49 protein-coding genes and 1 pseudogene (1 of these 50 running past the window's edge) are annotated in these 57,227 nt (G+C 61.9%); 41 read left to right on the forward strand and 9 right to left on the reverse strand.

Translation table 11 applies throughout. The features are described 5' to 3' along the window. From BGC09_RS15405 to BGC09_RS15420, 5 genes and pseudogenes are all read left to right on the forward strand, one after another. Window positions 1-714, forward strand: a 714-nt coding sequence (locus BGC09_RS15405; RefSeq protein ID WP_141727808.1) for a branched-chain amino acid ABC transporter permease, incomplete at its 5' end; no start/stop codon positions are given. An 87-nt stretch (window positions 715-801) separates the two neighbouring features. Then, window positions 802-1,383 (forward strand): annotated as a pseudogene (locus tag BGC09_RS15410) (ABC transporter ATP-binding protein); the annotation flags it as partial. A gap of 108 nt (window positions 1,384-1,491) precedes the next feature. Beyond that, window positions 1,492-1,683, forward strand: a complete 192-nt coding sequence (locus BGC09_RS23620) for an ABC transporter ATP-binding protein C-terminal domain-containing protein (protein WP_439959667.1) — start codon at window positions 1,492-1,494, stop codon at window positions 1,681-1,683. A gap of 72 nt (window positions 1,684-1,755) precedes the next feature. Continuing rightward, window positions 1,756-2,475, forward strand: coding sequence for an ABC transporter ATP-binding protein (locus BGC09_RS15415; protein ID WP_069804947.1), 720 nt, complete (start codon window positions 1,756-1,758; stop codon window positions 2,473-2,475). A gap of 266 nt (window positions 2,476-2,741) precedes the next feature. Beyond that, the gene (locus BGC09_RS15420) at window positions 2,742-3,287 is read left to right on the forward strand and encodes a phosphoribosyltransferase (protein ID WP_245688595.1); all 546 of its coding nucleotides are present in this window, start codon (window positions 2,742-2,744) and stop codon (window positions 3,285-3,287) included. 175 nt (window positions 3,288-3,462) lie between these two features. On the opposite strand, the gene BGC09_RS15425 is transcribed toward BGC09_RS15420, so the two are convergent. Together BGC09_RS15425 and BGC09_RS15430 are read right to left on the reverse strand one after the other, a co-directional pair. After that, on the reverse strand, window positions 3,463-4,335 hold the full coding sequence (locus tag BGC09_RS15425; protein ID WP_069804951.1) for a class I SAM-dependent methyltransferase: 873 nt from the start codon (window positions 4,333-4,335) through the stop codon (window positions 3,463-3,465). A 235-nt stretch (window positions 4,336-4,570) separates the two neighbouring features. Further along, on the reverse strand, window positions 4,571-4,972 hold the full coding sequence (locus BGC09_RS15430) for an Hsp20/alpha crystallin family protein (protein ID WP_069804953.1): 402 nt from the start codon (window positions 4,970-4,972) through the stop codon (window positions 4,571-4,573). A gap of 255 nt (window positions 4,973-5,227) precedes the next feature. Here BGC09_RS15430 and BGC09_RS15435 point away from each other — a divergent pair, with 255 nt between their 5' ends. The 5 genes from BGC09_RS15435 to BGC09_RS15455 are packed head-to-tail and all read left to right on the forward strand — an operon-like array spanning window position 5,228 to window position 12,912. Further along, the gene (locus BGC09_RS15435; protein WP_069804955.1) at window positions 5,228-6,586 is read left to right on the forward strand and encodes an SWIM zinc finger family protein; all 1,359 of its coding nucleotides are present in this window, start codon (window positions 5,228-5,230) and stop codon (window positions 6,584-6,586) included. Window positions 6,587-6,621: 35 nt separating this feature from the next. Continuing rightward, window positions 6,622-8,277: a DUF5691 domain-containing protein gene (locus BGC09_RS15440; protein WP_141727809.1), complete on the forward strand. Its 1,656-nt coding sequence runs from the start codon at window positions 6,622-6,624 to the stop codon at window positions 8,275-8,277. Next, window positions 8,274-9,467, forward strand: a complete 1,194-nt coding sequence (locus BGC09_RS15445) for an ATP-binding protein (RefSeq protein ID WP_084658969.1) — start codon at window positions 8,274-8,276, stop codon at window positions 9,465-9,467. The genes BGC09_RS15440 and BGC09_RS15445 overlap by 4 nt, the downstream gene beginning before the upstream one ends. 3 nt (window positions 9,468-9,470) lie before the next feature. Further along, a complete protein-coding gene (locus BGC09_RS15450; RefSeq protein ID WP_069804959.1) occupies window positions 9,471-11,735 on the forward strand; it encodes a DUF5682 family protein in 2,265 nt (754 codons plus the stop codon). Next, on the forward strand, window positions 11,725-12,912 hold the full coding sequence (locus BGC09_RS15455) for a VWA domain-containing protein (protein WP_069804961.1): 1,188 nt from the start codon (window positions 11,725-11,727) through the stop codon (window positions 12,910-12,912). The genes BGC09_RS15450 and BGC09_RS15455 overlap by 11 nt, the downstream gene beginning before the upstream one ends. A gap of 103 nt (window positions 12,913-13,015) precedes the next feature. On the opposite strand, the gene BGC09_RS15460 is transcribed toward BGC09_RS15455, so the two are convergent. Both BGC09_RS15460 and BGC09_RS15465 read right to left on the reverse strand, forming a co-directional pair. Continuing rightward, window positions 13,016-14,434 (reverse strand): mercuric reductase, encoded by a 1,419-nt coding sequence (locus BGC09_RS15460; RefSeq protein ID WP_069804963.1) that lies wholly within the window; start codon window positions 14,432-14,434, stop codon window positions 13,016-13,018. Between the two features lie 234 nt (window positions 14,435-14,668). Continuing rightward, complete coding sequence (locus BGC09_RS15465) at window positions 14,669-15,484, reverse strand: class I SAM-dependent methyltransferase (protein ID WP_069804965.1); 816 nt, start codon at window positions 15,482-15,484, stop codon at window positions 14,669-14,671. 464 nt (window positions 15,485-15,948) lie between these two features. Here BGC09_RS15465 and BGC09_RS15470 point away from each other — a divergent pair, with 464 nt between their 5' ends. From BGC09_RS15470 to BGC09_RS22940, 8 genes are all read left to right on the forward strand, one after another. Beyond that, window positions 15,949-17,580, forward strand: a complete 1,632-nt coding sequence (locus tag BGC09_RS15470; RefSeq protein ID WP_176728943.1) for an isochorismate synthase — start codon at window positions 15,949-15,951, stop codon at window positions 17,578-17,580. Further along, entirely contained in the window at window positions 17,558-19,399 is a 1,842-nt protein-coding gene (gene menD / locus BGC09_RS15475) for a 2-succinyl-5-enolpyruvyl-6-hydroxy-3-cyclohexene-1-carboxylic-acid synthase (protein WP_069804967.1), read from the forward strand. The genes BGC09_RS15470 and menD overlap by 23 nt, the downstream gene beginning before the upstream one ends. After that, window positions 19,399-20,274 (forward strand): 2-succinyl-6-hydroxy-2,4-cyclohexadiene-1-carboxylate synthase, encoded by an 876-nt coding sequence (gene menH, locus BGC09_RS15480; protein ID WP_069804969.1) that lies wholly within the window; start codon window positions 19,399-19,401, stop codon window positions 20,272-20,274. Before menD ends, menH begins: the two co-directional genes overlap by 1 nt. Before the next feature lie 55 nt (window positions 20,275-20,329). Further along, complete coding sequence (menB, locus tag BGC09_RS15485; RefSeq protein ID WP_069804971.1) at window positions 20,330-21,148, forward strand: 1,4-dihydroxy-2-naphthoyl-CoA synthase; 819 nt, start codon at window positions 20,330-20,332, stop codon at window positions 21,146-21,148. Window positions 21,149-21,181: 33 nt separating this feature from the next. After that, a complete protein-coding gene (menC, locus tag BGC09_RS15490) occupies window positions 21,182-22,282 on the forward strand; it encodes an o-succinylbenzoate synthase (RefSeq protein WP_069804973.1) in 1,101 nt (366 codons plus the stop codon). Window positions 22,283-22,320: 38 nt separating this feature from the next. Beyond that, window positions 22,321-23,883 carry an o-succinylbenzoate--CoA ligase gene (locus tag BGC09_RS15495; RefSeq protein ID WP_069804975.1) on the forward strand — a complete coding sequence of 521 codons (1,563 nt, stop codon included), beginning with the start codon at window positions 22,321-22,323 and terminating at the stop codon, window positions 23,881-23,883. Window positions 23,884-23,989: 106 nt separating this feature from the next. Further along, window positions 23,990-24,304 carry an L-rhamnose mutarotase gene (locus tag BGC09_RS15500; protein ID WP_069804977.1) on the forward strand — a complete coding sequence of 105 codons (315 nt, stop codon included), beginning with the start codon at window positions 23,990-23,992 and terminating at the stop codon, window positions 24,302-24,304. A gap of 252 nt (window positions 24,305-24,556) precedes the next feature. Beyond that, a complete protein-coding gene (locus tag BGC09_RS22940; protein WP_176728944.1) occupies window positions 24,557-24,727 on the forward strand; it encodes a hypothetical protein in 171 nt (56 codons plus the stop codon). 239 nt (window positions 24,728-24,966) lie between these two features. Here the strand turns inward: BGC09_RS22940 and BGC09_RS22945 are convergent, their stop codons facing one another. After that, on the reverse strand, window positions 24,967-25,107 hold the full coding sequence (locus BGC09_RS22945) for a hypothetical protein (protein ID WP_176728945.1): 141 nt from the start codon (window positions 25,105-25,107) through the stop codon (window positions 24,967-24,969). Between the two features lie 718 nt (window positions 25,108-25,825). Between BGC09_RS22945 and BGC09_RS15510 the strand changes: the two genes are divergently transcribed. The 5 genes from BGC09_RS15510 (at window position 25,826) to BGC09_RS15530 (ending at window position 32,189) form a co-directional block, all read left to right on the forward strand. After that, window positions 25,826-27,508: an ABC transporter substrate-binding protein gene (locus tag BGC09_RS15510; RefSeq protein WP_069804981.1), complete on the forward strand. Its 1,683-nt coding sequence runs from the start codon at window positions 25,826-25,828 to the stop codon at window positions 27,506-27,508. 280 nt (window positions 27,509-27,788) lie between these two features. After that, complete coding sequence (locus BGC09_RS15515) at window positions 27,789-28,790, forward strand: ABC transporter permease (RefSeq protein WP_069804983.1); 1,002 nt, start codon at window positions 27,789-27,791, stop codon at window positions 28,788-28,790. A gap of 5 nt (window positions 28,791-28,795) precedes the next feature. Further along, window positions 28,796-29,794 carry an ABC transporter permease gene (locus BGC09_RS15520; RefSeq protein WP_084658973.1) on the forward strand — a complete coding sequence of 333 codons (999 nt, stop codon included), beginning with the start codon at window positions 28,796-28,798 and terminating at the stop codon, window positions 29,792-29,794. A 5-nt stretch (window positions 29,795-29,799) separates the two neighbouring features. Continuing rightward, the gene (locus BGC09_RS23425) at window positions 29,800-31,020 is read left to right on the forward strand and encodes an ABC transporter ATP-binding protein (RefSeq protein WP_439959668.1); all 1,221 of its coding nucleotides are present in this window, start codon (window positions 29,800-29,802) and stop codon (window positions 31,018-31,020) included. Continuing rightward, on the forward strand, window positions 31,017-32,189 hold the full coding sequence (locus tag BGC09_RS15530; protein WP_069804985.1) for an oligopeptide/dipeptide ABC transporter ATP-binding protein: 1,173 nt from the start codon (window positions 31,017-31,019) through the stop codon (window positions 32,187-32,189). The genes BGC09_RS23425 and BGC09_RS15530 overlap by 4 nt, the downstream gene beginning before the upstream one ends. On the opposite strand, the gene BGC09_RS15535 is transcribed toward BGC09_RS15530, so the two are convergent. From BGC09_RS15535 to BGC09_RS15545, 3 genes are all read right to left on the reverse strand, one after another. Beyond that, on the reverse strand, window positions 32,180-33,613 hold the full coding sequence (locus BGC09_RS15535) for an amidohydrolase family protein (RefSeq protein ID WP_069804987.1): 1,434 nt from the start codon (window positions 33,611-33,613) through the stop codon (window positions 32,180-32,182). The genes BGC09_RS15530 and BGC09_RS15535 overlap by 10 nt on opposite strands. Before the next feature lie 107 nt (window positions 33,614-33,720). Beyond that, window positions 33,721-35,076, reverse strand: coding sequence for a dihydroorotase (locus BGC09_RS15540; protein ID WP_069804989.1), 1,356 nt, complete (start codon window positions 35,074-35,076; stop codon window positions 33,721-33,723). A gap of 92 nt (window positions 35,077-35,168) precedes the next feature. Further along, window positions 35,169-35,813, reverse strand: a complete 645-nt coding sequence (locus tag BGC09_RS15545) for a cysteine hydrolase family protein (protein WP_069804991.1) — start codon at window positions 35,811-35,813, stop codon at window positions 35,169-35,171. 260 nt (window positions 35,814-36,073) lie between these two features. Between BGC09_RS15545 and BGC09_RS15550 the strand changes: the two genes are divergently transcribed. The 16 genes from BGC09_RS15550 (at window position 36,074) to BGC09_RS15625 (ending at window position 53,339) form a co-directional block, all read left to right on the forward strand. Next, window positions 36,074-36,937 carry a TIM barrel protein gene (locus tag BGC09_RS15550; protein WP_069804992.1) on the forward strand — a complete coding sequence of 288 codons (864 nt, stop codon included), beginning with the start codon at window positions 36,074-36,076 and terminating at the stop codon, window positions 36,935-36,937. 116 nt (window positions 36,938-37,053) lie between these two features. After that, entirely contained in the window at window positions 37,054-38,085 is a 1,032-nt protein-coding gene (locus BGC09_RS15555) for a BMP family protein (protein ID WP_084658975.1), read from the forward strand. A 148-nt stretch (window positions 38,086-38,233) separates the two neighbouring features. Continuing rightward, on the forward strand, window positions 38,234-39,424 hold the full coding sequence (locus tag BGC09_RS15560) for an ABC transporter permease (protein ID WP_069804996.1): 1,191 nt from the start codon (window positions 38,234-38,236) through the stop codon (window positions 39,422-39,424). A 10-nt stretch (window positions 39,425-39,434) separates the two neighbouring features. Continuing rightward, a complete protein-coding gene (locus BGC09_RS22270; protein ID WP_176728946.1) occupies window positions 39,435-42,131 on the forward strand; it encodes an ATP-binding cassette domain-containing protein in 2,697 nt (898 codons plus the stop codon). Between the two features lie 128 nt (window positions 42,132-42,259). Next, window positions 42,260-43,042 carry an SDR family NAD(P)-dependent oxidoreductase gene (locus tag BGC09_RS15570; protein ID WP_069804998.1) on the forward strand — a complete coding sequence of 261 codons (783 nt, stop codon included), beginning with the start codon at window positions 42,260-42,262 and terminating at the stop codon, window positions 43,040-43,042. A gap of 107 nt (window positions 43,043-43,149) precedes the next feature. After that, window positions 43,150-44,136: a thiamine pyrophosphate-dependent dehydrogenase E1 component subunit alpha gene (locus tag BGC09_RS15575; protein WP_069805039.1), complete on the forward strand. Its 987-nt coding sequence runs from the start codon at window positions 43,150-43,152 to the stop codon at window positions 44,134-44,136. After that, the gene (locus tag BGC09_RS15580) at window positions 44,133-45,164 is read left to right on the forward strand and encodes an alpha-ketoacid dehydrogenase subunit beta (protein ID WP_069805000.1); all 1,032 of its coding nucleotides are present in this window, start codon (window positions 44,133-44,135) and stop codon (window positions 45,162-45,164) included. The genes BGC09_RS15575 and BGC09_RS15580 overlap by 4 nt, the downstream gene beginning before the upstream one ends. 90 nt (window positions 45,165-45,254) lie before the next feature. Beyond that, window positions 45,255-45,518 carry a DUF2118 domain-containing protein gene (locus BGC09_RS15585; protein ID WP_069805002.1) on the forward strand — a complete coding sequence of 88 codons (264 nt, stop codon included), beginning with the start codon at window positions 45,255-45,257 and terminating at the stop codon, window positions 45,516-45,518. Window positions 45,519-45,701: 183 nt separating this feature from the next. Beyond that, complete coding sequence (locus BGC09_RS15590) at window positions 45,702-46,535, forward strand: FadR/GntR family transcriptional regulator (protein ID WP_069805003.1); 834 nt, start codon at window positions 45,702-45,704, stop codon at window positions 46,533-46,535. Then, window positions 46,523-46,774, forward strand: coding sequence for a 2-hydroxymuconate tautomerase (thmT, locus tag BGC09_RS15595; protein WP_069805005.1), 252 nt, complete (start codon window positions 46,523-46,525; stop codon window positions 46,772-46,774). The genes BGC09_RS15590 and thmT overlap by 13 nt, the downstream gene beginning before the upstream one ends. Then, window positions 46,774-47,142 carry a VOC family protein gene (locus BGC09_RS15600; RefSeq protein ID WP_069805007.1) on the forward strand — a complete coding sequence of 123 codons (369 nt, stop codon included), beginning with the start codon at window positions 46,774-46,776 and terminating at the stop codon, window positions 47,140-47,142. The genes thmT and BGC09_RS15600 overlap by 1 nt, the downstream gene beginning before the upstream one ends. 337 nt (window positions 47,143-47,479) lie before the next feature. Beyond that, window positions 47,480-48,595, forward strand: coding sequence for a M24 family metallopeptidase (locus tag BGC09_RS15605; RefSeq protein WP_069805009.1), 1,116 nt, complete (start codon window positions 47,480-47,482; stop codon window positions 48,593-48,595). Window positions 48,596-48,611: 16 nt separating this feature from the next. Next, entirely contained in the window at window positions 48,612-49,772 is a 1,161-nt protein-coding gene (locus tag BGC09_RS15610) for a mandelate racemase/muconate lactonizing enzyme family protein (protein WP_069805011.1), read from the forward strand. A 145-nt stretch (window positions 49,773-49,917) separates the two neighbouring features. Continuing rightward, window positions 49,918-51,012 carry an NAD/NADP octopine/nopaline dehydrogenase family protein gene (locus BGC09_RS15615; RefSeq protein WP_069805013.1) on the forward strand — a complete coding sequence of 365 codons (1,095 nt, stop codon included), beginning with the start codon at window positions 49,918-49,920 and terminating at the stop codon, window positions 51,010-51,012. A gap of 121 nt (window positions 51,013-51,133) precedes the next feature. Next, the gene (gene dpsA, locus BGC09_RS15620) at window positions 51,134-52,087 is read left to right on the forward strand and encodes a dipicolinate synthase subunit DpsA (protein WP_170293438.1); all 954 of its coding nucleotides are present in this window, start codon (window positions 51,134-51,136) and stop codon (window positions 52,085-52,087) included. Then, a complete protein-coding gene (locus BGC09_RS15625) occupies window positions 52,080-53,339 on the forward strand; it encodes an amidohydrolase family protein (RefSeq protein WP_069805015.1) in 1,260 nt (419 codons plus the stop codon). Before dpsA ends, BGC09_RS15625 begins: the two co-directional genes overlap by 8 nt. Here the strand turns inward: BGC09_RS15625 and BGC09_RS15630 are convergent. Further along, entirely contained in the window at window positions 53,292-55,421 is a 2,130-nt protein-coding gene (locus tag BGC09_RS15630) for a heavy metal translocating P-type ATPase (RefSeq protein WP_069805018.1), read from the reverse strand. The two genes, BGC09_RS15625 and BGC09_RS15630, sit on opposite strands and share 48 nt — an antisense overlap. A 184-nt stretch (window positions 55,422-55,605) precedes the next feature. On the opposite strand from BGC09_RS15630, the gene BGC09_RS15635 reads away from it, so the two are divergent. After that, the gene (locus BGC09_RS15635; protein WP_069805020.1) at window positions 55,606-55,947 is read left to right on the forward strand and encodes a CU044_2847 family protein; all 342 of its coding nucleotides are present in this window, start codon (window positions 55,606-55,608) and stop codon (window positions 55,945-55,947) included. 131 nt (window positions 55,948-56,078) lie between these two features. Continuing rightward, window positions 56,079-57,227, forward strand: partial view of a trypsin-like peptidase domain-containing protein gene (locus tag BGC09_RS15640; protein WP_069805022.1) — the 5' portion only. It continues 411 nt past the right edge of the window; the window shows 1,149 of its 1,560 coding nt (coding positions 1-1,149); its start codon is at window positions 56,079-56,081; its stop codon lies beyond the right edge, outside the window.

The following is a 57,227-nucleotide window of genomic DNA, read 5'->3' on the forward strand; positions in this document are numbered from 1 at the left end:
TATACGAATGGCACCAATGGTCTGACCGGGATCTATTCGCCGGCCTTCTTCGGGATACGCTGGAACGTCTCAACTTCGGAGCCGTACTACTACTTGATCCTGGCGCTGATCTCCATCGTGCTGCTGGCCAATCTGCGCCTGCGCGATTCGCGCATTGGACGAGCCTGGATCGCAATGCGTGAGGATGAGATCGCCGCCGCCTCCTCGGGAATCAATTTGACGCGGACAAAGCTCCTCGCCTTCGCGGCGGGTGCCTTCTTCTCTGGAATCGCTGGCGCTTACTACGCCGCCAAGCTCAGTACGGTGACGTCCGGCAATTTCAGCTTCAGCGACTCAGTGATCTATCTGGCAATGGTGGTTCTCGGCGGCCTGGGAAGCATTCCCGGCGTGGTCGTGGGCGCCCTGGCTGTCTACGCCGTCAACGTCCTGGTACTGCCTCAGCTCGACGCACTGGGGAATGATCCAGGCAGTATTATTCACCCGCTCTATACACAGATCCTGCAGATGATCCCCAATTTCTCGTTTAGCAATATTCGCAACCTGATCTTCGGGATCATCCTGGTAGTGCTCATGATCTTCCGACCAGAGGGCCTGATCCCCAGCACACGCCGACGTCGTGAGTTGCACCGCGCCGAGGCCGAAGGGGTGGAGGTCACTTCGCTGGATACTCCCCCCGGGACCCCAGGCTTTGAGTCAGAGATGCGTGTCGAGTAAAGAGTGCGAGCATGTGTGACGCAGTGCGACGGAGCAGAGATATATGCTACCAACTATTGAGGTTGTTCCTAGCTGGAGGCTGCAATCATGACCGCTGAGCACGAGCAGGCCCCTCAGTCCACGCGCCAACCTTTGCTAGAGCTGCAAAAGGTGACCAAGCACTTCGGCGGCCTCGCCGCGGTTCAGGACCTGGACCTGACTCTCTATCCACAGGAGATTGTCAGTATCATCGGGCCGAATGGCGCGGGGAAAACCACGGTTTTCAATCTGATTACCGGGATCTATCTGCCCACTTCGGGAGAGATCCTTTTCGAGGGCCAGCCCTTGAAGAAGCCAACACCCCATCAGGTCGTGCAGCGCGGCATTGCGCGCACCTTCCAGAACATCCGTCTGTTCAATAATATGACGGTGCTGGAAAACGTGCTGGTGGGCGAGCATCTGCGTCTGAAGGCTTCGATTCTGGATGCGGTCTTCCGTCCCCCGTGGGTCAAACAGGAGGAGGAGGAGGCCCGCCAACGCGCAATTGAGCTGCTCAGTTTCTTCGGTCAGCATCTGGTCGATCGCCAGGACGAGTATGTGATTAATCTCTCCTACGCCGATCGCCGCCGCGTGGAGATCGCCCGCGCTCTGGCTTCGGGCCCTAAATTGCTGTTGCTCGATGAGCCAACCGCCGGTATGAATGAGGCGGAGACGATGGAGGCTGTGCATTATATCCGCCGTCTGCGCGATGAGCTGCATCTGACGATCTTGCTGATCGAGCATAAGCTGATGGTGACAATGGGCATTTCCGACCGCATCGCCGTACTCGACTACGGACGCAAAATCGCTGAGGGGCTACCCGATGAGGTCCGCCGCGATGAGCGGGTAATTACGGCCTATCTCGGAAAGGCAGCTACTGCCGAGCGCCAGACCTGGCAGGCGGCGCTCCGGCTCCAGCCGGAGGGGGAGGCAAATAACCATCATGAGTGAAATGCTGACTGTGCCAAGCGCTATGCTGCTGTTCGTTGATTGCCAAACCGCTGCATGTGTGGGAGGGGATCGATGAGTGATGTAATGCTGCAGTTGGAGCACGTGGATACGTTCTACGGCCCCATCCAGGTGCTCTATGATATCAACCTGGAGGTGCACCGTGGAGAAATCGTCTGCCTGCTTGGCGCCAACGCCGCTGGTAAGACGACTACGATGAAGACAATCTTCGGTCTGGTCCGCCCACGCCGGGGAAGGATTACCTTCGACGGACAGCGCATTGATAACCGGCCCGCCAGCGATATTGTCCGCCTGGGCCTGGCCCTGGTTCCAGAAGCGCGACGCATTTTCCCGCGCATGACGGTCTTGGAAAATTTACAGATGGGCGCCTACACGCGCGCGAATAGGGCTGAGATCCAGCAGGACCTCGACCACGTCTGTCAGATTTTCCCACGTATTAAGGAGCGTCTGAAGCAGATTGCCGGGACCCTCTCGGGTGGCGAACAGCAGATGCTGGCTATGGCCCGCGCTATGATGTCGCGCCCACGGATGATGTGCATGGATGAGCCATCGATGGGCCTCTCCCCTCTTCTGGTAGAGACGGTCTTTGAGACGATCGTGCGCATCCGCTCGGAGGGCGTGACCATCTTTCTGGTGGAGCAGAATGCCTCGATGGCCCTCAGTCTGGCCGACCGTGGCTATGTGCTGCAGACCGGGAAAATCGTGCTGAGCGATACCGCCTCTAATCTGCTTCAGAACGATATGGTACGGCAGGCTTACCTCGGGGGCGCTTGAGCCACAGACGTTCTTTTATCTAGTCTGGTCTGGCCGCCCTGCGCTGCTCCCTAGCCGCCTCCGCCTCGCTTCGGCCAGCAGGCCAGACATCGAGGGCGATGGCCCGCAGGAGAACGTACTGCGGGCCTCTGCTGGCCTCTTTTCTCCCGGTAAGTCCATCCATGATGGGATGGGACGCTAGCATCTCTTTCTTTTTCTTTGATCAGAGTGCAACAGCCAACAGCGCTCTCTAGCGAGCAGAGAGGCAAAGGAGGTCCAACGATTTGGTGGTTCGCAGTTACGACTATGTCCATCGACGGGGAGTGCGTTTTCTCTCGTGGGAGGAATTCGCTTCCTTGGGGCACAAGCTGTGTGAGGCCCTGGCCAGTGAACGAATCGAGGCCATTGTTGGTATTGCTCGCGCTGGTCTCTTCCCAGCGACGTTAGCTGCCTGCGCGCTGCGGCTCGACCTTTATCCAGTGCGCGTGAGTCGACGCCTTCAGGATGAGGTGCGTTTTCATTCACCGGTCTGGCATGTACCGCTAGTCGCGGCTATCGCGGGCAAGCGTGTCGCTGTTGTCGATGAGATCGCCGATAGTGGGGAAACACTGGCGCTGGTGGCGCAGCAGGCGCGTGCGCTCGGAGCTAGGCAGGTGATTACAGCCGCTCTGGTCAGCCATAGCTGGGCGAAGCCCCAGCCCACACGTGTGGCCTTGCTGACGGATGAGCTGGTGATCTTTCCCTGGGACCAGCAGGTACTGATAGATGGGAGCTGGCAACTCCATCCAGAGATGGTTACCGCCATCACAGCTCAACAGGGAGATCCCAAATAGGAGTCGGGCCGTCTTCGCCTGAGCCAGCCAGGTTCCCTGACCGGGGGAGCCAGGAGTGTCGCTTACCTTGCGCTTCCGCGTCCGTCTCTAGATCCCCAGGACAGGCTGGTAATGACGGCTCCTGCCTCTATGGCAGGAGCCGAGCCGTGGACGGCTGCCAAGCTCGATGGCCGGCTCATTCGCTCGTTGGATTGACGGCCCAGGCCGTGAGTCCAAAGCCAACAATGGTGTAGTCTTCGGCAGCCATTTCCTGTAGCATCTGCTGATAGACGTGCACAAATTCCGCTTCGTCAATGACCCCGCTGGCCAGCAAGAAAGGTTTCGTCAGGCAAAAAAGCGCCTGCATGTCTCTGTACCCGCTGTCATGCATGGGCATGCCATAGGAGCCGTCGTAATAGAAGGCACGGCGCTGGATGTTGACAAAGCCGGCTTCACGCAAGAGACGCGCCAGCATATAGACAATACCCGTTGAGTTGCCATCGACGGAAAAGGTTCGCTTCTGTTGGGCCAGCGCGCGGTTGAGACAGGTGTAGAGGCGTTGATAAGCCAGGCTATTGCTCACCGGGGTCTCAATCTCAGTGAGACGAATGATGCCACCGGGCCGAAGGATGCGCCGGCATTCTCGTAGCAGGGCTGGCCAGGTCTGCTGATCCATAAAGGCCATAATCAGCCGCGCATTGACCAGGTCAAAGGTGGCATCCTGGAAGGGAAGGCGCTGACGGGCATCCGCCACTTCGAAGGTAACGTTGGCAAGCTCGCGCACACGAGCGGTGGCGAGAGCATAATCGATCATGGTCGAGTTGATATCAATGCCCACAACCTCTAGATGAGGATAGCGGGCCGCTAGCTCCAAGGCCCACCCCCCAGGACCACAGGCAATATCAAGCACACGCCGAAGCTGGCCGAGATCCTCCAGCTCTGGCAGTAAGCCCCCCATCGCTTCGCTAAAGAGGCGCTCCTGCTCAAGCAGTCGAGCAGTCTCTGCCCCCTGCTCAATATCGATAAAATAGCGGTTCTCTCCCGCGGAAGAGGTGGAATCAGCAGCCACGTGCTTCTGCCTCCTTTCCCTGCGCTGCTCTCGCTGCCAGGAAACCCTCCAGGAGACAGGCCGGCGCCCGACCAGCGGAGCGATCGCTTATCGGCCAGCACCAGAAGGGTGACTCCAGACAGCCAATAATGATCTTTCTCTATATTACCGCAGCGGAGATATGCACTGCCACAAGGGTTCAGGGTGAAAGAAGGGTCCAGGAAGACAGAAGCCGCCTATGCTGAGGCCGGGCGCGTCAGGTCCAGGCGGAGGGACGGCCTGCCCCGCCTTGATGAAGGCCATGCGCCTGGCCATGAGCCGCGAGAGTCAAGTGGGCTGGGCGCATGGCGGTACTCAATGGTAAGGCCACGACCAGAACCCCATTCCCATAGGTGACATTCGCTCGCTCTCCATCGACTGGCTGTGTGAGCTGCAGCTCGCGATGGTAGGCCCCGATACTCCATTCGTCGATGAGCAGCTCTTTGACCTCTTTGAGAAGGGCGCGTACATCTCCATGCAGGATCAGGCGCCCGTCTTCTTGTAACTCGATGTGAATGTCCTCCGGCTCCATGCCCGGCATGGGAGCCGCCACAACCAGACGTTCATCGCTCCGGTAGACTTTGACGGGAACGTGATGGATCTTCAGTCGCTCTTGCATTGCCAATCCTCCTCCTGCCTGCCAAGTTTAGGGACAGGCCCAGCTGAGTTCGATCACTTCACTGGCTGGCTCTCTTCTTCTTCTAAGAAGAGGCACGACGCGCAGCCGGTCAGAGTGTCAGGCTGAGCTTGCAACATAGCTCGGCCATCAAGCTGTTTCCAATTTGGCACAGAACGAAAAGAACCCTTCTACAGAGCACGACTCCCATCGCATCCTCCGCAGGAGGACAAAGGAGAGAGAAGCAAGACAGTGGAGATGGTATTAACACAGGAAACTCTCGCAGCCCTTGCTCCCGACGAGCAGGTCATGAAGGCTGGACAGAAACTTGCCAACCAGAGGCACTGGCAGTCTCTGGGTCAGGACGAGCAAGCCCTGTGGGGAGAATGCCAGGGCAGCGCCCTCTACCGCGTCTGTGTGGATAGGCGTTCGCTGAAGACGTTCTGTAGCTGCCCCAGCCGCAAGATTCCCTGTAAGCACAGCATTGGGCTGCTCTACCTGGCAGCATCCAGGGACAACAGCCTGCCAGTCTCCAGCCCTCCAGAGTGGGTAGAAGCCTGGCTCAAACGCCGTCTGGCAGGTAGACAGCCAGGGGATCAGCCACAATCGGCCTCGGAGGATCAAGGGGCCACGCCGGCTATGGCCACCGCAAAGCAATCAGGCCGTCAACGGCGGGTCCAGCAGCGTCAGCAACGGATGCTCCAGGGCCTGGAGCGCTTTGACCTCTGGCTTGCTGACCTGCTGCGTACTGGTCTGGCCGATGTCCAGGGTGAGATGCTCCGTCAGTGGGAACAGGAGGCCGCCGCCTTGGATGACGCTCAGATCCCGGGCCTGGCCTCCCGCCTGCGGACATTGACGACCGTGCCGTACAGTCGCCCCGACTGGCCAGCAGCCTTGCTGTGCCAGCTCGGACGGCTTGCCCTCTTGAGCGAGGCATTCCGTCATCTGGAGCGCCTGGATTCCGGGCTGCAGGAGGATGTGCGTCAGGCCCTGGGCCTTTCCCTGTCCACAGAGGAGTTGCTCACCCGCGGCGAGCGAGTACGAGATCGCTGGCTCTTTCTCGGTCAGCGTTTGGAACAGCGAGATCAGCTCTGGCAGCAGCGTACCTGGGTGTTTGGGCAAGAGACAGGACGCCAGGCTTTGCTTCTGCAATTTGCCTCTGGCAAACAGCCGGTCTTCCCTGAGCACTACCCTCTTGGCTGCGAACAGGAGGCGGAACTGCTCTTTTGGCCCGGCGCCTACCCACAACGGGCCCGGCTGTTAGAGCACCTTAATCCCGCTACACCTTTGCTCAGCAGTTTACAAGGGGCTGCCGATTTTGCTGGGTTTCTGGAGATGGTGGCAAGGGCGCTGGCACGTCAACCCTGGCTTGAACACTTCTTGTGCATCCTTCAGGAGGCCCTCCCCGTTTGCCTTGATCATGGCCAGCACTGGTATCTCCGCGATCGCCACGGGCAGGCCCTGCCGCTGAGCCACGGCCCACACTGGCAATTACTGGCGCTCTCGGGCGGCCACCCGGTGACTTTCATCGGCGAGTGGAACGGAGAAGAGCTAGTTCCTCTGGCGGTGCTCAGTGCTACCGAAGGCTTTTGCTTGCTACCGCCCCCGCAGAAGTAGCCAGAGCAGCCTGTCTGACAGAGGTGAATCACATAATGAGTCGTATGAATCGCATCGAATCCCTGGTTCATTGCGCCTTGATCGGCACACGTCAGGAGCCGCCACCGCCCGCTCTTGCTTCAGCACCTTTCGAGCGGCTGCTTGACGAGCTCCCGGCGGCCATGCCCCTGGAGCGTAAGTTACTCTTGCTGGCCGGCGCGGAAGCGGTCTATGCCCTGGCCGGAACCTCTCCGTTCCCGTTGGGAGTGACAGTCATCCCTGCGCCAGCAGAGAAGCTGCCCCCTTGCTCACCCCAGGCTGCCGCGCTGATCAAGGGCGTCCTCCAGCAATCTCACAGCGAGCTGCTGCTTCTGGCCCTGGAGCTCCTGGCCCGTCACGGGCGTCGCCTGCCCTTCGCCCTGCTGCCGACCGTATTTGCAGCCCTATCCAGCCTGTCCGCGGCTGCCTCGTGGCCAGTCTTAGCACAGGTGATAGGGGAGCGCGGGCGCTGGCTGATCCGCCTGAACCCTTCCTGGCGCTGCCTGCTCAGCAGCTTGCCTGTGACCGAGTTGAGTGAGCAGGAGCTAAACAGCCTCTGGTATGAGGGCAGCGCCTCAGAGCGCCTGGCTCTTTTGCGCCAACTACGAGTCTACAATCGCCCTCTGGCCCGTCAATTGCTGGAAGAAGTCTGGCCACAGGAGCAGCGAGAGCGGCGACTAGCTCTGCTGGAGACATTTGAGATTGGCCTTGAGCAAGACGATGAGGTTTTCCTGGAGAAGGTCCGTAATCAGCGCAGTTACTATGAGCGCCGCCTGGCCGTCAGCCTGCTCTTGCGCTTGCCTTCCTCAGCCTGCCGTCGCGAGCTGCCCTTGCTGGCTCATGGCTTGCTTCAGAGAGTACAGCAACCAGAGGAAGGCTACGTACGGGCCGTTTTGCCAGAAACCTATCCGCCCAGATGGCAGCGCTTTGGCATCGAACAGAAGCGTTTATCTGTGGTACAGGAACAGCGCACCGCCTGGCTGCGAGAATTGATCAGCCTGGTCCCCCCTGGCTATTGGGAAGAGCTGCTGCAGCTCTCCCCAGCGAGCATCGTGCGCTCGCTTGAGAGCACCTGGCGCACTGAGGTGCTGGCTGGCCTGGTAGAGGCAACCCGGTTTCATCGCACCCCCTCCTGGGCACGCGCCTTGCTCTCATGGGTCGATGCCGATACGCAGGAGCCTCTCTCGGGAGCCGAAGATCTGATCTCCTGCTTAGAACAAGAGGAGGCAGAGCAGTTTCTGCTCCAGGCCCTGGCCTCTTCTCAACACCCCTGGCATGAACGCTGGCCAGCACTACTGGCCAGGCTACCTAGACCGTGGAGCACCTCTTTTGGATCGAGCTTTCTTGAGCATACGCAAAAACGGCTGCAAGAGCTGGTGAGCCATCCATGCCTGGACACAGGTTCTACCGCATCAGAAATCCAGCAGGCAGCCCGCGTAGCTATGAAATGGCAACAACAATGGGAGCCAGCTCTCAAGATCGCTGCACGTGCCTTACCTGCAAGCTGCCTTAAACTTGCTCTGCAACTGGTTCAGCCTCTTCAGCTAGCTGAAGGAAAAGCAGAAAAGAACAATGTACACTTCATTAAGAATGAGATCAACCGTTTGATCATTACCTTCATAGAAACAATAGATTTCCATTACAAATTACTCAGGGAGTTGGAGAACCAATGAAAAAAGATCCCAAGCCGCAAAGCCTGCAGAAAGCAGCAGAGCCTGCCGTCTCAACCGATTGGCGGCAAGAGCGGCAAGAGCAGCCTTCGACCCATGCCGAAGGGCAGGGCGGTAACAACGTTCTGCGCCAGCATGCCGAGCAGCAGTTTGCCGAGGAGCTGGAGGAGCTGGCCAGGGTTGATCGGCAGCAGCGACCGCCCAATTGGCGCCTCTCACCCTGGGCTGTGCGCACCTACCTGCTTGGCGGACGTCTGCCGAACGGCTTCCAGGTTTCGCCCAAATATATCGGTAACGCCCGTCTGATCGAGATTGCCATCAGCACCCTGGCGACCGACCGTGCCTTGCTGCTCTATGGCCTGCCTGGTACGGCCAAGTCTTGGGTCAGCGAGCATCTGGCAGCAGCGATCTCCGGTGACTCAACCCTTCTCATTCAGGGGACAGCGGGCACGGACGAGAGCGCGCTACGCTATGGTTGGAACTATGCACGCCTGCTTGTCGAGGGACCATCACCGGCGGCCCTGGTGGCCAGCCCGCTGATGACAGCCATGCAGACAGGAAAACTGGCGCGCATCGAGGAGCTGACACGCATTGCCAGCGAGGTGCAGGATACGCTGATCACACTGCTTTCGGAGAAGACGCTGCCTATCCCTGAGCTGAATATGGAGGTACAGGCGCGCAAGGGCTTCAATGTTATCGCAACGGCCAATAACCGCGACAAGGGCGTCAACGACCTGTCTAGCGCTCTGATGCGCCGCTTCAATACGGTAGTGCTTCCGTTGCCCCAGGACATGGAAGAGGAGGTACGTATCGTTGAGCGGCGCGTGGCAGATTTGGGTCGGGTCCTGGAGCTGCCTGCCGAGAAGCCCGCCCTGGAGGAGATCCGGCGCGTGGTGACGATCTTCCGCGAGCTGCGCGAGGGCAAAACCCTCGATGGCAGCCTCAAGCTGAAGGTTCCCAGTGGGACGCTCTCAACGGCGGAGGCGATCTCGGTAATTAACAGTGGCCTGGCCCTGGCCGCCTATTACGGCGATGGAACGCTCAGAGCTGGCGATCTGGCTGCTGGTCTGACGGGAGCCATCGTGAAGGACCCCGTACAGGACCGCATCGTTTGGCTGGAGTATCTGCAGACGGTGATGAGGGAGCGCAGCAATTGGCAGGACCTCTACCGCGCTTGCCGGGAGGTGGTGTGAGCTGTGTGCTTCCATTTCTTCGGCATCCGCCATCATGGTCCTGGCTGTGCGCGCAGTTTATGCCTGGCTCTGAAGGAGCTGGCTCCCGATCTGCTGCTCGTCGAAGGCCCAGCTGATGCTCAAGAGATTCTGCCACTGCTCAATAATCCGCAGATGTCTCCACCAGTGGCCTTGCTCGTCTATCGTCCCGACCAGCCACGTCAGGCCAGCTACTACCCGCTAGCGGTCTTCTCGCCCGAGTGGCAGGCGCTGCGCTATGCTCTCCAGCAGCGTATTCCGACGCGCTTCATCGATCTGCCACTGGCGCTACGCCTCGGCGGCACAGAGCCAGAAGAGGAAGCAGAGCACGAGGCAGCTTGCTCGTGCTCTGCTTCCGAGGAGGAGGGGCCAGCGGCGCTTGAGGAGATTGCTGATGACCCGCTAAGCCTGCTCTCGCTGGCAGCCGGCTATCAGGATCATGAACTGTGGTGGGAGCAGCAAATTGAGCAGCGGCGGAATGTCCAGGGGATTTTCGAAGGGATTCGCGAGGCGATGCGCGTGGTCCGCGGAGGAGGGACGCCACGCCATCGCGAGGAGGCCCAGCGCGAGGCTCACATGCGTCAAATGCTGCGCCAGGCCCGCTCAGAGGGCTTTCAACGCATCGCTGTCGTCTGCGGCGCCTGGCATCTGCCCGCCCTTGAAGATCTCGATGCTTTCTCCGAAGCCGACGATCGCGCCTTGCTGCAGAGCTTGAAACCCGTGAGTGTCGTGGCGACCTGGATTCCCTGGAGCAATGATCGTCTGACCTATGCCAGTGGCTATGGCGCAGGCATCGCCGCCCCCGGCTGGTATGAGCTTCTCTGGTCGGCACCGACTCAGGCCGGTATACGCTGGATGATACGCGCCGCCGAGCTGCTGCGTCAGGAGGGCTTCGATGTCTCTTCTGCCAGTGTGATCGAGGCCGTACGCCTGGCCGAGGCTCTGGCAGCGTTGCGCGATGTGAGTGCTCCGGGCCTGGCAGAGTTGCAAGAGGCCATTCAGAGCGTGCTCTGCCGGGGAGAGACGGCCCCTATGCGGCTGATCGAAGAGCGGCTGGTCACTGGCTCGCGCATGGGGAAAGTCCCGCTGGAAACGCCCGCAGTTCCTCTGCAGCGCGATTTAGAGCAACAGCAGCGACATCTGCGTCTGAAGCCTTCTCCTGAAGTCAAGGAGCTTGAGCTGGATCTGCGCAACGAGAACGACCGCGCCCGCAGCCGCCTGCTTCATCGGCTACGCCTGCTCGGCATCCCCTGGGGTGAACCTCTGGCTGTCGCAGCCAGCAAGCGCGGCACCTTTCATGAGCGCTGGAAGCTGCAATGGCAGCATGAGTTTGTCCTCCTCCTGATTGAGGCCAACGTCTGGGGCAATACGCTGGAGAGCGCCGCTACAAGCTTTGCTATCAAGGAAGCAGAGCACTGCCAGCAGCTGGCAAGGCTCACGGAACTGCTGGATCGAGCGTTGCTGGCCGAGTTGCCATCAGCCGTTGCCCGCCTGCTGGATCAGATTCACGCCCGCGCCGCTCTGGCCAGCGATGTACGCCACCTGATGGATGCGCTACCCGCACTGGCCCGTGTTGCTCGCTACGGCGATGTACGTGGGAGCGATACTCAGCAGCTGCAGACTGTCGCCGAGGCTTTTTTCGCTCGTATTCTGATCGGCCTGCCAGGGGCCTGCCTGGCTCTCGACGAGGAGGCCGCACGCGAACTGCTCGCCAGCGTCCAGCGCCTGGACAGCAGTATCCAGACCCTCGCCGACGAGGAAATGTACACAGCCTGGTACTCATTGCTAGGACGCCTGAGCGAGACAGAGGGTGTTCATCCCCTCTTGCGTGGCTCCTTCTGCCGACTCCTCTTGGACCGCCAGGCCCTGGAGACCGCCAGGCTCTCCAGGCTGGCCCATCAGCAACTGTCTCCCGCTGTTCCTTCGGAAGAGGCAGCACTCTGGCTGGAGGGCTTGCTCGCTGGCCGAGGCCAGCGCCTGCTGGCCATCGATGAGCTGTGGCAGACTCTCGATGGATGGCTCCAAGAGCTAAGCGCTGAGCAGTTTCTGCTGCTGCTCCCCCTGCTGAGACGCGCCTTTCGCGACTTTAGCAGTGCCGAGCGGCGCGCGATGGGGGAAAAGGTTCGCTATCTCTACCGTCCTCGTCCGCCGCAGACCAGCAGCAGCGCCGCTGCGCTTGATGAAAGGCGAGCCAGCTTTGTTCTACCTCTCCTGAGCCAATTGCTAGAGGTGACTCTGTATGCCGATTGAAGAATATGAGCGGCTGCGCCGCTGGCGCCTTATCCTCGGTTCCCAGGCCGCCGCAGCGCTGGGGATCGGTGGGTCAACAGAAGATCAGTCCCGCTTTGGCGACGACGATAGGAAGATTGATCAGGCCCTGGAGCTGCTCTATGACGCTGAGCGTTCTGGCAGTCTGGATGGATCAAAGCCCTATATCCCGCGCTGGTTGGGGGACATTCGCACCTACTTCCCCACGCCAGCGGTGCGCATCCTTCAACAGGACGCCATCAAATTCCTCAATCTACGACAATTGCTGCTAGAGCCGGAGGTATTGACAACGATCGAGGTCGACTTGCAGCTCGTCACGACTCTGCTTTCGCTCAAGAGCGCACTACCCGAGCGCACGCGCGAGACAGCGCGCAGCGTTGTGCGCAAGCTAGTCGAGGAGCTGGAGCGCCGCTTAGCCCACCGTATGGAGCAGGCGGTACGCGGCAGCCTTCGTCATATGAACCGGAGCATGCGCCCGCGCCCCACTGAGATCGACTGGGACCGCACGATTCGGGCCAATCTCAAGCACTACCAGCGTGAGCAGCGCACCCTTATTCCCGAACGTTTGATTGGACATCAACGGCGGCAGCGCAGTTCTGCCCTGCGCGATATCGTGCTCTGCGTCGACCAGAGTGGTTCGATGGCGGCCTCGGTCGTCTACGCCTCAATCTTTGGGGCTGTGCTGGCCTCGCTGCGAGCCGTTTCGACGCGCATGATTGTCTTCGATACGGCAGTGGTTGACCTGAGCAAGCATCTGCAAGACCCAGTCGAGCTGCTCTTCGGCGCTCAGCTCGGCGGGGGCACCGATATTAACCAGGCGCTGCACTACTGTCAGCAGATCATTACGCGCCCTCGGGAGACGGTCCTGCTGCTGATTACGGACCTCTACGAGGGAGGCAACGCCCAGGAGCTGCTCAAGTGCGCTGCTGCACTGGTGGGCGGCGGTGTGCAGCTCATCTGCCTGTTGGCTCTCAGCGATCAAGGCACGCCTGCCTTTAACAGTGAGCTGGCTGGGCAGATAGCGGCCCTAGACATCCCGGCCTTCTCCTGCACACCAGAGCTTTTTCCAGAGCTGATGGCTGCGGCCTTGCAGCGCCGCGACCTGAATCTCTGGGCAGCTCAGCAGGGCATTACTACCGTGCGCGCCGCCCAGTCGTAAAGCTCAGGCCGCGCTGGGGGCGAGCGCTGCCGAACTCACGTCCGTCCCGAGCGAGACAAGGGCTGATTATGCTCCCAGGCTCTCCGCGCCCTAAAAGCTACCCCTACTCGTCGTCAGCAAAAGAGCTGAAGAGATTGTTGAGGGCTTCGGAGAGCGTGGGATGAGCAAAGATGGCGTCGCGCAGAACGGTATAGGGAAGCTTGCCGAGCATGGCCAGTTCCAGCATGGCCATGATCTCGCCGCCTTCGATCCCGAGAATGGCCGCCCCCAGGATCTGCCCACTTTCGGCATCGACGATAGCCTTCATGAAGCCACGCGCTTCATCTACTTCGAGTGCGCGAGCGACGGCGCTCATGGGCATTTTGGCCACGCGAATGCGCCGTCCACCGGCTCGCGCCTCGGCTTCGGTCAGGCCAATGCGTCCGAGCTGGGGATCAATGAAGATGGTGTAGGGGACAAGACGGTCGCGGGTGCTTGCCTGACCGCCCTCCAGGAGATTAGTGCGCAGGATGCGGAAGTCATCGTAGGAGATATGTGTGAAGGCAGGGCCGACACGGGCATCGCCGATGGCGTAGATGCCAGCTACAGTGGTTTCGAGGCGCTCGTTCACCAGGATACGCCCACGCTCGTCGGTGCGCACACCACAAGCTTCCAGATTCAGAGTATCAGTATTGGGCTGTCGACCAGTGGCCAACAGTAGATGCGAGGCACTCACCTGGCGCTCGCCCTGGGGCGTGGTTACGGTCAGGCGCAGCTGGCCATCGGGGGCCTGCTCCACCTGCTGAGGGATGCTCTCCAGTAGCAGTTCGATGCCATCTTCGCGCAGAATCTGGGCCACCGCCTCGGCCACATCCTCATCTTCACGCGCCAGCAGCTGCTTGCCCCGATGAACGAGTGTGACGCGGCTGCCAAAGCGACGAAACATCTGGCCAAATTCGAGGCCCACATAGCCCCCACCGATGATGAGCAGATGGGATGGTAAGCTATCCAGCTCCATAATAGAGGTCGAATCCAAGGCCGGCACGCTCTCCAGTCCCGCCAGCCTGGGCCGGGCCGATCTGGCTCCGACATCGATCACAATGAGTTCGGCACGCAGACGGCGCAGTGATCCATCGGCCAGCCTCACCTCCAACTCCTTGGAGGCGACGAAACGGGCTTCCCCTTTGAGCAGGTCGAGGCCCGCCGCCTCTCTGATCCGACGCTCGCTTCCCTGACGGAAGCTCTCAACGATGGCACGCTTGCGCTGGCGCACTGCGCCCATCTCTACCTGTACTTCTCCTTCAGGAAGACGCACCCCATAGCTGGCGGCACGACGGACAAGATAAGCGACGCGCGCGCTGGCAATCATAGTTTTGGTGGGAGTGCAGCCCGTATTGATACAGGTGCCACCAACGTGCTCGCGCTCGATCAGGGCCGTCTTGTGACCAGCCTGGGCCAGTGCCGTAGCCAGGGGACCACCTCCCTGGCCAGCCCCGATGATGATGGCGTCATAGACTGCCAGAGATGCGTCAGTACTCGTCATGATTGCTGTCCTCTTTCTTTGTTCGGGCAAGCCTGCCTGTCGGTCGGACAGCTCGCCCGGTTTCTTCGCTCATGCCTTGCCCTGGTACTACAGCCAACACGCATGGCAATGGGGCAGAGTGTCAGCTGCTGTATACCGCTGAGAGAGGGCCCTGGCTCACCTCAGTTTTTTACTGGGGAACGAGGCTTTCCCCCCTGGCCGGAGCAATAGAGAGGCTGTGATCATGTGGCAGACTTAGTGCACCTGAGTCCAGACCGCAATGCAAAGCCAGCTCGTCTTGTAGCGCTCCCACTCAGCTGGCAGCTCGCTGAGGACCTGAGCCATTTCCTGGGATGTCAGCCCGAGCTGGGCCACCAGCACTGGCTGCAGGTGGAGCAGAGCCTGGAGCACATCACAGCAGAAGAGTCGGCCAATCGCTGAACCCCAGAGCGGGGCGACGATCCTGCGTACATGGGGTACCAAACCGAGAGCGGTGAGGAGCTCGGGCAGCTCCAGAGCCAGGGAGAGCTGAATGTCTCGACAGAGGAAGAGTCGGCGCAGCCAATGCTGGACCAGTAAGGTCCGGGGGCCTGGATTCAGGCAGTGATCGCTCAGTTCGACCAACTCGATCCAGCCGGTGCTAGCCGTCACGCGCTTCAATTCATTGAGTACCTGGTCCCAGGCCGCCAGAGGAATGGCCTCCGCCAGGAAGCGCTGATGGGTATAGTCGCTGATGCCATCGTCTACTGGCAGTCCTTCAAGCAGGCTGGCCCGTATCACCTGACAGTTACGTGGTAGCCTGCGCAAGAGGGTCAGGTCGCTGTCAACGGTGAGCACGGCGGCCTCCCTCCAGCACCGTGCCGCCTCTCTGGCCCAAATACCTGTTCCCGTGCCGACATCGAGAACGACGCGCGGACGCTCGACCGGCGCCAGGAAATGGGTGCCTAGAAGACGGTAGAGGGTATAGTGCTGAAATTCCAGGCGATCCTGCTCGCTGGCTGTGCGGGGCAATAGATAGAGATCATGTATCTCAGGTCGGGCCTGCTGGCCCCGTTCAGGATCGTTGAGCATGGCCGAACCTGCCTCTCCACAGTTATGACTGCTGCGATCAGATAAGAATCTCCAAGTAATACAGGTCTTCCATATTTCCGCATTTCATTCGAGCGCCTCCCACAGTCAGGCGTCTTGATAGCCACTTAGATTGAGCAGGCAGCTCGCACATCTTCGTGCTCAAGGGTAGTCCAATAAAGGGAGGGGCGTCAAGAGCATTGATGTTGCCCAGTGCTCCTGCTAGCTCGGCCTCACCTCAGCGCTTGAAACTTCTGGGCCCGCAGTGAGCCCCCTGCTGGTCAGGATAGTCAGGTCGCTCTATAATACTACAAGGCAGTGCTTTCGGACGGAGGCCGCTCGCTTCAGCAGGGCGGCCTTTAGCTTGCCGCCGCGGCCTTTGCGCCGTCATCAGTCCCCCGTGCTTCCAAGTCATGAACTGGGCGGCTACGCCATTACTTTCGCTGGATAGGAATGATTCTGAACTGATGAGGAACGCCTTTAGCAGCACTCTGGGCACAAGTACAGAGTCAGAGCCTGCGTTTTTCCCCTGGCAGCGACAGCGTCTGCTTCCTCTGCTGATGGAAGCCCGCGAGCGCGCTTTGCGCACAAGACACCCCGTGCTTGTGAGCGTCAGCGGCCCGCTGGCACTGGCCAGGCAGCTTTTGCCTTTCTCCACAGCCCACCTCCAGCCGCCGGCAGACGAGAGCACCGACGCCCATCCGCATTCTGCCAACGAGAGAGAGCGAGTAACGGCAATAGCTTCAACCGGGCTTGATCCCTTGATCTGTTTCGCAATCGGGCCAGCGCTTGGCTTCACAGAACGCTTCTATTGGCAAGAGCCAGGGGAGCAACGGATTCTGGTCGGCCTCGGTAGCACGGCCACGCTGGAGGCCCAGGGGCGGGAGCGCTTCCGCCAGTTGGCCGGAGCCTGGCAGCGCCTGACGGCGGAGGCCCTGGTTGCAGCGGAGCCAGCGCCCGCTGGTCATGGCCAGCCCCTCCTGTTCGGCGGCTTCTCATTCGATCCAGAGCAGCCACACTCAACCCTCTGGAAGGAATTTCCTGATGGGCTGCTGATGCTCCCTACCTTCTTGTTTAGCTTTGCTGCTTCAGAACCCACTCTAACAGTCAACGTGCTGGCCGAGGCAGCAATGGACCCGCGGCAGCTGGAGGACACTGTTATGGCGCAATTGAAGGCCCTGGCCCAGGCGCTGGCCAATCCCCCTGCAGTTCCTCTCTCCATAGCTGCGGCCGCAACACCATCCTCTCTGCGCCTTGAGCCGCTGCTGCCTCCGGCAGCCTGGATGGCCCAGGTCGCCCAGGTTGTCGATCAGATCCGCCGTGGCGCCTATGAAAAAGTTGTCCTTGCCCGCGCCATGCGCCTGCTGCGCCAGGATGGGATCTTTGAGCCAGAGCCAGCCCTTCAACGTCTACGCGAGAGCTACCAGGAAGCCTATCTCTTCGCCTTCAGTCGCGCCGGGAGCTGCTTTCTGGGAGCGACGCCTGAACGCCTCGTCCAGGCCCAAGGAGGGGCAGTAGAGACAATGGCCCTGGCCGGGTCCGCTCCCCGTGGTCGCTCTCCCCATGAGGATGAGCAGCTCGCCCGTGAACTGCTGGGCAGTAGCAAGAATCAGCGCGAGCATCAGATCGTGGTGGAGATGCTGCGGCAAGCGCTCGGGCGCCTGTGCACCGAGATTCATAGTGATCCCGAGCCGCACCTGCGTCGTCTGAAGAATATTCAACATCTGGAGACGCGCATTACCGGCCAATTGTCATCTGGTCGTTCGGTATTGGAGGCCCTAGAAGAGCTACACCCTACCCCGGCGGTTGGCGGCTTTCCACGGGCCGCCGCCCTGGCAGCGATTCGCTCTGGCGAACGGCTTGATCGCGGCTGGTACGCGGCCCCTATCGGATGGATGGATGCCGCCGGCAATGGGTCTTTCGCCGTGGCTCTGCGCTCAGCCCTCCTGCGGGGCCAAGAGGCGACGCTCTTCGCGGGCGGCGGGATTGTGGCCGATTCTGATCCGGCCAGCGAATACGCTGAGACCCGATGGAAATTCCGCGCCATGTTAGGGGCGCTGGGAGTGGACGAAGACGATGACGAGAGCAACTTCCGATAGATCGACTCCAGCCAATCCACTCTACGCTTACGTCGGAGCTTTTGTCTCCGAGCTACGGCGGGCTGGTATTGCTCATGTGGTAATCTGCCCCGGATCGCGCTCGACGCCGCTCGCGCTGGCTTGCGCAGAGCAAGAGGGCCTGCGCGTCTGGATGCACATCGATGAGCGTGCGGCAGCCTTCTTTGCCCTCGGAATGGCCAGGCGGCTGGCCTCGCCTGTGGCTTTGCTGTGCACCTCGGGGACAGCAGCAGCGAACTTTTTTCCGGCCATTATCGAGGCCAGGCTGACGCGCGTGCCGCTGGTGGTCCTGACCGCTGATCGCCCTCCTGAGTTACGCGACTGCGGAGCCCCCCAGGCCATCGATCAGCTCCGTCTCTATGGCGTCTATGTGAAATGGTTCATGGACGCGGCCCTGCCCGAGGCTACTACGGCAGCCTTACGTTATATCCGCACGCTGGCCAATCGCGCGGTGGCTCTGGCGCGCGCCAGGCCCGCCGGTCCTGTGCATCTCAATCTGCCTTTTCGCGAGCCACTGACGCCCGAGCCACAGCCTCAGCTGCTGCCCCCCACCAGTGAGCGTGATCCGCTTGCCTGGGAGGGACGAGCCGGGCAGGCTCCCTATGTGCGGGTCACGGAGGCGGAAGGCGTCGGCCTGCCTGCAGCTGAGGTGGCGCGCCTGGCAACCCTGCTGCACCAGCACCGCCGTGGCCTGATTATTGCCGGACCACAGAGTGAGCCAGACCTGGCCCCAGCTCTTCAACGCCTGGCCGAGCGCTGCGGCTATCCGCTCCTGGCCGATCCGCTCTCTCAGGTGCGCAGCAGCGGGCAGCCCACTGGCTCAGTCCTGTGCAGTTACGATGCTTTTCTGCGCAGCGAGCGCTTTGTCACCAGCTCCGCCCCTGAACTGGTGCTGCGTTTTGGCGCCATGCCAACCTCTAAGCCGCTTTTGCTCTATTTACAGCGCTACGCCGATCGACCTCTACTGGTGGTTGACGGCGCTGGCGGTTGGGAGGAGCCGACGCAGCTCGCCAGCGAAATGCTCCACGCCGATCCTCTGATCGTCTGCGAGCAGTTGGTCGAGGCTCTGGCTCAGACAGGCAGCAACGAAGAGCGTCAGGAGGGCTGGCTTGAACACTGGCAACAGGCCGAGCGGCTGACCCGGCAGGCCCTGCGCCAGACAATGGAGACATTTCGCCCGCTGTTCGAGGGCCGCGTCTTTAGCGAGCTGGCAGAGCTGTTGCCCGACGGCAGTACGCTCTATGCGAGCAATAGCATGCCCGTGCGCGATCTGGATACCTTTTTCTGGAGCACACGGCGCATCCGCTGCCTGGGCAATCGCGGCGCCAATGGGATCGACGGCGTTCTCTCCAGCGCCCTCGGAGTGAGCGCCGCGCAGCAGACCCTGGCCGATGCAGGACCGGTGGTGCTGGTCATCGGCGATCTGGCTTTTCTCCACGATCTCAACGGACTGATCGCAGCCCATCTACACCGGCTGCCCCTCCTGATCATTCTGATCAATAACGACGGCGGCGGGATCTTCTCGTTCCTGCCCCAGGCAGCCTACCCGGAGCACTTCGAGCAGCTTTTTGGGACGCCCACGGGCCTGAACTTTGCGCCCGCTGTAGAGATGTATGGCGGACGGTTCCGCCGCGTTCACTCGTGGGAGGAGTTCCGCCGTGCCTGCCGGGAAGGGCTGAGAGACGGCGGACTACAGGTGATCGAAGTGGTCACCGAACGAGCGAGCAATGTACAGCTCCATCGCCAGCTCTGGCAAGCGGTGGATCAGGCATTGCATCCCACGGCCAGCGAGGGGGTATAATGGGAAAGGCACAGGTTGAGCGCCTTCTTCTTCAGGTCAACGGGCTGCATCTTAGCCTGCTTCAGGCTCACCCGCTGGACCAGCAGGGCCAGCCGACTCTGGTTCTGCTGCACGGTTTCACCGGCAGCGCTCTCAGCTGGGGCGCGCTGCTTGAGGAGTTTGCCAGCGCAGGTTTGAGGGTCATCGCCTTCGATCTGCATGGTCACGGCCTCTCAGAGGCACCCACGACTCCTGAGCGCTACAGCATGGAGCACTGCCAGGCCGACCTGCTTGCCGCCTTGCGGCAACTCGGGATTGCCCCCGGCGAGGCGATTCTCCTCGGCTACTCGCTGGGGGGGCGGATCGCGCTCTATTGTGCTTTCTCCGGCTTTTTCCGCTCTCTCATTCTGGAAAGTGCCTCTCCTGGTATCGCTGATCCCCAGGAGCGTGCCCTGCGCCAGCGCCAGGATGAGGAGCTGGCCGCCAGCATCGAGCGCGAAGGAGTGGCGGCCTTTGTCGCTCGCTGGGAGCAGCTGCCGCTCTTCGCCAGTCAACAGCGCCTGCCCGAGGAACAGCGGGCTATCCTGCGGACTCAACGGCTGGCTAATCGTCAGCAGGGCCTGGCCGGCAGTCTGCGCGGCGTAGGCACCGGGGTACAGCCCCCCCTGCATGGGCGGCTGCCGGAGTTGGCGCTGCCAGTCTTGCTGATCTGCGGGGCCTTGGATGAAAAGTTTTGCTCCATTGGCAAGGAGATGGCTCGCCTCCTTCCCAAGGCCATCCTGGCGATCGTGCCAGACGCCGGCCATACGGTCCATCTGGAGCAACCAACCCGCTTCGCCGAGCTGGTTCTCTCTTTCTGCTCCACCCTGGCACCCGCAGGCGAGCAGAGAACCTGATGCGACAACAGTGCCGTGAGTAACATCAACGAAGAAAGGGGAATGTTGCAAAACTATGCCTGTTCATTGGCAAAAGGTCTGCGATTATCAAGACATTATTTTCGAGAAGGCCGAAGGGATCGGCAAGATCACAATCAATCGCCCGGAGGTCCATAACGCCTTTCGTCCCGAGACCCTGAGCGAGATGATTGACGCTTTCAACCGCTGTCGCGAAGACCCCGAGATTGGTGTGGTGATTCTGACGGGTGCCGGCACAAAAGCCTTCTGCTCCGGCGGGGACCAGCGTGTACGCGGCGAGGGCGGCTATGTTGATCAGGGTGGCGTGCCACGCCTCAATGCTCTCGATCTTCAGAAAGTGATCAAGTATCTGCCCAAGCCTGTCATTGCGATGGTGGCCGGCTATGCCATTGGCGGCGGCCACGTGCTGCATGTGCTCTGCGACCTGACCATTGCCGCCGACAACGCGCGCTTTGGTCAGGCCGGGCCGCGCGTGGGTAGCTTCGATGCCGGTTGGGGCGCGACCATGCTGGCGCGTATCGTTGGCCATAAGAAGGCTCGCGAGATCTGGTATCTGTGCCGTCAGTATACCGCCCAGGAAGCCTTCGAGATGGGCCTGGTCAATAAAGTGGTGCCGCTAGAGGAGCTAGAAGAGGAGACCATCAAGTGGGCTAAGGAGCTGCTGGAGAAGAGTCCCACGGCCCTGCGCTTCCTTAAGGCCGCATTCAACGCCGATACGGATGGCCTGGCCGGCCTGCAAGATTTGGCCGGCAATGCGACCATGCTCTTCTACATGACTGAGGAGGGCAAAGAGGGACGCAACGCTTTCGTGGAGAAGCGCAAGCCGAATTTCTCCAAGTTCCCGCGCTTGCCCTAGTGTGCCAGAGTGCCGAGCGAGGACAGAGCCGCGATGGTCGCCGATCTCACGCTTGAGCGCATCCGCTGGCAGGTCTATTGTCTGCCGCTGCGCGCTCCCTTTCGCACCGCTCACGGTCTGCTCAGAAAACGCTGGGGGGCCATCGTTGAGGTGAGCAGCGCCGGCGGGAGCCTCCAGGGCTATGGCGAGCTGGCTCCGCTGCCGCCTTTTAGTCCGGCGCTGAGCAGCGTTCTGGCAGCTCTGCCTGCCCTGGCGAAGAGCCTGGAGGGGATCACGCTGACCGAGGCCCTGGCCCGGCTCCTGGCAGCACAAGAGGCAGGGCAGCTACCAGCTCCAGCAACCTTCGCGCTGGAGGTGGCCCTGCTCGATCTGGCCGCCCGCGCGCATGGGCATGGACTGCTCGCTCCCTATGCCCGCCTCACCGTGCCCGTCAATGCCGTCATTGGCGCCTCCGCGCCCGATGAGGCCGCGCAGGCCGCTCGCCAGGCAGTAGCCGCCGGCTTTCGCTGTCTTAAGCTTAAGCTGAGCGGTGATGAGCAGCAGGACAGCGAGCGCCTGGCAGCGGTGCGCGCCAGCGCGGGAGAGGCCATCGGCCTGCGCCTGGATGCCAACGCCAGTTGGAGCCTGACGCAGGCCGAGCACCTGCTACGGGCCTATGCCCGGTACGATATTGCCTACGTTGAGCAGCCCCTGGCTGCCAATGACCTGGAAGGGCTGCGTCAGCTGCGTCGTCACAGCCCTGTTCCTATCGCCGTCGACGAGAGCCTGAGTAGTCTGGAAAGCGCTCGCCAGGTGCTGCGCCTGGAGGCCGCCGATGTGCTCATCCTGAAGCCGCAGTTTTTCGGCGGCCTCCGACCAGCCCTCCAGCTCATTGAGGAAGCTGTTGCCCACAAGGTGACCTGCGTCATCACCAGCGCTCTGGAGGCGGGCATCGGCGTCTGCTCCGCCCTGCACCTGGCTGCCGCGCACCCTGCACTGACTGAGGCTGCCGGTCTGGCAACCCTCTCGCTGCTGAGAACAGACCTACTCACAGAACCGCTCTCCCTCGACGCAGGCCAGTTCCAACTACCGCCCGGGCCTGGCCTGGGTGTGAGACCGGATCAGATAGCTCTGGCCCACTACTCAGTACTATAAGAAGAAGCGCATCGGAAGGAGAGAGAAGAGAGAGAAGCATGGACCCGGACACTTCCCAGACCGCAGAGGGTTCCGTCCACCTGCCCGACTGGCTGCAGCGCTGTGCAGAGAATCGTCCTCAGCATCTGGCCGTTCAGAGCGGGGCCTTGCGCTGGAGCTTTGCAGAGCTGGCGCAGCAGACTACCCAACTGGCCCGGCAGCTCGCCGCGCTTGGCGTCAGCAGCGGCAGCCGAGTTGCCTTGCTGGCGGCCAACAGCCCGGCTTACGTCGCCTGCGTCCACGCCCTGACTCGCTTGCGCGCCATCCTTGTCCCGCTGAACACGCGCCTGAGCGAGGCCGAACTCAGCTGGCAGATCCAGGATGCCCGTGTCAGTCTGCTCCTGAGCGATCCAGGACAGGCAGAGCGAGCACGTTGCCTGGTTGCAGCACTACCGCAGCTCTCCTCAGCGGTGTTGCAGTTACGACCGGAGGGCAGCGTGGTGCTTGATCCGTTCCCCGCCCAGGCCCAGGCTGTCAGTCTGACATCTGCTCCCTTGATCGATCTCAACGCAGTGCAAGCGATCATGTACACCTCCGGCACCACGGGCCAGCCCAAAGGCGTGCTCATCACCTATGGGATGCACTGGTGGAATGCCATCGGCTCTGCTTTGAACCTGGGTCACCACCTCGACGATTGCTGGCTGGCCTGCCTGCCCTTCTTCCATATCGGTGGCCTGACCATCATCATGCGCAGCGCCATCTATGGCATCAGCATCAATGTTCACGAGAAATTCGACGCCGGCGCCGTCAACCGCTCCATCTTCAACGAGGGCGTCACGATCATCTCGGTCGTGGCCGTGATGCTCCAGCGCATGCTGGAGGCACTGGAGAGTGAGCAACCAGGGGCCCGCTATCCGGCCCGTCTGCGCTGTGTCCTGCTCGGTGGAGGGCCGGCCCCGCGCCCCTTGCTGGAAGCCTGCGCCGCGCGTGACATTCCCGTCGTCCAGACCTATGGTCTCACTGAGGCCTGCTCGCAGGCCGCCACGCTCTCGCCCGCCGATGCCCTGCGCAAGCTCGGCTCTGCCGGGCGCCCGCTGCCGCCAGTTCAACTGGAGATTCGCCAGGATGGCCGACGCGCTGCTCCCGGAGAAGCCGGGATGATCTATCTCAAAGGCCCAACAATCACGCCGGGGTATCTCAACCGTCCCGAGGCAACAGGCGAGGCGCTGCAAGATGGCTGGCTGGCAACCGGCGACATCGGCTATCTCGATGAAGAGGGTTATCTCTACGTGCTCGACCGCCGCTCCGACCTGATTATCTCAGGCGGCGAAAATATTTATCCCGCCGAAATTGAAGCCGCCTTGTTGAGCCATCCCGCTGTCGCGGAAGCCGGCGTCTGCGGCCAGCCCGACCCACACTGGGGCCAGGTGCCGATCGCCTTTGTACGCCTGCGTCCAGGTCAATCCACGAGCGCCGAGTCGCTGCTCTCCCACCTGCAACCACGTCTGGCACGCTATAAGCTGCCGCGTGCTATCCACTTTGTGACCGAGCTGCCACGCAACTCTTCCGGCAAATTGCTGCGCCGCCAGCTTCCCTCACTGCTTCAGCATGCGCTAGACTGAGAGGAAGGACGCCCCAGGAGTCCTGGCACTCTGCAGCTCGCCAGCGCCTACAGCGCGCCTGTCTACCGGAGAGCCAACAACGAGGAAGGAGAAAGGAGCCACCACCATGCAACGCATTGCCTTCTTGATGAGTGTGAAGCCCGGCTACGAGGAGGAATATAAGCGCCGCCACGACGAGATCTGGCCGGAGATGGTGGAGGCGCTGCGTCGCGCCGGCGCCCGCAACTACAGCATCTTCCGTCACGGGACTCAGCTCTTCGCTTACCTGGAAACGGACGATTTCGAGCGCATGGCCAAAACCCTGGCCCAGGACCCGGTTAATCAGCGCTGGCAGCAGCGGATGGCCGACATTCTGACCCAGGAGATCGATCCACAGACCCAGTGGCCGCCGCTACTACCTGAAATGTTTCATATGGATTAACCATACAGCTTACCGCTGGCTGATTTGAGCCACTCAACTCACTGGCTTTGGGGCCGCTGAGAGCCTCATGGTCTCCGGCGGCCCCACCTTCTTGTTAGCCGCAGTCCTCCGGCATCCCCTCTTGCCAGAAGATCGCAGCCATGACTCGCTCCTCTTGTCTCTCTCCTCCCCCCCTCACTCGTGTTGAAGGAGGTGATGCATCGCTCACGGCCCTGAACCCAACCGTTGTCACAGGAAGTCATGGAGGTTACCATGCCAGACAAAAAGCCCCTCAAAGGGGTAGGCGAAAAAGAAGAGCGGCAATACGAACACATCAAAGAAGAGGCAGAGAAGAGTGGGCGCTATGGCAAGCGAGCACGTGAGGTCGCTGCCCGCACCGTCATGAAGCAGCACCACGAGAAAGGGCACAAAAAAGGCGAGTAGCAGCCCGCGTCTTCACCGCGCTCATCCAGGCAGAGAGGTGAGGCTCGCCCGGCACCCGCAGCCAGGGCCAGGCCAGTGTTCTTCTCTGCCTGGTCTGGCAACAGGAAGAGCAGTCGTGGAATTGGCCCCAGGAAAGGTCTCTACCTCACCCAGTTTCCCATCTCTCGAAGCTTCCCCTAACAAGACCGCCTCTGAAGCCCTTCGCCCTTGACACGCCCGTGGCCATTGCCTATAAATAACTAAACCAGCTCGCTGAGGCCACCACCCTTATCAATGCTGGCGAGTATGGCAACGCCGCCTTGATCCTCACCCGCAGTGGGGCCGCCGCATGTGCCTTCCGCTATCGCGTCGAGGTCGACAACGTCAGTATGCATCACCATCGGTGAAGTCGCCCCAATGGTCTACCTTCTTTCAGCGACGCCGTGCGTCTCTTCACCGAGAGCAGGGCGTCCATCTCACGCTGAGAGAGCGACGATAGCAGCCATGCAAGTGGCATTGGGAGCAACAGAGGCATAAATGGCATGGCGCGATTGTGAGCCTGCCAGCCTCACTACATCTTGCCCCTGGTAGAGCGGGGCTTGCGCGAGAGTTCTCGTCAATTTTTGGTCTAGTGGTCTAGATGTCTTGACAGATCGCAGGAAAGGGAGTATAGTTTCTAGAGAACTGGTCTAGACGATCTGTCATATTTCTCAAAAGAGGGGTCGGAGGCAGAAAGGCTGCGCCGACCGGGAAAGGAGTGACGAGAGGAGGGCACGGTGGCGCCGTGGCGCCCGCAGCGGGGAGCGGGTAAAAGCGCGCGCTCGTGGCACCGATCCGCAGAGACACGAGACGAGAGGGGCGACCATCACCTCAGCAGCATCGACAACCGACAGAGCGGCTCAGCTTGGGCCGCGCCGTGCCGAGGCGAGTTATCAGGCGAGGAGCAACTTGGGCGGCGCGGCAGAAGCCAGAGAGCGCAGGCATCCATTTCCTCCCTGGCCAGGGGCAGGCTGGCGCTTAGCGACAGCGTTTTCCAGCCTGCGCTGATCAGGCCCACGCGGAGCACCAACAAGCGGTAAATACTCACCGTATTTCAAGAGCCGTTACAGGAGGTTCTTTGTGTTTGGCAACCCAGAGCGCACAACAGGCATGAAGCGCAAGGCCGGCATCCTGTGTCTCAGCCTCCTGGCCCTCCTTGCGCTGCTGCTCACAGCCTGTGGCGGGAGCAGCTCGCAGAGCAGCCAGTCCGGCAAAAAGGTCCTCACACTGGCTGCGCAAGCCAGCGCCTTCACCGATCAGGGTTTCAACCCCTATGCCCCCACGCCGAACATCGGCATCAACGGCTTCGTCTATGAGCCACTTGAATTCTGCAACGTCAATGACAACACCTACCATCCTCTGCTGGCGCTCAGCCATCAATTCAACAGCGACTACACCCAGGTCACCTTCCATCTGCGGCAGGGTGTTAAATGGAACGACGGCCAGCCCTTCAGCGCCGACGATGTCGTCTTTACCTTCAACGCCCTCAAGCAATATCCAGCTGCGGACCTGAACGGCGACTGGGGCTATCTCAAGAGCGTCGTGGCCTCCGATGCCAACACGGTTGTCATGACCTTCCAGAAGCCCTTCCCCGGGGCGATCTATTACATTGCCGGCCTGACTGTCATCATCCCCAAACACATTTTCGAATCGGTCGGCGATGTTACCAAATATTACAGCAGCAAGCCAGTTGGCACTGGCCCCTTCGTCGTAGGCAAATACACCTCTGATCTGCTGGTACTGGACAAGAATCCCAGCTACTATCAGGCCAACCTCGTCAAGGTTGACGAAATCAAGGAGCCGCGCTACAAAGACAACGATGCCTTCAAGCTGGTCATGCCCAGCGGCCAGGTCGACTGGTCGGGCTACTATGCAGACAACCTTCAGCAGAACTTTGTAGCCAAGGACCCGCAGCACTTCCACTACTTCATGGCCCCAGTTGACGAGTTCGGGATCTTCATCGACGTGCATGACCCGCTGCTGAGCGACGTGGCGGTGCGCAAGGCGATCAGCGCGGCCATTGACCGGCAAGCAGCGGCCCAGCAGGGCGAGTCGGGTCTCGTGCCCCCCGCACCACAAACAGGCCTGCTCCCCACGCCCGGCAATCAGCAATATGTCTTGCCAGAGTATGCCAACCTGGCGACGACCCCCAATGCAAGCCAGGCTCAACAGATCCTCAAGAGTGCCGGCTATACCCAGGGAAGCGACGGTATCTTCACTAAGAATGGCCAGCGCCTCTCCTTCGAGCTGATCTCGGTCGCCGAGTACTCTGACTGGAACAAGTGGGCCCAGGTGGTGCAGAGCAACCTCAAGGCCGCAGGCATCGATATCCATATCAAGCTCATGCCGGAAGCCCAGTATCTCACCTTCCGAGCAGCAGCGAAACCTTACCAGCTGATGATCAGCGGTGTGGGAGGCGGCCCTACTCCCTACTCCATCTACAATGGCACGCTGAGCAGCCAGAACATTCCGCCCAATGGACGCAACAGCAGCTACTGGAAGGATGCCCAGACCGACAAGCTTCTCCAGCAGTTCGCATCGACGATGGACCCGGCTCTCCAGAAGCAGGCGATCCAGGGCCTGGAACGCATCATGGTTGAGCAGGTGCCCTGGATTCCGGTGGTGGCCGGCGCTCGCTGGTTCGAGTACAACACGATGCGCTTCACCGGCTGGCCCGACCAGCAGAACCAGTACGCTGTCGGCTCGCCCTACTCCTATCCCGATAATGAGATTATTGTGATGCACCTGCAGCCCGTTTCGTAGGCTCCCTCCCTACTTCCGGGACCTGCCGAGCAGCGGGATGGCCTCTCGGCCCTGGCCAGAGAGGCCATCCCCTTGTCTGAGACCAGTCCAGGAGAGAGGCGGCAGGCGCAGGCGAGTGATCTCTTTACGTTGACCGTTGTTCTGCTTCAATCTTGATGGTATACTCCCCCCAGATGGGGAGAATCTCTGAGGAGCGCGCCTTGCCTATCTGCGCTGCCTGCGAGCCTCGATGACAGGTCTGGCGCAGCGCAGATCACGGAAGGTACGAAGGAGTCCCTGAATGCGCCACTTGCTTCGTCGCATTCTGTTCTATCTGTTCGCCGCCTGGGCGGCAATTACCCTGAACTTCGTGATTCCGCGCCTGGCTCCAGGTGACCCGGCAGCAGTACTGTTGGGCAATCTGCAGAGTCGCGGTATCCACGTGGGAGCCGCCTACTTGAAGGCCATCCAGGCGGAGCTGGGCTATAATACCAGTGACCCGCTCCCTGTCCAGTACCTCGACTACCTCAATAGTCTGTTGCACGGCAACCTGGGGGTGGCCGTGACTTCCTCCTTCGAACCAGTGACCAACGTCATCGGGCGCGATATCTTCTGGTCGCTGGGTCTGGGCCTGGTCTCCGTGATCCTCAGTTTTGCCCTCGGCTGCCTGGTGGGCATCATTGTGGCCTGGAAACGCGGCTCGCTGCTCGATACGATCTTGTCACCAGTGCTGAATTTCCTGTCGGCGATCCCTTACTTCTGGATGGCCCTCTTGATCCTTTACATCTTCGGCTTCGAGCTGCGCTGGTTCCCCCTGACCGGCGGCTACGATGAGCTGAATGTCGACCCAGGATGGACGCTTGATTTCATCGCAAGCGTGATATATCATGGGATCTTGCCAGCCCTGACGATTGTTATCGCTTCCATCGCCGGCTGGATGCTCACCATGCGCAACTCGATGATTACTACGCTCTCAGAGGACTACGTGCTGATGGCGAAGGCCAAAGGCTTGCGCACCAGTCGCATTATGTTCGCCTACGCGGCCCGCAATGCGATTCTGCCCAATGTGGCCGGCTTCGCTATCTCGCTGGGCTTCATTGTCGGCGGCCAGTTGCTGACGGAGATGGTCTTCTCCTACCCCGGCATCGGCTACTCCCTGCTGCAGGCGGTCCAAAACCAGGACTATTCCCTGATGCAGGGCATCTTCCTGGTCGTCGCCCTCGGCGTGCTCGGCGCCAATTTCCTCGCCGAGCTGAGCTACGCTTTCCTCGATCCCCGCGTCCGCCTCGAAAGGAGCGCCTGACCACTATGAGCCTGGGCAAGAATCTTCAGCACGTTGCTACTCTAGAGCCGGAAACGATCCCGTCAACGTTTCCAAAAAAGTTTCCACGCAGGGATTCGCGGCTGGCCCGTCTGGGAGGGAGCCTTCGGCTCGTCTGGCGGGTCTTGACGAGCAATCGCAAGGTGGCGATTGGCAGCAGCATTGTCGCCTTCTTCTTGTTGGTGGCCATCTTTGGGCCACTGTTGGCCCCTTATGATCCCACTGCGACCTCCAGGCTTTCGGAAACGCCGCCCTCGGCAGCCCACTGGCTGGGCACGACGGCCACGGGTCAGGACATCTTCTCGCAGCTGCTCTACGGCACGCGCAGCAGTGTCTTCTGGGGTTTCCTGACCGGCCTGCTGGTGACACTGGTCTCGGTCGTGGTCGGCCTGGTGAGCGGCTACTTCGGCGGGATCATCGACGAGCTTCTCTCGCTGGTGACCAACGTCTTTCTGGTGATCCCTGCGCTCCCGCTGGCCATTGTGGCGGTCGGCTACTTCCCCAAGGGGCCGCTAACGATCGCCCTGGTGATTATCCTCACCAACTGGTCTTTCAACGCCCGCCTGCTGCGAGCACAGACGCTCTCGATGCGCAGCCGTGAGTTTGTCACGGCGGCGCGGGCCAGCGGTGAGAATGTGTGGCGTATCATTTTCTTCGAGATTTTCCCCAACGAGATCGGCATTGTGGCGGCGGCTTTTGTGAGCACAGTGATCTTTGTGCTGTTGGCCTGGACGGCACTGGAATTCCTGGGTCTGGGCGATATCAATACCGTGAGCTGGGGAAGCATGCTCTATTGGGCTCAGCAGTCCGATTCGATCTTCTCTGGCCTCTGGTGGTGGTTCGCTCCCCCAGGCTGCTGTATCGCCTTGCTTGGTGCCGCCCTGGCGCTGATCAACTTCGGTATCGATGAGATCGCCGATCCGCGTCTGCGCAGCGAGGTCAGCGAGCATGTGCCGAAGGAACTCAAAGAGAAGGCGGTAACGTAATGTCTATGATGGACAACCAGTCTCTCCATACCCCCAACAATCAGAGCAGCGGCAATGATGTCCTGCTGGAGGTCCGCGATCTGAGCGTTGACTACTACGCGGTCAACGGCATCGTGCACGCGGTCAAAGAGGTGAGCTTCGAGCTGCGGCGGGGCGAGATTCTGGGGTTGGCGGGCGAGAGTGGCTGCGGCAAGTCGACGCTCGCTTACGCGATCTCGCGTCTTCTGCGCCCTCCAGCTTATATCACCGGCGGCCAGGTGCTCTATCATCCGCGCAAGGGCGAGAAGCTCGAAAAGGCCTCTCAAATTGTCGCGGTGAGCGATCTGGGAGCCGGTCATCGCACGGCCCAGCATGGTGCTGCCGCTGCTTCTCCTGCTCCTTCGCCGGAGACGATCGACGTGCTGCGGCTCTCTCCGGCTCAGCTGCGGGCCTTCCGCTGGCATGAGATGGCCATCGTCTTCCAGAGCGCCATGAATGCCCTCAATCCGGTGATGACGATTGGCACTCAGATTATGGATGTGCTGAAAACGCATTGCCCTGAAATGAGTGCCGCGCATCGCAGGGAACTCGCTGCCGAGTTGCTAAGAATCGTCGGTATCTCCCCCGATCGCCTTCGCAGTTATCCCCACGAGCTGAGTGGCGGCATGCGCCAGCGCGCGGTAATCGCCATTGCCCTGGCGCTGACGCCAGAGCTGATCATTATGGATGAGCCAACGACGGCGCTCGATGTGGTGGTCCAGCGCGAGATCCTTGATCTGGTCAGCTCGCTCTGCCGCGAGTTTTCGACGGCGCTGATCTTTATTACTCATGATCTGTCGCTACTGCTGGAGCTGGCCGATACGATTGCGGTAATGTACGCCGGCAGGATGGTGGAGAAGGCGAGCAGTCGGGCGTTCTATGCTCACCCATGCCATCCGTATAGCTACGGCCTGCTGAATTCTTTCCCCAAGTTGCATGGCCCTATTCGCCGCATGGTTGGGATTCCTGGCTCTCCTCCCGATCTGCGCGCTGTCCCCGCTGGGTGCGCTTTCCATCCTCGTTGCCCCTTTGCCTGGCAGCCTTGCCAGCAGCTTGAGCCCCAGTTGCAGCCCTCGACGGCTGAGACGCCAGATCAACTGGTGGCCTGCCATCTCTATGATGCTCATCAACGTCCAGAAGGGCCGCCGAGCAGCGCCGAGTTCGCGGCACGCTACGAGGCTCTGGCTGAAGGGAGTGCAATCGCATGAGCGTTTTCGAGCAGCTGACGGTGGAACAGACTCCTGAGAAGGTTTTAGAACCAGTGCTGGAGGCCGAGCATTTGCGTAAGGATTTCCCGCTACGCTCGATTCGCCTCTTCGGCCCCCCACGTGCTGTCCATGCCGTGGAAGATGCTTCGCTGGCCCTCTACCCGGGACGCGCGACGGCTGTGGTGGGGGAGAGTGGCAGCGGTAAGACGACTGTGGCACGCATGCTGGCCCGCCTCTATGATCCAACGTCGGGGGTGATCCGCTTCCACGGCCAGCCAGTCGATCTGAAGGCTCGTGGCCAGGCTCTGCGGGCTTATCGGCGCCATGTGCAGCTGATTTTCCAGGACCCCTTCGCTTCTTTGAATCCGATCCACAGTGTCCGTTACCATCTCAGTCGTCCCCTGCGCGTGCATGGCCACGTCCATAACCGCCAGGAGGAAACGGAACAAATTCTGGCGCTGCTGCGCCGCGTGAGCCTGACGCCCGCTGAGCAGTTTATTGAAAAATATCCTTACCAGCTCAGCGGTGGCCAGCGCCAGCGTATCGCCATCGCTCGCGCTCTGGCCGTGCGCCCGGAGGTTCTGCTGGCCGACGAGCCGGTCTCGATGCTCGATGTCTCGATCCGCCTCGATATTCTGAATCTGTTGCTACGCCTCAAGGATGAGGAACGGCTCGCGCTGCTCTATATTACGCACGATATTGCGAGTGCTCGCTACTTTGCGGAGGAGACGCTGGTGATGTACGCCGGGCAGATGGTGGAGGGCGGCCCCAGCGAGGAGGTGACGCAGCGTCCGAAGCATCCCTACACTCAGTTGCTGCTGTCGGCGGCTCCCGATCCCGACCGGATGATGGCCGGCCAGAAGGTGGAGCTGCCGGCACGCGGCGAGATTCCTAGCCTGATCAATCCGCCCAGCGGTTGCCGCTTCCATCCGCGCTGCCCTCATGCGATGGAGATCTGCCGCCAGCGATTCCCAGGCCGCACACAGCTGGGTAACGGTCACTGGACCCACTGTTTCCTCTATGGCGACGGCGACGGCAAGCCGGTGGCCAGTCCTCGTCTGAAGGCCACGAGCAGCAGTGACTCGGCAACTCCGACGGCGATGGATGGAGCTGGCCCCGGCTCTTCTCCTCTGAAGACTCCGCCGAGTAGTCCCAGCTCTCAATCATAGAGGCTGGTGGTAATGGGAATCTGACTGCTTTTGAGACCCGAACGCGCGACGACTCGCTCCGTGAGTCGTCGCGCTTGCTCGATGACTTCGCTTTCGTCAAAGGTGAGGATACGGCGATTCTCCATGACCAGGGTGCCATTGATGATGCTGTGCTTGACGCTGCTGCCGGTGGCGGCGTAGACCAGGGTCTGCACGGGATCATTGCAAGGCACCCATTCGACCTGGTTGAGGTCGAAGAAGATGAGATCAGCCCGCTTGCCAACTTCGATGGAGCCGATTTCATCGTCCCAGAGCAAGGCGCGCGCCCCTTCGATGGTGGCCATACGGATGGCTTGCCGGGCAGGGATCATGGCGGCATCCATGCGCGCATCTTTGAAGAGACCCGCCGCCAGGTAGAGCTGGCGCGTCATGTCGAGGGCACCAGAAGCGGAAACACCGTCGCAGCCAAGGGCGACGGTGACACCGGCAGCCAGCATTTCGGGATAGCTGCCGATGCGCGTGGCTCCCTTGGCAATCTTGAGTGAGGTGCCAGGACAGAAGGCTACTTTGGTTCCTCGTTGAGCCAGCAAGGCGATCTCATGGTCTTTGATGGCCACGACATGGGCCAGGACGAGATTCGGCCCCAAGGCGCCTATGCGCTCCAGTCGCTCGACCGGCCAGAGACCATATTTCTGCTCGCTGACACGCGCTTCTTCGATGGAGGAGGCAATATGATAGGTGGTGCCGACTCCGAGCCGCTCGGCTAGCTGGCGGGCACCACGGTGTAGCTCGGGACTGCATGGCTCTTTGCCTTCGATGTTGACCCAGCAGCGGATGCGTCCGTCGGCGTAGCCGTGCCAGCGCTTGACGCAGGCTTCGAGGGCGACCAGGGCTTCGTCGGCGTCGCGGAAGAAGTGATGGGCGACCATCTCAGGGGTCCAGTAGGGTGGGATGACCTCCGGCTTGACGTCGGCGGCGTGACGGCCCGTGATGCCACGCATGCCGGCCTGGGCCGCCGCCTGGACGGTGATGCCGGCGTCGTTCTGGGAACCCATGTCCAGGAAGCAGGTGGTGCCGGTCTTGATCATTTCGAGACAGGCTAAGAGGACACTCCAGTGCTCAGCCTCTTCGTCGACGGCGGCATAGAAGGGCTTGGCCCAGTTGAAGACCCAGGGCCGCGTGGTGAGGCTATCGGGAAAGAGGCCGCGACTGAGCTGCTCAGAGAGGTGGACATGGGCTTCGATGAGGCCAGGCATGAGCAGGGTGCGCCGCCCCTCGATGATGCGGTCGAAGTGGCTACCTCGGTAACGGGCGGCGATGTCGTCGGCCCGGCCTACGGCGGCAATGCGCGTGTCTTCGATGACGACCGAGGCGTGCTCCAGGACACTGTCGTGTTGATCAACGGTCAGAAGATAGTCGACGTTATCGATGAGGATGCGTGTCATCGCTTCGTTCCTCGCTGTTTTCTGGCTCTCTGGTTTGATCGGCTGACGAGACGGCAGGCTGCTACCGTTGGGCCGCCGCCCGGTCTGGCCGGCAGCCCTCTCCTCGCTTAGGGATAGGAGCGCAGGACGCGCCCGATGCCCGGCTTGACGAGCAGTTGGCCCTCGCGATAGACAAGCTGGCCCCCCTTGATGGTGAGCACCGGCCAGCCTTTGACTGTCATGCCGTTGGCTGGCGTTTTGAGCTTGGAGAAGGTGGTCTCGGGACTGACGACGCGCTCGGCTTCCATGTCGACGAGGACGAGGTCGGCGTCTTTGCCAATGGCGATGGAACCTTTGCGGTCGTCAATGTGGTAGAGGCGGGCGGGATTGAGGGCCGCGACGTGGGCGAGTTGCTGCAGGGTGATGCGGCCTTTGTGAACACCTTCGGAGAGGAGAAGCGGGAGGGCGACTTCAATGCCAGGCATGCCAGCGGTGACGCTCCAGAGGTCATCGGTTTCGTGCTTTTCGCAGGCGATGTGGTCGGTGCCAACGGTGGCAATGGCTCCACGGCGAATGGCTTCCCAGAGGCGCTCACCGTTGGCGCGGTCGCGCAGGGGCGGATTCATTTTGCCAATGGCTCCGATGCGCGCTCCAGCCTCCTCGGGGAAGACTGTCAGAAACTGGACGAGGGTTTCGAGCACGGGCGGGACCTTGGTCCAGCGGGCCGCAGCGTCTACTCCGTCGGCGGTGCTGAGGTGCAGGACGACGATGCGGCAGCCGGTGAGTTCGCTGAGGTAGGCCATCGTGTGGATGTCGGCCACTTCGCAGAAGGCGGGCCGCCCATCGCTCCAGGCTTGCAGGTCTCTGCGCCCGGTGGCCTGGATGGCAGGCAAGGTGTAGCGCACGATTTCGACATCCTCACAGTGAAGCGCCACCAGCCCATTGAAGGGTGCGCATTGCTTCATGGTGAGATAGGCATCGCCATCATCCAGCGGCTCGATGTCTAGCTCGGCCACCGCAGGCGCACGGTAGTCGAGATGGAGCTTGTAGCAGAGGACGCCAAAGCGCTCGTGGTAGAGGGGGATTTCGTCGATGTGTTGCCGATTCTGGATCTGCAGGTGAATGACCACGTCGCAGTAGGAGTGCTCGGCAATGCTGCGCTCCCAGCGCGGATAGACCTCTAGATAGGAGGTTTTGGCCCGATTGTGCGGCATCATGACGGTGGTGCCTCCGGCGATGGCGGCGGCACTGGTCTGCTCGACGTCCTGGTCAAAAGGGTAGTGGACGCCCAGGTGAATGTGTGGCTCGACGCGCCCGGGCAGTAAATAGTGACCGCGCCCGTCGATGGTCTCTTGGGCCGCCGGCGGGCTGTCGTCGTCGCCGAGAGCGCTGATCTTGCCATCACGCACAGCGAGCCAGCCGGCGAAGGTGGTGGTGGGCGTGACGATGCGACAATTCTTGATGACCAGGTCCGCTTTTGCCATGATGTTGCTCGCTCCTCTCTTCTTGTTCTCTGTCTTGTCGGTCTTGCTCTTGGCGAATCGTTCGGCGTGGATGGACCGCTCGCCACTGTGGCTCAGCTCTGTGGCTCGACCTGAGTGGTGACTCGCTCGATGACAGGCAGCAGCTCGTCCAGGGAGACAACGGCGCCAATGTAGCGCTCCCAGACGGCCAGGGCCATGTCATGCCAGGCCGGGTCAATGCCCCCAACGCATTCGCGTACAACGACGATGTCGTAGTCGCGCATGTAAGCCTCGCGGACAGTGGTGTCAATGCAGGCGTTGGTGGTGGTGCCAGTGATGAGCAGCAGCCGCCGCCCAAGGATACGCAGGAGGACCTCTAGCCGTGTGCCGTAAAAGGCGCTGAATTTGTGCTTTTCGATGAGATGGCTGCGCTCGTCGATGAGGGGCTGCAGTTCGGCAACGATCTCGGCATCCCAGGTGCCGGGTTGGCAGGCAATGCGAGCCCGCTTCTGCGTGTGCGGGGTGATACGGTGCAGCTCCCGCGTGCAATCTTCGGCAAAGTGGTGCTGAATGGTCCAGATGTCAGGGATGCCACAGACCTTGCAAACCTCTACCAGACGGCGAATGTGGGGAATGATGGCCGCCAGCGGCCCGGTGTCGACACCGCTGAGACCAAGCGTTCCCCGGGGGTGACAAAAGGCGTTTTGGACGTCAATGACGAGTAGGGCGGTTTCGCGAGGGTCGATCTGGAAGTTCATCTCGCTCCCTCTCTTTCTTGTTTGCTTGCTTGTTCTTCACAGGACTCCCCCGACCACGGACGGGCCGCCCGCCGGAGGCTTGACGGGCTCCGCAAAAAGTGGTATAGTGATTATACCACATTGGCGGCGGCAAAGAGAGCGCCCACCCCTGTCCTCCTCAGTCGAGGGCCGGGTTGACCGCTGCCAGAAGTGGTATAATCACTATACCACACTGATGGAAGCCCGGTGCAAGCAAGGGACGCCAGCGAGAGGATGGCACCATGCAGTACATTGCCATGATTGAAGCGATAGCGGAGGCGCCGCAGTACCAGTTTCTCTGGCGTGAGTTGCCGGTTGAGGAGCGCATCAAGGAGGCGGCGCGTGCGGGTTTTGCCGGTGTTGATTTCTGGGACTGGATTGACAAGGACATTGACCATCTGGCTCGGGTCGCTGCTGATCACGGCATCTTTATCAATTCGGTCTTTGGCTCGCGGTTTGGCTCGCTGAGCAATGCTGCTGACCATGCCCGCGTTCTCGACCAGTTTCGTGAATCGCTGGAGACGGCAGCGCGTTGTGGTATCCGGGCCCTCTTTGTTCAGAGCGACGAGGTTGGTCCTGGGGGGCAGGTAGTGCCTCCGGCCCGTTCTCTGAGCGAGGCAGAGCGCTGGCAGGGGCTAGAGGAAGGACTCTGGCGCCTGGTGGAGCTGGTCGATAGCTCGGGGCTGGAGGTGACGCTCCTGATCGAGCCGCTCAGCAAGCTCCATGTTCATGGCTATTTGCTGCGCAGCGTCCTCGACGCCGCCCATCTGGTCCGGCGTCTCAATTCACCCCGGCTGAGGCTGGTCTTTGATCTTTTCCACCAACAGATCAACGAAGGGAATCTGATCAATAACCTGCGAGCGACCATTGATCTGGTCGGCGCGATCCACATCGCCGATGTCCCCGAGCGTGGTGCTCCGGGTACGGGGGAGATCAACATCGCCAGGATCTACCGTGAGATGCTGGCCCTCGGCTATGATGGCCAGGTCGGTTTCGAGTGCGTGCCGGGAGACAGTTCAACAGCGGAGGTATTGGCAGCTATCCGCGCTATTTTCCCCTTCCCCGATCCTGATCCCGATCCTGATCCTGACGCTGAGCGGCGCTAGCTGGCACGGTCATCGCGCGCTCTCGCCTGCTGTTGTTGTCCGTGCGTTCCGTTCCGTTCGGTTCGTCCTGTCAGAAGTCGCTGGCTCCAGCTCATGGAGCGAAAGGTTGGCTGGCTATGCTGAAAGGTTCTCGGCTTCCCCGGCTTCGGCTCTTCGGGATACCTGTATTTCTCCTCCTCTTGCTTCTGCTCAGCGCCTGTGGCAACCAGGGATCTTCTTCATCGTCCTCGGGGACCTCTGGTAGCTCGCAGCCAATGCGAGTGGCGATGGTCACCAGCGGCCCGGTGAATGATCACAGCTGGAATGAGGACGCGCTCAAAGGGGTGCAGCTGATTAAGGAGCAGCTGGGCTGGTCGTTCGCCTATTCGGAGAACGTCTCACAGGCAGAACAGGCGAACGTGCTGCGTCAGTACGCGCGTCAGGGCTATAATCTGATCTTCGCCCACGGCTTCGAGTACGCTGACTCGGTGAAGGCCGTGGCTCCGGAGTTCCCCAATACGCACTTTGTGATCATCAACGGTAAAGGGTCGCTGGCTAATCTGAGTGGAACGGAGTTCCGCTATGGCGAGCTGGGCTATTTTACTGGCATGGCCGCCGGTCTGGTGACAAAGAACAAGAAGATTGGGATTGTGGCCGCAGTCGACGCGCCCCAGGTGACTGCTGATATTGACACTTTTAAGAAAGGCGTGGCAGCGGTCAACCCACAGGCCAGCGTCAGTGTGGCGTTTGTTGGCTCCTACGACGATGTGGTCAAGGGTCAGCAGGTGACGCAGGCTCAGCTTGATCGTGGCGTGGACGTCCTCACGATTATGGGCAATGCCTTTGATGGGCCGGCCATTAAGCTGGCTCAGCAAAAGGGCGTGAAGGTGATCGCGGGCTGGTCTACGGATGCCTATTCGCTGGCTCCCAATACGGTTGTGACGAGCGGGGTGCAGGAGGTGCCTGGCCTTTATCTGCAAATCGCCAAGCTCTTTAAGGAGGGCCAGCTGAAGGGCAATACAACCTATCAGTTCGGCTTCAAGGAGCAGGTACAGCACCTGGGACAGTGGGGCAACTGGGTGCCCCAGGATGTCCGTAGCCGCGTGGAGGCGGCAGTCCAGCAGTATCTGGGCGGCAAGCTGGATATTGGTTTGTCTGCCTCTGCCTAGACCGGACTGTCTGACGTGTCTTGTACTTTCGACGCTCCTCCAGTGTGAGCAGCGGAGCGAGAGAACGAGGAGGGGCCAGGGCCGCGGTTCTTATGAGCTCCAGCCTGTTCCCTTCCTCACCACTCTCGCTCTTCGGGGGCAATTGGCTATGGCTATGATGCGTGTTGTGACAGGTGCTCGCTCCGGCTTCGGGCGCTTGAGGCGCTCGTGGCTCTCGCTCGTGCTACCGGTGGTGGCCATTGGGCTGGCGCTGCTGCTCGGGGCCGTGGTGATGCTCATCAGTGGCTTTAGTCCGCTCGATGCTTACTCTGGCCTCTTTCAAGGCGCCTTCGGGACGCTGCCCCAATTCGCTGAGACGCTCAATGAGGCGACGCCGCTGCTGTTGATTGGTTTGGGAATCACGGTCGCTTTCCGGGCCGGGGCCTTCAATATCGGCGGTGTCGGTCAGGAATATCTGGGCGCACTGGCGGCTGTGGTTGTCGGTGGCAAGTTCGCTGACCTTCCAGGTGGTCTGCATCTGGCTCTGGCAACCGTGGCCGGGTTCGTGGCTGGGGGACTGTGGGCCGCACCCGCCGCCTTGCTGAAGGTCCGCTTCGGCATCAATGAGGTCATTACGAGTATCTTGCTCAACTACATCGCGATCTATTTTATCGATTACATGATCTCGGGCCCGATCCATGCTCCGGGTTTTACGGCTGCTCCGACTTCGTTTCCGGTCGAGCAGAATGCCACCTTCCCTATTCTGGTGCGGGGCAGCGATTTGAACGCCGGTTTCTTCCTGGCGGTGCTGGCCCTGGTGGTGATTTTTGTGCTGCTGCGCTCCACAACCTGGGGCTATCGCATTCGCCTGGTGGGGCTGAACCGTGAGGCGGCCCGCCACGCTGGGGTGCATGTTGACCGCGTCTACCTGCTCTCCTTCTTCATCAGCGGGGCGCTGGCCGGCCTGGCCGGGGCAATCGAGATCCTGGGCTATCGCTACCAGCTGATCACAGGCTTTGCTCCCAATACGGGCTACGATGCCATCGCTGTCGCGCTGCTTGGTGGCTTGAACCCCGGTGGCGTGGGGCTGGCAGCCCTCTTCTTCGGAGCTTTAGCCAACGGTGCTTCGGCTATGGAGGCCATCGCCCAGCTGCCATCACAGCTGGCGGACATTGTGCGGACCCTGGCGATATTGGCGGTGCTGGCCGTTTCGTCGCCGGTGATTCTCGACCTGGTGCGCCGGCGCCAGGTCGGTGGAGAGGAGACGGGGGGGAGCGACCCATCATCTGTCAGGGCTGCCGGCACGGATGGGCAGCCGCCAACGAGTCGTCTTGAGCCTGAGACCTTTGTTGCAGAGTGAGGGAGTGCCTATGCGCAAGCAACAGTCCCGACGGTGGCTCTGGATCAGCCTGGCCATCGTGCTGCTGCTGGCCTGTCTGATGATTCTCAATGTGGTGACGGGCCGCCGATCCGCTGCTGGTCAGGGAGTCGGTGGTCTGATTGCGCTCCTCACTTCGCCCGATTTTGTGGTGGCTTCGCTGGTGGCCATGACGCCGCTGTTGTTGGCTGCACTGGGCGGGCTGTTCAACGAGCTGGCGGGTGTGCTGAATCTGGCCCTGGAGGCCATCATGCTCTGTGGGGCCTTGGCGGCTTATATGGGCGCGCTGGCCGGTCATAGTCCCTGGGTCGGTCTGCTGCTGGCGATTGTGGTCGGCATGCTCGTCGCCCTGGTGCATGCCTGGTTCTCGGTGACGCTCCGCGTCGATCAGATCGTGAGCGCGGTCGGCCTCAATCTCTTCGCACTGGCGGCTACGGCCTATGTGTTTCGCCTGCGCTTCGGCAACATGTCGCAGTTTCCTTCGGCCCCCGGGTTCGGGACGCTTTCATTTCCGCTCCTCAGCTCGCTTCCCTACATCGGACCGGCCTTCTTTCAGTTGAATGCCCTGGTCTACATCGCCCTGGCCTTGGTCCCGGTGACCTGGTTTGTTCTTTATCGCACCACCTGGGGCCTGGCCCTGCGCGCGGTTGGCGAGAAGCCGCTGGCGGCGACCACGGTCGGCATCGAGGTACAGCGCGTCCGCTATCTGGCCTTGCTGGTCTGCGGGGCTTTGGCTGGCGCTGGCGGCGCGGCCCTGGTGAGCGCCAGTGGTGTGAATGCTTTTCAGGAGAATATGACTGCCGGGCGCGGCTATGTGGCCTTTGCGGCGATCGTCTTCGGGCGCTGGCATCCTCTGGGCATTCTGTTGGGGGTGCTGCTCTTCGGCTTTGGCGATGCCTTGCAGATTCGCCTGCAAGCCTACGGTGTCAATGTGCCTTATCAACTGCTGGAGACGCTTCCTTATGTGATCACGCTGCTGGCGCTGATGTTGCTGATGCGCAATGCCCGCGGCCCGGCGGCCAGTGGCCAGCCTTATAGCACCGAAGGAGCGCGCGCTTTGCTCAAGGGTGCCACTGCTCGCGAAGAGCAGGCGACAGAGGAGACGGCGCCAGCAACAGCGGGGACTGTGCTGGAGCTGCGTCAGATCGTGAAGCGCTTTCCGGGAGTAGTGGCCAACGACCATGTGACGCTGGCCATTCGCAGGGGAGAGATCCATGCCTTGCTTGGTGAGAACGGTGCTGGTAAGACGACGCTGATGAATATTGTCTACGGCCTCTATCGCCCTGATGAGGGCCAGATCCTGGTTGAGGGGAGGCGCGTGCAGATCAGGACACCGCGTGAGGCCATGCAGCTAGGTATTGGCATGGTGCATCAGCATTTCATGCTGATTCCCGCCCTTTCGATCCTGGAAAACATTGTGCTGGGAACGAGGCCGGAGCGGGCGCCCTTGCTTGACTTGCGCCAGGCCGAGCAGCGTATTGCTCAGCTCGCTCAGAGTCTCGGGCTGGAAGCCTCACCCTATGAGCGCGTGCAGAATCTGACGCTCGGGCAGCAGCAGAAGGTCGAGATCATGAAGGCGCTCTATCGCGGGGCCCGCTTGCTGATCCTCGATGAGCCAACGGCAGTGTTGACGCCCCAGGAGAGCGAGGAGCTGTTTGCTCTCTTGCGCCGCCTGCGCGCCGAGGGTGTGACCATTATCTTCATCAGCCACAAGTTGAAAGAGGTGATGGCCATCAGCGATCGCGTGACGGTGATGCGCCTGGGGCGAGTGGTGCGCACGCTGGAGACGCAACAGGCGACGCCATCCGAGCTGGCGCGGCTGATGGTGGGACGGGCGGTCGCGCTGACGGTGGCCAAGGAGGAGGCGGTAGCCGGTGAGGTCCGCTTGCGGCTGGAAGAGGTGCAGGCACGTGGGGGCAATGGCCAGGCTGCCTTGCGCGGCATTTCGCTGGAGCTGCGCGCCGGGGAGATCCACGGTCTGGCGGGCGTTGATGGCAATGGTCAGAGTGAGCTGTTGGAGGTTTTGATGGGTTTGCGCCGCGTCGAGACGGGCCGCATTCTTTTCGAGGGGCGCGATATTACGCTGCTCGATACGGCGGCGCGTCTGGATCTGGCCCTGGCCCATATTCCGGAGGATCGCCATCGGCAGGGCCTGATTCTCGATTTGACGGTGGCTGAGAATATGGTGCTGGATGTCTTTGACCACCCGCCCTATGCGCGCTATGGCTGGCGTCGTTTCAGGGCAGTGGTGGCCCGGGCGCGGCAGCTGATGGTGGCTTTCGATGTGCGGGCTCCGGGTCCGCTGACTCCCATGCGGCATCTGTCGGGTGGCAACCAGCAGAAGGCCGTGCTGGCCCGCGCTTTGGGCCGCGAGCCACGCTTACTGATCGCCATGCAGCCAACGCGCGGCCTGGACGTCGGGGCCATCGCCTATGTCCATCGGCGCATTGTCGAGGCTCGTGATCGTGGCTGCGCGGTGCTGCTGATCTCCTCTGATCTCGACGAGATTCTGGCTCTGAGTGACCGCATTAGTGTGATCTATGAGGGGCGTATTCTGGAAACGCTGCCAGCAGCAGCGGTCGATTTGACGCATCTGGGTTTGCTGATGGCGGGCACGCGCCCGGAGCAGGTGCCGCAGCTACAGCCACAATCGCAGCGGCTGGCCAGCGGCGACTGGCCGGTGACTTAGCCGGCATTGGAGACCGGGGCCAGGCTTCCGGTCCGACCCCGGCCCACTGGCCTGGACCAGTGAACTCTCTGGCTGAGTAGACTGTGTGTAGCGCTGCGGGATGCATTCGCACGCAAAGGGGGAAAACAATGACGTTGACGTTGGAAGGACACACCGCTTTGGTAACTGGCGCCGGGCGCGGGATGGGACGCGCGATCGCGCTGCGCCTGGCCCGCGAGGGAGCGCGGATAGCAGTGGCTGATATCGATGAGCAGGGTACCGCCGCTGTGGCTGAGGAGATTCGGGCCGCAGGTGGTGAGGCGCTGCCGATACGACTGGATGTTAGTCGGGAGGAGAGTGTGAATGAGGGAGTACAGCAGGCCCGCACGCGGCTGGGTCCGATCACGATCCTCATCAATAACGCCGGGATTTTCCGTGATACTCCTCTTCTGGAGTCTTCCTTGCAGGATTGGTATTTGAGCCTGGCTGTCAATCTGACCGGTCAGTTGCTCTGCGCTCGGGCAGTGGTACCCGATATGATTGCTCAGCGCTGGGGGCGTATTGTGAACCAGGCTTCGATGATGAGCAAAGTGGCGTTTGGACGCGACTATGCCTACTGTGCCTCTAAGACGGGGGTGCTGGGCCTGACGCGCTCATTGGCGGTAGAGCTGGCCGGCTACAACATCTGTGTTAATGCCCTCTGCCCGGGCAATATTATGACCGCCATGCTGGAGGAGGTCGACCGCGCGGTGGCAGTGCGCGAAGGGAAGCAGCCAGGCCAGTTTCTGAGCGAGCGCCCGCGGGACATTCCTTTGGGACGGCTGGGCAAACCGGAGGATATTGCCGGCGTGGTGGCCTTTCTGTGTGGGCCTGACGGGAGCTATATCACCGGGCAGGCGATCCATGTCGACGGTGGCCTCTATATGGCCTGACCCCATCTGGCTCGGGCAGGTCTGGCAGGTCAGTCCAGGAAGGAGCAGAGAGCGTGCAATCGTTGGCCAGCTATACGCCAGCTTTTCTCAAGGAACTGTATCGCAAGATGGTGCTGATCCGCCGTTTCGAGGAGCGGGCGGCGGAGCTGCGCAGCCTGGGTTACATTCCGGGCTTCTTGCATCCCTATATCGGCCAGGAGGCGGTGGCCGTGGGAGCCTGCGCGGCGCTTGGTCCTCACGACTATATTACCAGCACTCACCGCGGACATGGTCACATTTTAGCGCGCGGAGGCGACCCACGCTACATGTACGCCGAGCTGTTCGCCCGTCGCGATGGCTACAACCGCGCGAAAGGCGGCTCGCTGCATATCGCTAATATCGAGCTGGGGATCATCGGCGCTAACGGCATCGTCGGGGGCGGCATCCCGATCGCTGTGGGGGCCGGTCTGGCCCTCAAGCAGGCGCGCCAGATCGCCGTTCACCATCCCGACGATCCGCGGGCGCGGCGCGCCGATGGAGTGGCGGTGACCTTCTTTGGCGACGGCGCCTCTAATCAAGGAGCCTTCCATGAGTCGCTCAACCTGGCCGCTCTCTGGCGCCTGCCGGTGATCTTCATCTGCGAGAATAACCTCTATGGCGAGTTCACGCCGCAGCATAAGCACCAGACGATCCGTGATATTGCTACGCGCGCCAGCTCCTATGCCATTCCCGGCCTGATCGCCGATGGCAACGATGTGCTGGACGTCTATCGCGTGGTCAGCAAGGCAGCTGAGGATGCGCGCAAGGGGCGTGGGCCAACCCTGGTCGAGTGCAAGACCTATCGCCATCGTGGTCACTACGAAGGGGATATGGGCCAGTACCGCCCTGCTGAGGAGGTGGCTTTCTGGCTGGAGGCCGATCCCATCAAGAACTATCGCCGCCTGCTGCTGGCCGGGGCAATCTGCACCGAGGACGAGCTGCGGGCGCTTGATCAAGCGGTTGAGCAGGAGTTAGAGGAGGCCGTGGCGTTTGCCAAGGCCTCGCCGCCTCCAGCGCCCGAGGAGGCACTGGAGGATGTCTTTGTTGAAAGCTATGGGGGGAGGGCCTTACTATGACTGCTACGCCCAAGGCGGAGAAGGAGCGCCGCTTGACCTATGCGCAGGCCATCCGTGAGGCGCTGGTCGAGGAGATGGAGCGCGATCCCTCGCTGCTGCTGCTCGGCGAGGATATCGGCGAGCCAGGGGGAGTCTTCGGAGTGACCCAGGGCCTGCTCCAGCGCTTTGGGGCCGAGCGCGTGCTCGATACGCCGATCTCCGAAGAGGCCGTCATCGGGACAGCGCTCGGCGCAGCGCTGCTCGGTGTGCCGACGGTGGCGGAAATTATGTTTAGCGATTTTGCTACGCTGGCTATGGATCAGATTGTCAACCAGGCTGCGAAGTTTCGCTACATGACCGGAGGGCGGACGAGCGCGCCCTTTGTGATCCGCATGGTGACGGGCACGGCAGGCGCGACGGCGGCCCAGCATTCGCAGAGCCTGGAAGCCTGGTTCACGGCCACACCGGGGCTGAAGGTCGTGACTGCCTCGACGCCCGCCGACGCCAAGGGCCTGCTCAAGAGCGCTATTCGCGATCCCGATCCGGTGCTCTTTTTCGAGCATAAGCTGCTCTACAATAGTCGCGGCGCGGTACCGGCAGGGGTGGACTCCCTCATTCCGTTGGGTGAGGGTCGCGTGGCCCGCGAGGGCAGCGATGTGACGCTGGTGGCCTATCTGTATATGCTGCCGCGCGCGCTGAAGGCAGCGGAGGCGCTGGCCGGCGAGGGGATCTCTGTCGAGGTGTGGGACCCGTGTACACTGGTGCCTTTCGACCGCGCTGGTCTGCGTCGCTCGCTGGAGAAGACTGGCCGCCTGGTGATTGTTCAGGAGGCCCCGCGCCGCAATGGTTTTTGTGCGGAGATCGCCGCCATTGCTGCTGAGGAGTTTTTCCCGCTGTTAAAGGCGCCGATCAAGCGCGTCTGTGGCACGAATACGCCTATGCCCTATGCCCCTGAGCTGGAGCAGTTTGTCATTCCCGATGAGGAGCGCATCGCCGCCGGGGTGCGCGAGGTGATGCGCAACGCGGTACGCAGCGCATCGGGTAGCTGATGTCAGGGCAGCCGCGGCGCCTGACTAGCCAGGCCATGATGGGCGCGAGGCGCCGCAATGGATGGGCGAGGAAGAAAGGAGTCAGCCGCTATGGCAGAAACCATTGCCATGCCGAAGTGGGGCCTGACGATGGAAGAGGGGACCATCGTCGAGTGGATGGTCGGCGAGGGCGATACGGTCCAGAAAGGGGATGTGCTGGCAGTCGTGGAGACCGAGAAGACCTCTGTCGAGCTGACATCGCCTTTTAGCGGCGTGGTGGCCCGCGTCCTGGTGGCCGATGGGGAGACGGTCCCGGTGGGCACGCCGCTGCTGATCCTGGCCAGCAGCCAGGAGGAGGCCGCTCAGCTCCGCTGACGGCGCGCGAGTCTTCCTCTCCTGGCCCGCTCTCTGGGGAGAGGCCACTGCCGGCGAGCGCTTCGACGTGGGGAGCAAGGAGCGCCCGCCAGAGTCTGTACGTCTTGCGGGGAGTCATATTAAGATATATCTGCTAAGGAGTATAACCGCATATGAGACTACACAGATAGAGGAATCTCAGAGATGAGTAAAACTGAAGCGGAAGCGGCTATCAGGCCACTTCATTTGTCCACCGCGCGCAGCAGCGCAGCCGAGCAGTTACGGCAACTGATCGAGGGCGGCCATTTTGCCCCTGGCGATCGCTTGCCCAGTGAGCGCAAGCTGGCGGAGTTGCTGGGTGTCAGCCGCACAATGGTGCGCGAGGCTATCAGTACTCTGGAGGCCATCGGCCTCATCGAGGTGCGCCACGGCAGTGGCAGCTATGTGACCGCGGAAGTGCCTCAACACAGCGTCTCTGCCATGTGGAGTGCCTGGTACATCGCCCATCGTCAGGACTTGATTCACCTGCTCCAGGTACGGGAGGCCCTGGAGAGCAAGGCCGCCGCGTTGGCCGCGCAGCGGGCGCGTCCGGCACTGGTCATGCGGCTGCGCAAAATTCTGGAAAGGATGCGCAGCGCCGGAGAGCAAGGCCAGATCGATGAGGTCTCCGCTCTCGATAGCGAGTTTCACAGCGCTATTGTCAAGGCAAGCGAAAATCCGATCCTCATTCAACTGCTACTGTCGCTCAACGCTGTACTCGATAACGATCGGCTGGTCGTTTTCAGTCTGCCCGACCGTCTCCAGCGCTCGCTGCACGACCACGAGTGCATCATTCGGGCAATCGAGGAGCGTGATCCTCTGGCGGCTCAGGCCGCGCTCCACGAGCACTTTGAGAGTGTCTTGAAGGATGTTGAGTCGCCACGACGGCAGGCTCAGGCTGGTAGCGCGCATAGCCAGGACCAGGAAGGGTCTCAGTCGAAGTCGACGGTCCCTGAGCCTGTTCCGGTCACAGGAGGGCGAGAGCCATGCCAGTCGTGATCATCGAGATGTATCCGGGGCGCACGCCCGAGCAGAAGCGAGCCTTAGTGAAGGCGATCACGGAGGCAATGGTCGAGCATGCTGGGGCACGCCCCGATCATCTGCATGTCATTTTGCACGAGGTCGCACCGGAAAACTGGGCCCTGGCCGGGCGCCTGGGGACTGAACGCGACTCGGCCAGCGGCCTCCCCGGCAGCGGTGGCGACACGCCATCTACGCCGGAGAAAGGAGGAGGCTAATGGCGACGATTCGCGGAGTCTCCCATCTCTTGTTGCAGACCAGCGATCTGGCCCGCGCTGAGCGCTTCTATGTGGAGGTGCTCGGCTTCCATGTGCGCGAGCGCACGACCTTCCGCGATGGGCGCCCGCTGGTGGTCATGCACGAGGGGCTGGGCCTGACCGAGCTGACCGAGGAGGGGAAGCGTCTCCGCCAGGAAGCGGGCCAGAGTTTAGAGCATGTGGCTTTTCGCGTCGAGAATATCGCTCAGCTTGAGCACGAGCTGCGCGCCGCTGGGGTGAAGATTGTCGATGGACCCAAGCCAACCGCTTACGGGACTTCGCTCTATTTTCTCGACCCCGACGGCGTCCGCATCGAGTGCCACGATTAGGTCGCTGCCAGTCGACCAGACCGAACGCCGACCGCGACGCCCATCCAGCGTTAGCGGCGGTGGGCGGTATGGCCCGTATCATTCGGTCAGCCTGTATTGGAGGCAACCTGATGGGTAGACAATCGGCTTCCCGTCAGGAAGGTTTTCCCGTTCCCGTGCCGGCTCGCCGGCTACAGAGAGGGCAGTCACTGGGTGGCTGCTGCATATTAGCTCCATAACAGGGCTTAAGACAAGAAACAGGCAAACTGCACAAATTATGCACAATGTCCCTCCTGTGGAGCAACGCCGCTCCCGCGCGAAGAGAAGGGCAGGGTGCAGCCTATTGAGGAACAGCTCTATGTCCAGCGAGATTATTGTCAGGCAGCGCGCCGCCATGCAGGAGCGCGGGCTAGACGCACTGGTCATTGCCTCGCCCGAGAACATCGCTTATACAGCGGATGTTGTCGTACCATCGCAGACCATTGTGCGCCATCGCCTGGTCTACTGTCTGGTGCCACTGCAGGGCGAACCTGAAATCATTGTCGTTGATATCGAGGAGAGCTTTGTCAGAGGCACAGCCTCGATTGCTTCGGTCATAGCCTACAACGAATTTACCGAAGATCCTACGCGCCTGTTAGCCGAGCGTTTGCGCGCCGCCGGTCTGGCTCAAGGGCGCATCGGTCTTGAACTTACCGCCATCGCGCAGAAGAGCTACGAAACACTGCGCGAGGCCCTGCCACGGGCGACGTTTGTGGCCAGCGACGCGCTGCTGAGCGAGTTGCGGATGATCAAGACGCCGGGGGAGCTGGCGAAGTTGCGCGCTGTTGGCAAGGCGGCGGAGCGGGCGGCCCGTCAGGCTTTCGAGCAGGCGCGCGTCGGTATGACTGAGATGGAGCTGGGCCAGTTGATCACCGACGCCTATCTGGCCAACGGCGGCGATCGTCTGACGATGCTGGTCGTCGGCGCAGGCGAGCGCAGTGGTCTGGCCAATGCGGCTCCGACGCGCCGTCCTCTGCGCGGCGGCGACCTGGTACGCATCGATGTCATTGGCACCGGCCAGTGCTACTATTCCGATGTGGCGCGGACCGCTGTCGTCGGGAAGGCCAGTGAGGAGCAGCTACGTACCTGGTCGCATATGGTGGAGGCCCGCAAGGCTGCTCTCGATGGTATTCGTCCCGGCCAGAGTACGCGCGCCCTCTACCAGCGCTACGCGGCCCAGATGGAGCGCTGGGGTCTCCCTCCGATCAAATTCCTTGGGCATGGTCTGGGCCTGACCCTCCACGAGGAGCCGTATCTTGGCCCCTATACCGATATCACCTTGCAGCCGGGCATGGTCCTTTGCATCGAGCCGCTCTGCTGGTATCCCGATCGCTGGGGCGTGCAATACGAGGATGAGCTGATCGTGACGGAGGACGGCTACGAGCTGATTACGGATCAGTATGATGCTTCGGAGCTGTTCGTGATCCCCGCTTGAAAGGACGAGCAGACCGGTGAAGATTACTGGTTATCGCTGCTATCTGGTGACCTTGCCGTCGCGCCGGGTCCATAACTGGGCGAGTAAGATGGAGACGCCGATCGGGAGCCATCTCCTGCTGCGCCTGGAGACCGATGAGGGCTTGATCGGCTGGGGTGAGGCGCCGGCCATCGCGACCTGGGGCGGCGCTCATATGACCTATTTCGGCGAGACGCCGCGGACGGTGCACCACATCATCGCCGATTATCTGTTCCCGGTCATCGTCGGCCACTCGCCGTTAGAGATCGGCCCGCTGCATGCGGCGATGGATCGGGTGGTCAAGGGCCATCCCTATGCGAAGGCGGCGGTTGATATGGCGCTCTACGATCTGGCCGGTCAGGCGCTGGGGGTGCCGGTCTACCAGCTGCTCGGCGGGGCTTATCGCGATCGCCTGCCGATCGCTCACAGCCTGGGTATTATGGAGAACCGTCAGGCGGTGGCAGAGGCCGAGCGCGCGGTCGCCGAGGGTGCGCGCACCATTAAGGCCAAGACGGGTCTTGATCCGGCGCGCGACATCGAGCTGGTGCGCCTGCTGCGCGAGGCTCTGGGTCCTGGAATTCAGATTCGCGTCGATGCCAACGAGGGCTATCGCTCGGTGAGTGAGGCGGTCCGGGTGACACGCGCGATGCAGTCCTTCGATCTGGCCTTCACCGAGCAGCCGGTGGCTGATGTTGAGGCGCTCGCTCTCATTGCGCGTCAGGTGGCGGTGCCGGTGATGGCGGACGAGAGCGCCTGGACACCGCAGGATATTCTGCGCATTCACGCCTTGCAGGCTGCTGAGCTGATCTCGCTCTACGTCACCAAGCCAGGGGGCCTCTTCCGCGCGCGCGAGGTGGCGGCGGTCGCCGAGGCTGTTGGCCTGCGCTGCGATATCGGTGGCTCGATCGAGATGGGTGTGGGCAATGCGGCGAATCTGCACCTGGGAGCGGCGACGCGCATTGCTGAGCTGGCCAGCGTCTGCCCGGTGAGTCGTCCGGCGGAGGCTCTGGATGGGCAGATCGCTGGAGTCTATTATCTCGACGATATTATCAGCGAACCTCTGGCCTACGAGGATGGCGCGGTGCTGGTTCCGCAGAGGCCGGGCCTGGGGGTGCAGGTTGATGAGCGCAAGCTGGCGAAGTATGCCGTGGCGCTCTGACCCTCTTTGAGCTATCGACATGCCGTGCGGCCTCACGGCTGGACGCGGGCGCCAGGCAGGGCCGGCTGCAGATGGGAGCGCACTCGCCGGCCCAGTCCGCTCGTATGGCTGGAGGGATGATCAAGCTGAAAGGAGCGCGTTGAGGATGGCAACCATTGCAGTGCTCGGCGGAGGCAATGGGGGCTTCGCCGCTGCCGCTCATCTCACTGCTCTCGGTGAGCGAGTTCACCTGTACAGCCGTTCAGCGGAGACGCTGCGGGTGGCGCGCGAGCGCGGCGGTATTGCCTACAGTGGCGCTGCTGGCGAGGGTCTGGCGCCGGTGGCCTGTCTGACCAACGACCTGGCCGAGGCGCTGGCTGGGGCTGAGCTGGTGATGCTCTGCGTGCCGGCCACGGCCTTCGCCGATCTGGCGCGGGCCCTCGCGCCCTTGCTGGCCCAGGCCGGCGGGCCGCCCTTGCTACTCAATCCCGGCAATACTGGCGGCAGCCTGGTCTTCCGCCGCTTGCTCATCGAGGCCGGCTGTGCTGACCCGCCGCCTATCGCTGAGACCAATACGCTGACCTACATTTGCCGGAAGCAGGGTGAGGGAGAGGTCTATATTTCTTCACTGGTGCAGCACGTGCGTCTGGCCACCCTGCCGGCTTCGGCGGTCGAGACGCTTTGGCCGCTGCTGAGCCGCCTCTATCCCTCGCTGCGACCGGTGGAGCATGTGCTGGTGACGGCCCTGAGCAACGTCAATGCAGTGCTGCACCCGCCAGGGATGGTGTTGAGTGCGGCCTGGATCGAGCACAGCGGCGGCGATTTTCGCTACTACTACGACGCTGGCACGCCGGCGGTGGCCCAGGTGATGGCCGACCTTGACCGCGAGCGCCTGGCCGTGGCCGCGGCCTGGGGCCTGGCTTTGGAGCCTTTTCCCAAGCTGTTCGCCGATCTCGGCTCGACTTCGCCGGAGGCGGGGGCCAGCGGCTCGTTTCTACGCATGTTGCGTGAAAGTGCCCCCAATCAATTTATTAAGGCGCCCGCCAGCCTGGATAGCCGCTATCTGCATGAGGATATTCCCTTTGGTCTGGTGCCGATGAGCGAGCTGGGGCGGGCCTTGGGTGTGGCGACGCCGGTCATGGACGCGCTGGTGACGTTGGCCTCTTCTATGAACCGGCGCGATTACCGGGCTACGGGCTGGGGACTGGCGCGTTTGGGTCTGCCGCCTGTGCGTGAGGCGGCGCTGGCGTTGCTCCGCTGAAGAGGACGGCCAACGGGCAGCAAGCCGGGACCAGGGCGGCGCTCACCCCTGCGCGCTGGTCCTGGTTGGAGCGGCGCGCAGAGCACTGAATGCGGGATCGTCTCACACTATGGAGCAGCTTATGATGGGAGCAGCAGCAGCAGGCAATGAGAGAGGCGAAGAGCGACCTGGACTGAGCGGACTGCAGGTCGCCGTGATCGGAGGCGATGGGCGCGAGCTGGAGGTGTTGAAAGGTCTGCTGGCCGAGGGGGCTAGCGTGCGGGCCTGCGGCTGTCCGCCGGCGGCAGCCGAGATCATGGGGTGGCCCCAGTGCCGGACGCTGGCCGAGGCCATTGCCGGCAGCGATGTCATCATTGCTCCGGTGCCGGTGATCGCCCCGGATGGGAGCCTCTACGCGCCTCAGTGGCCGGAGCCGCTTTTTTTGGATGCGACGGCCCTGGCCGAGGCGAAGCCGGGGGCGCTTTTGTTGATCGGTACCAGTACGCCGCAGTTGAATGCGCTGGCGCAAGAGCGCGGCTTGCGCATTCAGGAGTACGGCGATGACGATGAGCTGATGATTCTGCGGGCGCCGACGATTGCTGAGGGGGCCATCGGTCTGACCATCGCCAATACGGAGGTATCCATCCACGATGCCCAGGCGCTGGTGGTTGGCTTCGGGCGCATCGGCTTTACGTTGACGCGGCTGTTGCTGAATATGGGGGCTCATGTGCGTGTGGCGGCGCGTAATCCGGTGCAGCGCGCGCGGGCCTGGGAGTTGGGAGCGCGTCCTCTGCCGCTGGAGGAGCTGGCGACGGCGGTGGCTGACTGTGATATGGTCTTCAATACGGTGCCGGCCCTGGTGCTGACACGCGCGGTGCTGGAGCAGATGCGACGCGATGTTTTTGTGCTGGATATCGCTTCGGCCCCGGGGGGCACTGATTTTGAGGCGGCGCGCGAGCTGGGCATCAAGGCGATGCTGGGGCGTGGTCTTGGCAGCCGGGCCCCGCGGACCGCCGGACGCAGTCAGTGGCAGGGACTGCGTAAGCTGATTTTGGCAGCTCTGCCCAGCCTGCGACGAGGTGAGAGGCATGGCTGATTTACTGCTGCGTCGGGCGCGCCTGGCGTTGGAGCAGGTCGCCGGGCCTGACCCTGTGGATATTTTGATTCGCTCCGGTCAGATCGCGGCTCTGGCTCCCAGCCCGACGGTCGCCGAGAGCGACATTCCTGTCCTCGATGTGGCTGGACGCCTGGTGCTGCCGGGCCTGGTTGAGGGCCACATTCACCTTGATAAGGCTCTGACCCGCGATCGCATTCTCAATCGCTCGGGGACGCTGGCCGAGGCCATCCGCTGCAATCTGACGCTGTCGTCGAGCGTCAGCGAGGAGGATATTGTGGAGCGGGCGACGGCCACGGCACTGTGGGCCCTGCGCTGCGGGACGACGATGCTGCGCACCCACGTCAATGTCGATCCGCAGATCGAGCTGCGCGGCCTCCATGCCCTGCTGCGGGTGCGCGAGCGGCTGCGCTCGTTGCTGGATATTGAGATTGTAGCCCTGCCCAATCGCTTGCTGGGAGAGCAGGGACGGCGCGGGCGCGAGCTGCTGGCGGCAGCCCTGGAGGAGGGGGCCGATGCGATTGGCGGTACTCCGCTAGTCGAGGAGGATCAGCGTGGGTTGATCGACGAGGTTTTTCGTCTGGCCCGGCGCTATGGCCGTCCTCTGGATCTGCACATCGATGAGTCGGAGTCGCCTGTCGATTTCGTGCTGCCCTATCTGGCGGAGCGCACGCTGCAGGAGGGCTACGAGGGTCGGGTGGTGGCCGGTCATTGTTGCTCGCTGGCGGCGGTTGACGATGCCACCGCGGCGCGCACCATCGAGCTGGTGGCGCAGGCGCGCATCGCGGTAGCGACTTTGCCGGCGACCAATCTCTACCTGCAGGGTCGTCGTGATCGCCAGCCGATTCGCCGCGGGATCACGCGCGTCAAGGAGCTGCTGGCGGCGGGGGTGACGGTCTTCTGTGGCTCGGACAACATCAAGGATATGTTTAACCCCTTTGGCAGCCCCGATCTGCTTCAGATGGCGCAGCTGCTTGGCTATGTCGCGCAAATGGGCAGCCCCGAGGAACAGCGCTGGCTGCTGGAGAGCATTACGACGCAGGCGGCTACAGCACTGGGTCGGCAGGCCGGGCTAGGTGTGGGAGAGCCTGCCGATCTGGTGGTGCTTGACTGCCAGCGTCGCGAGGATATTCTATCGGATCTGCCCGCCCGTCTCTATGTGATCAAGCGCGGGCGCATCGTCTGGTCAACCCCTGGGGCTGGACTTGATCCGCTGGCGCAGGAGGCGCGTTGAGTTGGCCAGGATGCCCAGGTCGGGCAGGGACTGCGCCGCGGCGGCGACGATGGGCGGGAGCAGTCCCCAGGCGGCCAGGCTCAGCCCGAGCAGGTTGTAGAGCAGAGTGAAGACCAGGTTGAGCCGCACAACGCGCATGGTGCGCCGTGCGATTTGCACCAGGGCCGGTAGCAGGCGCCAGTCTTCGCGCAGCAGCGCCACATGGGCCGCTTCGAGGGCGACATCTGTCCCTACCACGCCGAGCGCGACGCCGACGTCGGCCTGCGCCAGGGCCGGAGCATCATTGATGCCGTCTCCTACCATGATGACGCAGTGCCCCTGCGCCTGATAGGCTTTGACGATGGCGATTTTATCTTCGGGCAGCAGCCGGGCGCGATAGCTGATTCCCAGTGGACCCGCCAGGCTGGCGGCGGCCTCCTCATGATCGCCGGTCAGCAGTTCAATCGACTGGAAGCCAAGGGCGCGCAGTTGGGCCAGGGCCTCCACCACCTCGGGACGCAGTCTATCGCTGGCCGCCAGGATGCCGATCAGCGCTCCCTCGCAAGAGACAAAGAGCAGGCTTTTGCCCGCCGCGGCCAGGTTTCGGGCCTCAGCGGGCTGCTGTCCCTCTGGCAGCAGGGAAGCATTGCCCACGCTCACCAGGCGGCCCTCGATGCTGGCGCGGACGCCCCGTCCTGGCAGCACTTCGAAGGTCTCGGGATCGCTCAGAGCCACCCCTTCGTCGCGTGCTGCTTGCCGTACGGCCTCGGCCAGCGGATGCTCCGAGTAGCGTTCGGCGCTGGCGGCCAGGTGCAGCAGCTGCTGGCGTGTCATCCCTGCTAACGGGAGCACATCGCAGATCTGCAGGGTGCCGCTGGTGAGCGTTCCTGTCTTATCGATGAGCAGGACATCCGCTTGCGCCAGGCGCTCCAGATGGGCCCCGCCTTTGATCAGCAGGCCGTGCGAGGCGGCGGCAGCGATCGAGGCCAGCATGGCGACCGGCGTCGCCAGCGCCAGCGAGCAGGAGCAGGCCACTACGAGCACTGCCGCCGCGGCCAGTGGATCGCGCCTTAGCAGCAGGGCCAGCAGGGCAACGGCCAGGACAACAGGCAGGAACCAGGCTGAGAAGCGATCGGCCAGGCGTTGCACGGGGGCGCGCTGGGCCTCGGCCTCCTCGACGAGCGCCACAATCCGCGCAAAGGTGGTGTTGCTGCCGGCCCGCGTTGCGCGAATGCGCAGGCTTCCCCCTTGCACGAGGGTGGCAGCAAAGACCCGGCTGCCCGGGGCGGCTTCCAGTGGGAGGGCTTCACCTGTGATGGCAGCCTGGTTGACGGTCGCCTGGCCGGCAACGACCTCGCCATCGACGGGGATGGCCTCACCAGGACGCACGACAACGATTTCGCCAGGGGCTACCTCTTCGACCGGGATAACTTGCTCTTCTTCCTCTCGGATGACGCGCGCCTGCTGGGGCGCCAGAGCGGCCAGGCGTTTGAGGGCCTGGCGCGAGCGCTCGCTGGTCAGGCGTTCGCTGTATTTGCCGACGTGCATGAAGAAGACCACGACGGCAGCCGTGGGCCATTGGCCGATGAAGAGGGCCGCCAGGACGCCGAGCGACATCAGGGTATGCGAGATGATGCGTCCGCGCCGGGCCGCTTGCAGCACGTCCCAGAAGATGGGGGCCCCGGCGAGCAGGGTCAGGCCGGCCCCAATCGGCCAGGGCAGGCGATCGGTGAGGCGATCGAGCAGGCCCAGCCACTCGCCAACGATGATCAGCAAGAGTACGGCCCCGAAGAGGAGGCCATAGAGGGTGAAGAGGGTGCGCGTCAGACGCCGCTGGGACTGTTCGGCGAGGCTTGTCGCTGTCTTCTGCTGAAGAAGCGGGGGTCTGGCCTGGTAGCCGGCACGTTCGACGGCCTGGCAAAGCGCTGGCAGGTCAACGCGCGCGGGATCAACCGTCAGGAGGGCCTTTTCGGCGCTCAGTAGTACGCTCACTTCGTGCACGCCCGGCAGCGCTTCCAGAGCCTGGCGCACGTGTCCGGCGCACTCGGGACAATCCATCCCTGTCACCATGAGTTCGAGCCGGCGTGTTCCTGCTGGCTCCATCTCCTGCCTCCTTCCGTCCTTTGAGAGTGCTGCTCTTGTCCGTCTTTTCTATAGAAGCACAGCCTGGGCAAGGAATGCAAGGCTTGTCATAGGCTGTGCTTTTCCCGTCGAATTTGTACGCTGTTTACCTCCGGTAACTTCGTTCATATCAGAAAAAGAGAAGTATGAGGAGAGAGAAAAGCCTATGAAGAAGCTGGTTGCCTTTCCCCTGGAGGATGGTGGGCAGGTGGTGATTGAGGTTGAGGAGCCGGAGCCGGAAGGGGGCGAGCGGGTCCCGGTCTCCCGCCGCCTGACGAGGCCGGAGCAGGCGTCGGAAACGCTGGAGAAGGCGCTGCAGAAGGTCCTACCGGCCATCAAGGCAGTGGCAGAGAAATTACATCATCTGGATCTCAAGCCCGACGAGGTTGAGATCGCCTTTGGGATCAAGCTCAGTGCTTCGCTGGGCGCTATTCTGGCCACTGCTGGCAGCGAGGCCAATTTCGATATTACGCTGCACTGGTACGGCAAAGATCGCCCAGTGCGCTAGCGCTGCTTAGTGGGCCGTGGGAGCTGCCGCACCGCTCCTGCGGTCCATTGACATCCAGGGTGACAAGCTGTATATTTGAGACGCATTCACCAGGAGTAATATTGACCTGTCTGGAATGCTGAGTCATCTCGATGCCAGCTTTTGAAGAGGCTATTCGGCGCGCTATTGTTCGAATCCTTGCTTCGCCCGAGCATACAAGTGTCTGCGGTGCCGGCTTTCTGATCGCCCCGCGCCGGCTTCTGACCTGTGCTCACGTGGTGAGCACAGCTCTGCAGTGCTGGGAGCCAGAGGAGCTGAAGAGGCACGCAATACTGCTTGACTTCCCTTTTCTCAATGCTCGTGAGCCGTTGCATGCCTCCATTGTCCACGTGGACCCTTCTCAACAGCACGATCTGGCCGTCCTTGAGTTGCGCGACCGGGCACCGGCGGAGGCCCGGCCCGTGCCTCTGAAGCGGTGTGGGACTTTCTGGGATCATCCCTATCGTGTGTTGGGCTTCAGTGATCAGTTTGGAGAAGGCGTTTGGGCCGAGGGCCACCTCCAGGGAGAGGATGGAACGGGCGCTATCCAGATGGCCAGCCATTCTGGTTCTGAGCATGTTATTCGGGAAGGTTTCAGCGGCGCACCCGTTTGGGATGAGACAGAGGAGGCCGTGGTTGGGATGGTAAGCGAGGTCATTCGGTGGGGCTCGTATGACAGCCGCCCCGTGATGCTGCCTCTACGGCACCTATGCCAGAGCTGGCCGGAACTCGTTACTTACCTCATTCGCGAGCCGTCTGCGCCTGTTACAGCGCCCCGGGCTCCTGCCGATCCTTTCATAGAGCAAGAGTGGCAGCCTGGTCAGCTCATCACAATTGACAGCGGGCAGTATCTGCTGACCGAGCGTTTGCGAGAAGAGACCAGTTCCGACCCGCCAGCCCTGGAGCGCTGGTATCTGGCTCGCCCTTTTCCGCCGAAGGAGCAGAAACGACGCCGGGGCATTGAGCATGTGCTCATCAAGCAGATCGTCCTTCGCCTCCCAATGGCAGAGGGAGCGCGTTTGTTACAACAATTGCGGAATGAGAGTGAGCTACTGATGCGGCTTCGAGCGGGTACGATTTTCCCTACTCTCCTGGTGACCGAGACCGGCTCCCAGAGCTTTACGCTCGTGCAGCGCTATCCCCCAGGTCGGCCTGTAAGTCGCTATTTCCCCGAGCAAGATCAGCCGGCTGACCTTTTTAGAGCGCGGGAGCTGTTACGTGCATTGCCGCCTTTTTGCAGTCAGTTGGCCGCGCTGCACCGG

Source organism: Thermogemmatispora onikobensis, assembly GCF_001748285.1.
GTDB classification, from domain to species: Bacteria; Chloroflexota; Ktedonobacteria; order Ktedonobacterales; family Ktedonobacteraceae; genus Thermogemmatispora; species Thermogemmatispora onikobensis.

Excerpts from the sequence above, each read along its gene's own strand:
- BGC09_RS23620 (WP_439959667.1), top strand. The coding sequence starts at position 1,492 with ATGGGCATTTCCGACCGCATCGCCGTACTCGACTACGGACGCAAAATC.
- BGC09_RS15415 (WP_069804947.1), top strand. The coding sequence starts at position 1,756 with ATGAGTGATGTAATGCTGCAGTTGGAGCACGTGGATACGTTCTACGGC.
- BGC09_RS15430 (WP_069804953.1), bottom strand. The coding sequence starts at position 4,972 with ATGCAAGAGCGACTGAAGATCCATCACGTTCCCGTCAAAGTCTACCGG.
- BGC09_RS15435 (WP_069804955.1), top strand. The coding sequence starts at position 5,228 with ATGGTATTAACACAGGAAACTCTCGCAGCCCTTGCTCCCGACGAGCAG.
- BGC09_RS15440 (WP_141727809.1), top strand. The coding sequence starts at position 6,622 with ATGAGTCGTATGAATCGCATCGAATCCCTGGTTCATTGCGCCTTGATC.
- BGC09_RS15445 (WP_084658969.1), top strand. The coding sequence starts at position 8,274 with ATGAAAAAAGATCCCAAGCCGCAAAGCCTGCAGAAAGCAGCAGAGCCT.
- BGC09_RS15455 (WP_069804961.1), top strand. The coding sequence starts at position 11,725 with ATGCCGATTGAAGAATATGAGCGGCTGCGCCGCTGGCGCCTTATCCTC.
- BGC09_RS15460 (WP_069804963.1), bottom strand. The coding sequence starts at position 14,434 with ATGACGAGTACTGACGCATCTCTGGCAGTCTATGACGCCATCATCATC.
- BGC09_RS15465 (WP_069804965.1), bottom strand. The coding sequence starts at position 15,484 with ATGCTCAACGATCCTGAACGGGGCCAGCAGGCCCGACCTGAGATACAT.
- BGC09_RS15470 (WP_176728943.1), top strand. The coding sequence starts at position 15,949 with ATGAGGAACGCCTTTAGCAGCACTCTGGGCACAAGTACAGAGTCAGAG.
- menD (WP_069804967.1), top strand. The coding sequence starts at position 17,558 with ATGACGAGAGCAACTTCCGATAGATCGACTCCAGCCAATCCACTCTAC.
- menH (WP_069804969.1), top strand. The coding sequence starts at position 19,399 with ATGGGAAAGGCACAGGTTGAGCGCCTTCTTCTTCAGGTCAACGGGCTG.
- menB (WP_069804971.1), top strand. The coding sequence starts at position 20,330 with ATGCCTGTTCATTGGCAAAAGGTCTGCGATTATCAAGACATTATTTTC.
- menC (WP_069804973.1), top strand. The coding sequence starts at position 21,182 with ATGGTCGCCGATCTCACGCTTGAGCGCATCCGCTGGCAGGTCTATTGT.
- BGC09_RS15495 (WP_069804975.1), top strand. The coding sequence starts at position 22,321 with ATGGACCCGGACACTTCCCAGACCGCAGAGGGTTCCGTCCACCTGCCC.
- BGC09_RS15500 (WP_069804977.1), top strand. The coding sequence starts at position 23,990 with ATGCAACGCATTGCCTTCTTGATGAGTGTGAAGCCCGGCTACGAGGAG.
- BGC09_RS22940 (WP_176728944.1), top strand. The coding sequence starts at position 24,557 with ATGCCAGACAAAAAGCCCCTCAAAGGGGTAGGCGAAAAAGAAGAGCGG.
- BGC09_RS22945 (WP_176728945.1), bottom strand. The coding sequence starts at position 25,107 with ATGGTGATGCATACTGACGTTGTCGACCTCGACGCGATAGCGGAAGGC.
- BGC09_RS15515 (WP_069804983.1), top strand. The coding sequence starts at position 27,789 with ATGCGCCACTTGCTTCGTCGCATTCTGTTCTATCTGTTCGCCGCCTGG.
- BGC09_RS15520 (WP_084658973.1), top strand. The coding sequence starts at position 28,796 with ATGAGCCTGGGCAAGAATCTTCAGCACGTTGCTACTCTAGAGCCGGAA.
- BGC09_RS23425 (WP_439959668.1), top strand. The coding sequence starts at position 29,800 with ATGATGGACAACCAGTCTCTCCATACCCCCAACAATCAGAGCAGCGGC.
- BGC09_RS15530 (WP_069804985.1), top strand. The coding sequence starts at position 31,017 with ATGAGCGTTTTCGAGCAGCTGACGGTGGAACAGACTCCTGAGAAGGTT.
- BGC09_RS15535 (WP_069804987.1), bottom strand. The coding sequence starts at position 33,613 with ATGACACGCATCCTCATCGATAACGTCGACTATCTTCTGACCGTTGAT.
- BGC09_RS15540 (WP_069804989.1), bottom strand. The coding sequence starts at position 35,076 with ATGGCAAAAGCGGACCTGGTCATCAAGAATTGTCGCATCGTCACGCCC.
- BGC09_RS15545 (WP_069804991.1), bottom strand. The coding sequence starts at position 35,813 with ATGAACTTCCAGATCGACCCTCGCGAAACCGCCCTACTCGTCATTGAC.
- BGC09_RS15550 (WP_069804992.1), top strand. The coding sequence starts at position 36,074 with ATGCAGTACATTGCCATGATTGAAGCGATAGCGGAGGCGCCGCAGTAC.
- BGC09_RS15555 (WP_084658975.1), top strand. The coding sequence starts at position 37,054 with ATGCTGAAAGGTTCTCGGCTTCCCCGGCTTCGGCTCTTCGGGATACCT.
- BGC09_RS15560 (WP_069804996.1), top strand. The coding sequence starts at position 38,234 with ATGGCTATGATGCGTGTTGTGACAGGTGCTCGCTCCGGCTTCGGGCGC.
- BGC09_RS22270 (WP_176728946.1), top strand. The coding sequence starts at position 39,435 with ATGCGCAAGCAACAGTCCCGACGGTGGCTCTGGATCAGCCTGGCCATC.
- BGC09_RS15570 (WP_069804998.1), top strand. The coding sequence starts at position 42,260 with ATGACGTTGACGTTGGAAGGACACACCGCTTTGGTAACTGGCGCCGGG.
- BGC09_RS15575 (WP_069805039.1), top strand. The coding sequence starts at position 43,150 with ATGGTGCTGATCCGCCGTTTCGAGGAGCGGGCGGCGGAGCTGCGCAGC.
- BGC09_RS15580 (WP_069805000.1), top strand. The coding sequence starts at position 44,133 with ATGACTGCTACGCCCAAGGCGGAGAAGGAGCGCCGCTTGACCTATGCG.
- BGC09_RS15585 (WP_069805002.1), top strand. The coding sequence starts at position 45,255 with ATGGCAGAAACCATTGCCATGCCGAAGTGGGGCCTGACGATGGAAGAG.
- BGC09_RS15590 (WP_069805003.1), top strand. The coding sequence starts at position 45,702 with ATGAGTAAAACTGAAGCGGAAGCGGCTATCAGGCCACTTCATTTGTCC.
- thmT (WP_069805005.1), top strand. The coding sequence starts at position 46,523 with ATGCCAGTCGTGATCATCGAGATGTATCCGGGGCGCACGCCCGAGCAG.
- BGC09_RS15600 (WP_069805007.1), top strand. The coding sequence starts at position 46,774 with ATGGCGACGATTCGCGGAGTCTCCCATCTCTTGTTGCAGACCAGCGAT.
- BGC09_RS15605 (WP_069805009.1), top strand. The coding sequence starts at position 47,480 with ATGTCCAGCGAGATTATTGTCAGGCAGCGCGCCGCCATGCAGGAGCGC.
- BGC09_RS15615 (WP_069805013.1), top strand. The coding sequence starts at position 49,918 with ATGGCAACCATTGCAGTGCTCGGCGGAGGCAATGGGGGCTTCGCCGCT.
- dpsA (WP_170293438.1), top strand. The coding sequence starts at position 51,134 with ATGATGGGAGCAGCAGCAGCAGGCAATGAGAGAGGCGAAGAGCGACCT.
- BGC09_RS15625 (WP_069805015.1), top strand. The coding sequence starts at position 52,080 with ATGGCTGATTTACTGCTGCGTCGGGCGCGCCTGGCGTTGGAGCAGGTC.
- BGC09_RS15630 (WP_069805018.1), bottom strand. The coding sequence starts at position 55,421 with ATGGAGCCAGCAGGAACACGCCGGCTCGAACTCATGGTGACAGGGATG.
- BGC09_RS15635 (WP_069805020.1), top strand. The coding sequence starts at position 55,606 with ATGAAGAAGCTGGTTGCCTTTCCCCTGGAGGATGGTGGGCAGGTGGTG.